Here is a 41,978-nt window from a genome sequence, read left to right on the forward strand (position 1 = left end):
GCTGGCAAGGTCGCCAACGTCTCCTTCAGCGCATCTTGAAGCAAGCCCATGAAATAAAAAGGGAACGTGAAACACGTTCCCTTTTTACAGCCTGTCAGATCACGCGAGGCTTAACTGACTGGCATTGCCCTGCGGGATGCCATGGTCGTGATAGATCTGCGTTGTCGTGGCTGTCCACTTGTTCAGGAGCCTGGTCAGCTCCGTGCAGAAGTCATGGTCAAGGCCAATTTCCTTAAGCATATGGCGCAGCACGTTGTGATCAATGCTGTCGTAGAACGCCGTGAGATCAAAGCTCGCGGTCCACACGTAGCCGTTAGCAAATACTGTCTCTGCAGCCTTGTTGAACGCCTTGTAGCCATCGGTCCATCGGCGGTAGAACCACAGGCTCGACGCACCCGCGTACTGGTGGCCGAATACCTGGCGGTTGTACTTGCTTCTGACGCGCGGGTGCAGACGCTCGGCGACGATATTGGCCATCGCCTGGTACACGATCTGATCCTCGATGCTCAGCAAAGTGTACGGCCGCAGGATGCCCGAAGGCTTCGGTAGGAAGAGCTTGCACGCGTCGGACGGCTCGAAGATGCTTCGATCCAGTCGATCTTTCAAATGCTTGAGCAGAGCCCCGTCTGCGGTCGCGTAGGCCGAGTACAACTCCCTGAAGTGCGACTTGTACGTCCGATCTGGATTCGAGCGAATCCATTGCCAGGCTCTCTGCAGATTGTCTAGACGTGCGGCGGACTTCGGGAATGGCATAACGAGAGTGTCGTGCAGGAAAGCGTCTTTACGCGGAGGAAGACTTCAATCGTCATCGGATCGCTCAACTTCCGACCAGATCGTCAAGACACTGCCAGCCTCACCTTTTCTCCGAAATTCGCATGGCATGGTACCTGCCGACTTCCGCTCAGCATAACGAGAATTTGCGCGCTGACATTCCCGGTCTGCTTCTTGTGCTTTAGCTGCCGCTTGGAAGGTGGATCGGCAAAGGCTGGAATCAGCCTTCAGCGTACATAGATAGAGCCACTGAAACTGCAGGCCTCTAGCCGAATCAAGTGCTCATGCCCTCGCGCCCAGCAGCCTATGCGGCACCCCCAGCGAGGCACCCAGGGCTGAGTCGGCCTGCGGCTGGGCGCCTCGTTGGTGCTGAGGAGCGCAGCCGGAACGTGGGCACGCGCAGCGTGCTTCGTCATCTGACTCGACGGAGCTGTTTGACCGGAGTGGCCGTCAGGCCACGCAGGGAGTTCTCCGTCGCCACGTTCTGGCGAGCACCGCAAGGGAGCCCTGCCAAGGGCAGGGCCGCCAACGTGAAGCCTGGCCGCAGGTCGACTCAGACCCCGCCTCGCGCTCCCCCGACAAAGCGCTTCCATTCCATTCAATTCAAACCATCACAAAAACCGCTCAAGCAACTTCCGCGAATGCTTGTCCAGCGCCAGCCGGTCTTGCACGATGAAGCTCACGCCATGCCCGCCCGTGATCAGCAAACGGCCTTCACCCAAACGGCGAATGTCGTCTTCAGTCTTCAGCACGAAGTCAGTACGACCCCGGTCTGTACTAACGGTCCAGGTGCTCGGCGTCGAGAAAGTAGAAACAGCCTCGATCGCCTTGATCACCGGCGCGAAATCACGGCTCGCCAGCTCTTCCTCCAGCAAGGCTCGCATCGCCGAAGGCAGGCCGCTGATGCGGTCCACCCAGGCCAGCTCATGCCCATCCGGGCTGACGATGGACAAGCCCTCATCAGGCGCCGCAATCGGGAAGGCACGCACCGGCACCACGCCCACATGCGCCTCACCATCGGCGCCAGTGAACACGAGTCGGCCAAAGGCATTGCGTTCGAGAGAAAAGTTCGGGGTGCTCATGGGGTCAACCTTCTTGTCACTCGGCATCGATCAACGCATCTTGCTCGGCCTTGCGGGCCTGGGCCTCATACAGGCGCCAATAAGCGCCTTGCTTGGCCATCAACTCATCATGCGGGCCCACCTCCACCACCTGGCCACGGTCCATCACCACCAGGCGATCGGCCTTGCGCAGCGTGGACAGCCGGTGGGCAATCGCGATCGTCGTGCGCCCTTGCACCAGGTTGTCCAACGCCTTCTGGATTTCCTTCTCCGTCTCGGTGTCCACCGATGAGGTGGCCTCGTCCAGGATCAGGATGCGCGGGTTGATCAGCAGTGCGCGTGCAATCGAGATGCGCTGGCGCTCACCACCCGACAAGCCCTGGCCACGCTCGCCCACCAGCGAGTCATAACCTTGCGGCAGGCGCAAGATGAACTCGTGCGCATGGGCAGCACGCGCGGCGGCCACGATCTCGTCGCGGGTCGCATCCGGCTTGCCGTAGGCGATGTTCTCGGCAATCGTGCCAAAGAACAAAAACGGCTCCTGCAATACCAGGCCAATGTGCTTGCGGAAGTCCGACACGCCAATGCGGCGCACGTCCACGCCATCAACCTTGATCGCGCCATCCGTCACGTCATAAAAACGGCACAGCAGATTGACCAGCGTGCTCTTGCCCGAGCCGCTGTGGCCCACCAGGCCAATCATCTCGCCGGGTTTGATCTCCAGATTCAGGCCACGGATCACCGAGCGGCTGCCATAGCGAAAGCCAATGCTCTCCATGGTGATGCCGCCTTGCAGTGCGGGCAGTTTGACCGGGTTGGCCGGCTCCGGCACGCTGGAGACGTGATCCAGGATGTCGAAGATGCGCTTGGCGCCCGCCGCCGCTTTTTGTGTGACCGACACGATGCGGCTCATTGAATCCAGCCGGCCGTAGAAGCGGCCGATGTAGGCGATGAAGGCCGTCAGCACACCGACGGTGATCTGTTCCTTCGACACCAGCCAGATGCCGAAGGACCACACCACCAGCAGCCCGATTTCCGTCATCAGGGCGACGGTGGGCGAGAACAGCGACCAGGTCTTGTTGAGCTTGTCGTTGATGTCCAGGTTGTGCTTGTTGGCGTCATGAAAGCGCTTGGATTCGCGGTGTTCCTGCGCAAAGGCCTTGACCACGCGGATGCCGGGAATGGTGTCGGCCAGCACATTGGTGACCTCGCCCCACACGCGGTCGATCTTCTCGAAACCGGTGCGCAGCTTCTCGCGCACGAGGTGGATCATCCAGGCGATGAAGGGCAGGGGGATCAGGGTGACCAGGGCCAGCCAGGGGTTGATGGAGAACAGGATGACGGCGGTCATGCCGATCATCAGCACATCAGTGGCGAAATCGAGCGCGTGCAGCGACAGGAAGACGCTGATGCGGTCGGTCTCCGACCCGATGCGCGACATCAGATCCCCCGTGCGCTTGCTGCCGAAGTAGTCCAGCGACAGGTTGAGCAGGTGGTCAAAGGTGGTGGTGCGCAGGTCGGCGCTGATGCGCTCGGACACCAGGGCCAGCAGATAGGTGCGTGCCCAGCCCAGGCCCCAGGCCAGCAAGGCCGAGCCCAGCAGGCCACCCATCAGCATGGCCACCAGCCAGGGGTCGATGGTGCGGCTGGTCTGGAAGGGGATCAGCACCTTGTCCATCAGTGGGATGGTCAGGTAGGGCGGCACCAGGGTGGCGGCGGTCGAGGCCAGGGTCAGCAGGAAGCCGGCCAGCAGTTGCCCTTGGTACGGCTTGGCGAAGCGCCACAGGCGCAGCAGCACCCAGGTGGAGGGGGGCGTCTGCAGTTCGCGGGTGCAAACCGGACATTCGTCGCTGTCCGGTGGCAGCTGGGCCTTGCAGGTCGGGCACTGGGTGCTGTCGTCCTCTTCGGGGGCTTGTCCGGTTTTCAGGGTGAGCTGGCGGCGTTCGAACTGTTCCAGCAGGCGCAGCACCTGCACCTGAACGTCCAGCGTGAAACGCCAGAATGCGACACGCTGATTCGCATTGTGCAATTCCAGGGTGCCGACGCCAGCGTGGTCCTGCTGGCGCAGTTGCAGATCCGGCGTCAGGGGCCAGCTTTGCCAGGTGGTTTCTCCTGGGGTGCGGGTCAGCAGACGCTGGTCGGTCAGCACAATCGGGGACGCTTTGAACCGAAGTTGAGCATCCAAGTCAACCTCCAGCCGACTCAATACGTTTTCATCTGAGGCCAGCTGCAATTCTGCGCTGGTCGGGTCTTGGTCGGCATGATGCCTGTGGGCGTCAACTGGATGGTTTTTGTGCATGGTTCGGTATTAACGCGTGAGGGCACCTGTTCGGATGACCTCCGAGCGAAGCCCGCCATTTTCCCCCATTGCCAGGCGATGGGGCGCGTTAAGCAAGGCACAATCACGGGTTTACCCGATTCCCCAGCCGGTCCGACTGACCAAACGGACGCTTTACCCCCGCTGGACATGAGCAAAAAGAACGACATCAAGCTGCTGCGCATCAACTACCTGCGCGGCCCCAACATCTGGACTTACCGTCCGGTGCTGGAAGTCTGGCTGGACCTGGGTGAGCTGGAGGATTACCCCTCCAACAAGCTGCCCGGCTTCAACGAACGCCTCACCAAGCTGATGCCCGCACTGGTGGAGCACCACTGTGGCGTGGGTGAACGCGGTGGTTTCATCGAGCGTTTGACCGAGGGCACCTGGGCCGGGCACATCCTGGAACACGTCGTCATCGAATTGCTGAACCTGTCGGGCATGCCCACTGGTTTTGGTCAGACCCGCAGCACCTCGCAGCATGGCGTTTACCGCATGGTGTTCCGTGCTCGTGACGAGCAAGTCGCCCGCACCGCCCTGAAAGAAGGCCACGCCTTGCTGATGGCCGCGATCAACGACGAGCCATTCGATGTGGCCAAGGCGGTGGAAGAAGTCCGCACGCACATCGATGATTACTACCTCGGCCCTTCTACCGCCGCCATCGTGGGTGCCGCGACTGATCGTCGGATTCCGCACATTCGTCTGAATGATGGCAACCTGGTGCAGCTGGGTTATGGCGCCGCGCAGCGCCGCATCTGGACGGCCGAGTCCGAACTGACCAGCGCGATCGCGGAAGGCATCTCCCGCGACAAGGATCTGACCAAGAGCCTGCTGAAGTCCTGCGGCGTGCCGGTGCCGGAAGGCCAGATCGTCAATTCTGTGGACGAAGCCTGGGAAGCCGCTGAAGACATCGGCCTGCCCGTGGTGGTCAAGCCTACCGACGGCAACCATGGCCGTGGCGTGTCGCTGGATTTGAACTCGCGTGAAGACGTGGAGGCCGCCTACAAGCTGGCCGAGCAGCATGGCTCCGACGTGCTGGTCGAGCGCTACATCCGTGGCGACGAGCACCGCATCCTGGTGGTCGGCGGCAAGGTGGTGGCGGCAGCCCGTGGCGAGAGCGCCTGGGTGACGGGCGACGGCAAGTCCACCGTGATCGAGCTGATCGACCTGCAACTCAACACTGACCCACGTCGTGGCCTGACGGAAGACTTCCCGCTCAACCGCATCAACATCGAAGAAGATGAAGTGGTGCTGCTGGATCTGCAGCGCCAGGGCCTGACGGCGCACGCCGTGCCCGCCGATGGTCGCCGCGTGCTGATTCAGCGCAACGGCAATGTGGCGCTGGACTGCACGGATCAGGTCCACCCCGATGTGGCCTATCTGGTGGGCCTGGCTGCCCGCGTGGTGGGCCTGGACATCGCCGGTGTGGACGTGGTGGCGCAAGACATCTCCAAGCCCTTGCTGGCGCAAGGCGGTGCGGTGGTGGAAGTCAATGCCGGCCCCGGTCTGCTGATGCACCTCAAGCCCGCCGAAGGCCTGCCGCGCCCCGTTGGCAAGGCCATCGTGGATCACCTCTTTGACGAAGACGCCTCGGGCCGCGTGCCCATCATCGGCGTGGCCGGTTCGCAAGGCACCAGCAACATCGCCCGCCTGACGGCCTGGCTGCTGCACTTGAGTGGCAAGCACGTGGGCCTGGCCTGCCGCGAGGGCCTGTATCTGGGCAGCCGCCGGGTCGAAGCCGGTGACCGTGCCAACTGGGCAGCCGGCCAACGCTTGCTGATGAACCGTGAGGTCAATGCCGTCGTGCTGGAAAACGGCGCGGCCAGCATCCTCAACGACGGCCTGGCCTATGACCGCTGCGCCGTGGGCGTGGTGACCGACCTGCTGGGCGCCGAAGCCCCGGTGGACGCCACCCTGGCCGAGCACGACATCCACGAAACCGGCCAGATGTTCAAGGTGCTGCGCACCCAGGTGGACGTGGTGCTGCCCGATGGTGTGGCCGTGCTCAACGCGGCCGACGATCGCCTGGTCGAGATGGCCGATCTGTGTGATGGCGAAGTCATCTTCTACGATCTGGATCACCACAATCCGGCCATGGTGGCGCACCGCGCCAAGGGTGGCCGCACCGTGTCGATCGACGGGCACCATGTGCTGCTCACGCACAACGGCTACATGCCGGTGCGTTGCGCCGATCTGAACAGCGCCGCAGCCCGCCGCATGACGGATGCCGGCACCGATCACGCCATTCCGGGCGCCAGCGTCAAATCGCTGTTGGCCGCTGTGGCCGTGGCCTGGGCCCTGGGCATCCCGTCCGAGCTGATCGCCGCTGGCCTGGAAACCTTTGATCCTTCTCCCAAAGCCGTTCGCTGAACGGTGCGCTCAAACAAGAGAACACGCTGATGGACGTTTCACGCATCAGGGCCCTGCGCGGCCCCAATCTCTGGAGTCGCCACACCGCCATTGAGGCTGTTGTGGCGTGCGACCCCCAAGAGCGCGCCATTGAACAGTTGCCAGGCTTTGAAGATGCCTTGCGCAAGGTCTTCCCCTCGCTGGGCCCCTTGCGTCCGGATGGCCGCCCCGGGCAGATCAGCCTGGCGCATGTGCTCGAAGCCGCCACGCTGGCCTTGCAGGCCCAGGCAGGTTGCCCGGTGACCTTCAGCCGCACGGCGCAGACGGTCGAAACCGGCGTCTACCAGGTCGTGGTTGAGTACAGCGAAGAGCAGGTTGGCCGGCTGGCTTTCGACAAGGCTCAGGCCCTGCTGCAAGCCGCGCTGGCCGGTGGCGAGTTTGACGTGGATGCCGCGCTGGCTGAGTTGCGCGAGCTCGATGAAGACGTGCGTCTGGGGCCCTCAACCGGCTCCATTGTGTCGGCTGCTGCCGCCCGAGGCATTCCCTGGCGTCGCCTGACCACGGGCAGCCTGGTGCAGTTCGGCTGGGGCTCCAAGCAACGCCGCATCTGGGCTGCCGAGGTGGATGACACCAGCGCGGTGTCGGAATCCATTGCGCAAGACAAGGACCTGACCAAGCGCCTGCTGGCTGCGGCGGGTGTGCCCGTGCCCATTGGCCGCCCCGTTGAAGACGTGGACGATGCCTGGGTGGTGGCGCAAGAGATCGGCCTGCCGGTCGTGTGCAAGCCGCAAGATGGCAACCAGGGCAAGGGCGTGACGGTCAACATCACCACCCGCGAACAGCTGGAAACGGCCTTCAAGGCTGCGGCCGATATCGGCGACGTGATGGTGGAAAAGTACCTGCCTGGCAACGACTTCCGCCTGCTGGTGGTGGGCGACAGGCTGGTGGCTGCCGCGCGCCGCGATCCGCCGCATGTGATTGGCGACGGCACCCACACCGTGCGAGAGCTGGTGGACAAGGTCAACGCCGACCCACGTCGAGGCGAAGGGCATGCCACCTCGCTGACCAAGATCCGCTTTGATGACATCGCCATCGCGCGCCTGTCCGATCAGGGTCTCAAGCCTGAAACGGTGCCTGAAAAGGGCCGCCGCGTCATCCTGCGCAACAACGCGAACTTGTCCACCGGCGGTACCGCCACCGATGTGACCGACGACGTGCACCCTGAAGTGGCGGCTCGCGCCATCGCGGCAGCCCAGACCATCGGCCTGGAAATCTGCGGTGTGGACGTGCTGGCTGAGAGCGTGCACAAGCCGCTGGAAGACCAGAATGGCGGCATCGTCGAAGTGAACGCCGCACCTGGCCTGCGCATGCACCTGTCGCCGTCTTACGGCAAGGGCCGTAATGTGGGCGAGGCCATGGTGGCCAAGATGTACAAGACCGGTGACGACGGGCGCATCCCCGTGGTGGCCGTGACCGGCACCAACGGCAAGACCACGACCGCGCGCCTGACCGCACACCTGCTGGCCACCAGTGGCCTGCGCGTGGGCATGACCAATACCGATGGCGTGTACGTGAACGGCCGTCAGATTGACAGTGGTGATTGCGCCGGCCCCAAGAGCGCCCGCAACGTGCTGATGCACCCTGATGTGGACGCCGCCGTGTTTGAAACCGCGCGTGGCGGCATCCTGCGCGAAGGCCTGGGTTACGACCGCTGCCAGACCGCCGTGGTGACCAACATTGGCGCGGGTGATCACCTGGGTCTGAACTACATCACCACGGTGGAAGACCTGGCCGTGCTCAAGCGCGTGATCGTGATGAACGTGGCGCCCAACGGTTATGCCGTGCTCAACGCCACCGACCCCATCGTCACGGCCATGGCGCCCAAGTGCCCGGGCGGCATCATCTATTTCGCTGGTGACCCGCACAACCCTGTGCTGACGGCCCACCGCGCCCAAGGCAAGCGCACCCTGTGCGTGGACGGCGATGCCATCGTGGCATCCGAAGGTAACTGGCGCGAAAGCCTGCTGCTGCGTGACATCCCCATCACGCGCAATGGCAGCATCGGCTTCCAGGTCGACAACGTCATGGCGGCCATCGGTGCGGCCTGGAGTTCAGGGCTGGATTGGGACACCATCCGCCGCGGGCTGGCCAGCTTCGTCAATGATGCCGACAACGCCCCCGGGCGGTTCAACGTCATGGACTTCCGCGGCGCCACCGTGATCGCCGACTATGGCCACAACCCGGACGCCATGCGTGCGCTGGTGTCGGCCGTGAATGGCTTGCCCGCCAAGCGCCGCTCGGTGGTGATCAGCGGGGCGGGTGACCGTCGCGACGAAGACATCCGCGAGCAAACCGCCATTCTGGGTGATGCCTTTGACGAGCTGATCTTGTTCCAGGATGCCTGTCAGCGTGGCCGTGAAGACGGCGAGGTGCTCAACCTCCTGCGCGAAGGACTGGCCAAGGCGCAGCGTGCCCAGAAGGTTGACGAGGTCCGTGGCGAGTTTGTGGCCATCGACCAGGCCCTGGATCGCCTGCAGCCCGGTGACTTGTGTCTGATCCTGGTGGACCAGGTCGAAGAGGCGCTGGCCCATCTGGCCAAGCGTTGTGCGGAGGCTCAGCAAGCGGCCTGATCGCGTCAAGTCCTGCTGATTCAACGCGCGGCCGGGGTGTGCAAAATGTGCGCCCCGGCCGCGTGCTTTTCTGGGAGATCAAACCGCTGGTCAGTCTGTGGTGCCATGATGGCGACACTGCGAAAGTGGAGTCCCGAACATGCTCAGAGCCTTGTCTGATGGCGCCCTGCAAGACCTGATTCAAGAGGATGCCCCCTACGGTGATCTGACCACCATGGGCTTGGGGCTGGGCGACATGCCTGGCCGTGTCGTGATGGCGGCCAGACAGCCCATGACGGTATGCGGCACGGAAGAGGCTGCTCGCTTGTTCGAGTTGTACGGCGCCACGGCCACGTTGCTCGCGCCGTCAGGCAAGCATGTGCTGGGCGGCGCCGAGTTGATCAGCGCGCATGGCCGTGCTGCGACCTTGCTGCTGGTATGGAAGGTGGCGCAGACCTTGATGGAGTACGCCAGTGGCATCGCCAGCGAGGTGGCGCGCATGGTGACCGAGCTGCGTGCAGCCGGGCATGTTCAGCCCGTGGCCTGTACGCGCAAGACCTTTCCGGGAACGCGCGCCTTGTCGGTCAAGGCCGTTTTGAGTGGCGGTGGGATCATGCACCGCATGGGCTTGTCAGAGACCATGTTGCTGTTCCCTGAGCACCGCCTCTTTCTGGATGTCAGCACCGACGACATGGTGGGCCGCCTGCGCAAGTACCAGCCTGAAAAACGCCTGGTGGTGGAGGTGGGCAGCATGCAGGAGGCCCTGGCTCTTGCCACCTCCGGCGCCGATGTGCTGCAACTGGAGCGCTTCACGCCGGAGGTCGTGAGGCAATGCAAGGTGGCGCTGCACACCAGTCATCTGCATCCGACGCTGGCTGTGGCGGGAGGTGTGAATGCCAGCAATGCGGTGGCCTACGCTGAGGCTGGTGCCGACATCCTGGTGTCATCGGCGCCGTATCACGCACCACCGCGTGATGTGGAGGTGCGCTTCTCTCGTGATGTGTAGACCTGGCGCTTCAGTGTTGTGCTTGGCCAGTCAGCCAGGCGGCGCGGATGAGTCGCCCACAATCTACCGACTGAACGGCAGGCTTCTGGTCTGGGTCGTCTGTGCGTATACCGCTGCGGTCTTCACGCGCGAGCACGCCGTAAAAGGTCTTGCTGGCATCTATCCAGGGATAGAAGCCGAATGCGCCTGGGCTGCTGAAGGCGCCGTCGCCCACCTTGGGGTCGTCTTCCACCCAGTGGCCGATCGAGTAGTGCCAGGTTTCGGTTTGTGGAATGGGTGTCTTGATGGCCTCATTCGGGCAGGTCTGCGGATTGGCGCACACCGCGTTTGAGCCCAGCAGCTTGCTCATCTGGAGGTCGCCTTGCAGGATGCCCCTCAGGAAGCGGGCGTAGTTGGCGGCCGTGCCATGTGCACCACCAGCCAGTTGAGGCTGGTTGTAGCCGATGTGCCAATCCGGGCCCAGTGATCGCATGCTGCGCTTGATGGCACCAGCCAGTTGCGCGTTGTCCATGTCGCCCAGGCCCATCATCACGGCATGCTTTTGCATGTGCCCGCCGTTGTAGTCGAACACATGGGCCGTGGCGCTGTCGGGGCGTCCCCGCCCGTTGAGCAGGCTGGATTGGCATTCGCCAACGGTCTGGCCGCGTGTGCAGATCCTGAATCGGGTGTAGCCGCTGCGGAAGCTCAGAAAGCGGATGTCTTCGTCGCTGAGGCGACCCTCGCGCTGCTGTGCCACGTAGGCGCCATAAAGCCACTTCGAGGCAGAAGCCAGCGCCATGGCGGTGTTGCCATCAGGCGCTTGTTGGCCGATCGAGCCGCCAGCGAGTTGGCGTTGGCCGTTGCCGATCTCCCAGTAAAAGGGCTGGGCGGCCACGCAGGCTTGCGCTTTGTGTGCGGTTTCTTGCGCCGCGCGCGTGCGTTGGGATGGTGTGGCCTTCTCTGCCTGTGTGCCCGCTTGGGCGAATGCAGCTGTGGTCAGGCAGATGGTCAACAAGGCAGCGTTGCGCATGCGCGTCTCCGAAGTCAGGGGGCGCACAGTCAGTGAGGCCCGGGCTTTCACAACGCAAGCCACCTGGCTTTCGATGACGATGTCACGAAGCTTTACACGCGGGCTCAGTAGTTGATCGCGTAACGGTAGCCCCGGTACTTGAACACCGCTGACTTCAACCTGATTTCTTCCAGCAACAAGCCTTGATAGGGTTGATCGCCTTCATGGAAGACCTGGCTGTTGATGATCAGCATGCGGCTGGATGGTGTCTCGGAGTACATGGCGCCACCAATCACCAGTTGAGGCAGGTCACGCCGAACGTCTTCCGGCAGTTCGTTGATGGAGGGTACGCGGGCATTGGCCTGTGGCGCGGTCGCCGTTGCCGATGCGTTCGAGGTGGTACGGGCCGGTGTGGGAGCCGGCGCGGCGGCGGGGGCGGGTACCTGGGGGGGGGGCGTGGCGGGTTCACGCACCGGTTGGGCTACTGGCACACGCGCCACGACCTCGGGTTCCGTGGACGGAGGGGCCGGCGGCGGCGGGTAAGGCACGGCGTTGCCCGTCAGGTTTGGCGGTACGGGCGACACAGGGGCAGTCGCCATCTCAGGTACTGGCATGGGCGCAGCAGCTTGTGGTGCTGGTTCACGCATGAGCAGTTGCCAGCTCAATACGGCGATCAGGCAGAGGCCCACGCCCGCACCAAGCCACACGGCTGGCGCGACGGCCTTGCGACCACCTGCGTCATCGTCTTCAATCTGGCCCAGTGGTTGCGAGTGCAAGCCCGGCACCGTGCCACGCTCGCGTTCGGCATCAGCCTTCTTGAGGGCGTCAAGGATGTAGGACATCGTTTCGTCTCGCGGTGGTCTGGCCGGTTTGCAATCGAGGCTCCTCGATGCCGACAGCCCGGTTGATCAGCATGAAGGTCGTGGCGCCCACCACACCATCTGGCTTGAGGCCTTGAGCCATTTGGAAAGCGTACACCCGCGACTGCATGGTGGCATCAAAAACCTGCTTGCCCGCTGGCGCGGCAGTCTTGTCGATCTTGCTGAGCTGGATGGCGAGCCAGTCCACCACGACACCCGTGTTGCCGGGCAGGATCTTCATCCTGAACTCAGGCGGTGTGCGCCAGAAGGTGGTGAAGTCTCCTCGCCACATGCTGGCCAGTGCGCTCAGCGGCAGGGCATAGGTGTGGCCATCGAACTGCAATAGTGCGGTCTGGTCCCTCAGGCCGGTCAGCAGTGCATAGATGGCCTGGTTGCGGTCATCGTGCAAGGCCAGCACAACCGGGCGCTCCAGCTGACGTATCAGTGCCAGGCCACCACTGTTGCGGAAGCAGGCGAGGTTCTGTTGCTGCGCCTGGGTGCAGGCATCGCCGCCTTCGCCCAGCGTGATCTGCCACATTGGGGCAAGGGCCCGCAGCGCATCCTTTTCCTTGCGGAAGGCCGATTGGTACACCATGCGGGCGTCGATCGGCGGCGCAGCCAAAGACGTGCTCATGGTTCCGCCGGAAGCCGAGGATGCCGTATGTTGGCTCGCGCTGGCCGCGCGTGTTGCAGAAGCCGCTCGGGCCACGTCCTTGCCAGGCAGCTTCGATGTCTGGTTCTTCTGGTGTTGATGCAACCAGGCAGCACCACCTATCCCCGCGATGGCGGCAAACAGCAGGCCGCCAGCCAGCCAGGGCATCCAGGGTTCCTGCTTGCCCTTCTTGCGGCGAGGTGGTGTGCCGGAGGCGCTGGTGGACGTGGGTTTGGGCGTGCCTTGATGCGTTTGAGCGGTCTTGGCCGTCTGGAAAACCTCCTGGGCCGCCTTGTCCACGATCTGCCGATCCACCTTGCTTTTATTTTCAACATAGGCGCCCAGCAGCGCCCGGTCACACAGCAGGTTGATGCGGCGCGGCACCCCACCCGTGAGCTGGTGAATGCGGCGCACAGCCTTGGTGTCAAACAAGCGGCCCCGTTTGAGCCCGCCAATGGACAGGCGGTGCTGGATGTACTGCCCGGTCTCTTCTTCGGTCAGCGCCTCCAGGTGGAAGTGCGCGATCACGCGCTGGGCGAGCTGCTCCAGTTCGGGCTGGGCCAGCATGGTGCGCAACTCGGGCTGGCCGATCAGCATGATCTGCAGGAGCTTGCGTTCGCTGGTCTCCAGATTGGTCAGCAGGCGCAACTGCTCCAGCACGTCGGTGGACAAGTTCTGGGCTTCGTCGATGATGAGGACGTTGTTCTGCCCGACGGCGTGCGTCTTGAGCAGGAACTCGTTGAGCGGGTCAACATAGTCCTTGATGGTGGCCTGGCCGGGGCCCTGGTGCTCGTAGGGGATGCGGAACTCGTCGCACACCGACTTGAGCAGTTCGGCCACTGTCACCTTCGGGTTGAAGATGTAGGCCACGTTCGTGCGGCGCGGGATCTGCTCCAGAAAGCAGCGGCAGACCGTGGTCTTGCCTGCGCCGATCTCGCCCGTGAGCACCACGAAGCCACCGCCACCGCCCACGCCATACAGCAGGTGAGCGAGCGCCTCGCGATGGCGTTCGCTCATGAACAGGTAACGCGGGTCGGGCGCGATCGAGAACGGCGCCTGTTTCAGGCCGAAATATTGCGCGTACATGGGGCAAGCATAGCCTTACTGTGGCCAAGTCCGTGACAGTGGACATCCCACCACAGGCGGGCAGCCGTCTCAGGGGCAAAATGAAGTGTTCCCTCACGCCATTTCCTTGTCTCGCGCTGCATGTCGCATTCCCGTCACCCCGTTCCCCCCGCCGCGCCAGACGGCCCCGGTGCGGCGACCTACGTCGTGGACACCAATGTGATCCTGGTTGCCAACGGCCAGCACCCCGGCGTCACGCAGGACTGCATCCGGCGCTGTGTGCATTGGCTGGAGGCCCTCATGGTCTCGGGGCGTGTGGCGGTGGACGAGGGCTACGAGATCGTGCGCGAATACCAGCACAAGACCCACGCCAGCAACGGTCAGGGCAAGGGGGATGCCTTCCTGCGCTGGCTGCTGCATGAGCTGGACAACCCGGCGCGTTGCGATCAGGTGGCCTTGCTGCCCCAGGCTGAGCGGGGTTTTGAAGCCTTTCCCGACGACCCGGCGCTGGCTGCTTTTGATTCAGCCGATCGCAAGTTCGTGGCTGTGGCCCGCACACATCCGGAGGCGCCTGTCATCCTGCAGGCGGCCGATTCCAAATGGCTGGACTGGTCACCCGCCTTGCTGCAGCACGGGGTGCGCGTCCAGTTTCTGTGCGACGCCGAGTTGCACCAGTTCCACATCCACAAGTTTGGCCAATGAGGTCCGACCATGAATGAGTTTTTTCGCTTTCCCCACACGCCGCACATCGCCTGGTTGTCCAAAGGCTCGCCGCGCGATGACAAGGTGCTGGCGCCCGATGAGATCAAGGCCTTGCTGGATCATCCCGTTGTCGTGGAAGAAAAGCTCGACGGCGCCAACATGGGCATCTCCTTCAACAGTGAAGGCGTGCTGCATGTGCAGAACCGCGGCCAATACCTCAACAAGCCTTATGGCGGCCAGTTCGCCCGCCTGGATGAATGGCTGGTGATCCGCGAAGACGCGCTGTTCGATGCCCTCGGTGATCAACTGATGCTGTTTGGCGAATGGTGCGCGGCCAAGCATTCGCTGGACTACGAAACCTTGCCCGACTGGTTCCTCGCTTTTGACGTGTATGACCGCGCCATGGGCCGCTTCTGGAGCACGCGGCGCCGCCATGAACTGGCCGAGAAGCTGCAGATCCGGCAGGTACCTCGCGTGAGCCAGGGCAAGACCACGCTCAAGGAGTTGACCGACTGGGTCGAGTCTCATCGCAGCCATTACCGCGATGGCAACCTGGAGGGCGTGGTCGTTCGCCATGAGGATGAGGATTGGCTCATCAACCGTGCCAAGCTGGTGCGGCCTGATTTCGTGCAGAGCATCGAAGAGCACTGGCGCAGCCGCGCCTTGCAGTGGAATCGCATCAGCTGGGATGCGGGCGAGCAGGCCTGAGCCCATCCACGATCAGGTTCAGTGAGGCGACCAAGGTGGCTTCGGCGTGGGTCACATCCACCTGCCATTGCGCCAGTTGCCCATCCACATGCATGCGGGCCAGACCATAGGCCAGTGCGCGCAAGGCCAGGGCGAATTCGGGCAGCGGGCCGGGAGGCAAATCCCCAGCTTCTTGCGACTGGGCGACCAGATCCAGCGTGATCTGGCGCACGGCATCGAAGTGCACGGGCAGGCTGGCCGAGCTGTCAAACTGAAACAGGTTGCGTGAGGACACCAGCTTGAACTGGGTCGGGTTGTGCAGGGCCCATTGGATGAAAGATCTGCCCAGGGTTTTCAGTCGGTCAATGGGAGCGGGTGGGGCATCCATCAGGTCGCGCTCGACGCGCAGCCTCAGCCGCACGGTGGCTTCTTCTGCTACCGCCGTCATCAAGGATTCGCGGCTTGGAAAGTGCCGAAACGGCGCGCCGGACGACACACCCAAGCGCCGTGCGACCTCCCGCACGCTGATGATGTCCTTGCCGGTTTCCTCGGCCACGGTCACGGCCATGTCGATCAGTGCCTGCCTGAGCTTGCCGTGGTGATAGGGGCGTTTGGTGGTGGGCATGAGCTTGTAGGCGACGCAATGTAAGCACTGCGTATTTTGCTTGGTGTTCTTCGAGTGCGCCACCTAGGATCGCGCCGACATGGACATATCAAGGAGCACGGTCATGAACATCTCAGGCAGGAAGGGCCCCCGCGAGGCAGGTGGTGCGCGGGGCCACAGCGGCAGGTTGGTTGGCGGGCGAGCCAGACCTTGGCTGGTCTGGCTGGTGGGCGCCATCGCCTTGAGTGTCATGGCAGTGAGCAGCCTGCTGTGGCTGCCGGGCATGGATGGTGTGCGCTGGTTGGTTCGTGCCACGGCGCGCACATCGCTCGTGTTTTTTCTGCTGGCCTATACCGCTCAGGCGGCGGTGCTGACCTGGCCAGGTGCCTGGTCAAGCTGGCAGCGCCGTTACCGCCGGCAATGGGGCTGGCTTCTGGTGACCTCGCACGGGCTGCACGCGGCGGCCATCGTCAGCCTGGCCGTGATGGCGCCGGTGTTGTTTGAGACGCTTTCGCCGCCGGCGCAGCGCATCGGGCCCGGCCTGGCCTATGTGTTCATCGCGCTGATGGGGTTGACGTCCTTTGATCGCACCGCCGCCGCGCTGGGCAAGGTCTGGTGGGCCAGGCTGCACACCTGGGGCATGCACTACATCTGGTTGAGCTTCCTGGTGGCCAATGGCAAGCGGGTGGCCGCACACCCGGAGTACGCCTTGCCAGTTTTCTTGCTGCTCGCCGCGCTCCTGTGGCGCCTGTGGTGTCAGCGCAGCAGGGCGTTCAAGGCTGAGCCAGCCAGCGCTGGGCCAGCTTGACCCACAGGGTCGCGCCCAGCGGGATCAGGTCGTCATTGAAATCGTAGCTGGGGTTGTGCAGCATGCAGGGCCCCAGGCCATGGCCTGCATCGCGGTGCGTGCCATCGCCATTGCCGATCACGAAGTAGGCGCCTGGCTGCGCCTGCAGGAAGAAGCTGAAATCTTCCGCGCCCATGGTGGGTTCGAACTCCAGCACCTTGTCGGCGCCGGCCACCTCGGTCATCACCTGGCGCGCGAAAGCCGTCTCGGCCGGGTGGTTGATGGTGGGCGGGTAATTGCGGCTGAACTCGAAATGCGCCGTGGCGCCGTAGGCCGCGCACACGTGTTGTGTCATGTCGCGCATGCGGGTTTCGATCAGGTCCAGCGTGTCGTTGGTGAAGGTGCGCACCGTGCCCTGCATCGTCACCGAGTCGGGGATCACATTGGTGGCTTCACCCGCTTCGATCATGGTCACCGAGATCACGCCCGTCTCGATGGGGCGCATGTTGCGCGTCAGGATGGTCTGGAAGGACTGCACCAGTTGGCAGGCCACCGGCACCGGGTCCACGCCCAGGTGGGGCATGGCGCCATGGCAGCCCTTGCCGCGGATGGTGATCAGGAATTCGTTGCTGGAGGCGAAGCAGGGTCCGCTCTTGATGGCGAACTCGCCCACGGCCATGCCCGGCCAGTTGTGCATGCCGAAGATGGCGTCCATCGGGAAGCGGGTGAACAGGCCGTCGCGGATCATCTCGCGCGCGCCCCCGCCGCCTTCTTCCGCCGGCTGGAACGCCACGTACACGGTGCCGTCGAAATCACGTGTGGCGGCCAGTTGCTGGGCGGCGGCCATCAGCATGGCTGTGTGACCGTCGTGCCCGCAGGCGTGCATGCGACCCTGGTGGCGGCTGGCATGCGCGAATGTGTTGTGCTCGGTCATGGGCAGGGCGTCCATGTCGGCGCGCAGGCCGACGGCCCGTTTGCCTGGCCGCCCCTTGATCACCCCCACGACGCCCGTCTTGCCCAGGCCCGTGTGCACCTCGATGCCCCAGTTGCGCAGGGTCTGCGCGATCAGGTCGGCGGTGCGCTCTTCCTGGAAGCACAGCTCCGGATGGGCATGGATGTCGCGACGCAGCGCCCTCATGGCATCAGCCTGGTCCAGCAACTCGGGCAGGACGGTCGGGGGCAGTTCAACGTGCGACACAGTCATACATTCAGGGGACTTTTCGAACAAGTTCCAGATATTACCCGGCCGAGCTTATTTATAGTGTGCAGGCGTTACGACCAATGAGGAGATTCGCCATGAGCGACGTCAAGTTTTCCCAAGCACACACCCTGGGTCTGGACAAGGCCCGCGAGCTGGCCAAGCAGTGGGCCGAAGATTCGGCCAAGAAAATGGGCCTGGATTGCAAGCACACTGAAGGTGCCGACAAGGACACCATCACCTTCGAGCGCATGGGCGTCACCGGCCTGATGACCGTCACCGGCACCAGTTTTGACCTGGACGTCAAGCTGGGCATGATGATGAAGGCCTTCAAGCCGATGATCGAATCCGAGATCGCCAAGAACCTCGGCCGCATCATCGACAAGGCTTCGGGCAAGGCCTGATAGGGGCTTGCCGCCAGCCGCCCGGTCAAGCCGGGCGGCTGGAAATGCAGACGGGCTGCATCGTGCAGCCCGCTTTGCTTTTGCCTGCGCGCCGCGATGGCGCCAGCAGCTTACTTCTTGAGCGACTCGACCAGGTCGATGTAGCCTTGCTTGGCTTCGTCCTGAGTCTTGCCCTTCAGGGCGGCCCAGGCGTCGTACTTGGCGCGGCCCACGAAATCGGTGAAGCCGGGGCGGTCGCCGGTGGCGTCGCCCACGCTGCCTTGCTTGAACAGCGAGTACATCTGCAGCAGGGTGTTGTTGTCAGGCTTGGCGGGCAGCAGCTTGGAGTCTGCCAGGGCCTTGTCGAAGCGGGCTTGAAGATCGGACATGTTTGTCTCCTGTGAAAACGCAGGCGCATGTTACTGCCCGTTTGACGAAGCTGCACCACAGTGGGCCCCCTCAAGCCAGTGCCAGAGAAACCATGGGGTCATCCAGGATTCTCTAGAATCCTTCCCCTCATGAGCGCAGTTTCATTCCAGAACGTCACCAAAACCTTCCAGTCGGGCGACCGCACCGTGCGCGCACTGCAAGGCGTCAGCTTCGACATCGAAGAAGGTGAATTTTTCGGCCTGCTGGGCCCCAATGGTGCCGGCAAGACCACGCTGATCAGCATCCTGGCGGGTCTGAGCAGGGTTTCGTCGGGCAAGGTGTCCGTTCAGGGGCACGATGTGGTGGGTGACTACGCCGCCGCCCGCAAGGCCCTGGGCGTCGTCCCGCAGGAGCTGGTGTTCGACCCCTTCTTTTCGGTGCGTGAAACCTTGCGCATCCAGAGCGCCTACTTCGGCCTGCGCCGCAACGACGACTGGATCGATGAGCTGCTGGCCAACCTGGGCCTGAGCGACAAGGCTGATGCCAACATGCGCCAGCTGTCCGGCGGCATGAAACGGCGCGTGCTGGTGGCGCAGGCCCTGGTGCACCGCCCACCCGTGATCGTGCTGGACGAGCCCACCGCTGGCGTGGACGTCGAGCTGCGCCAGACGCTGTGGCATTTCATCGCCCAGCTCAACAAGCAAGGCCACGCCGTCTTGCTGACCACGCACTACCTGGAAGAGGCCGAGGCCTTGTGCGGCCGCATCGGCATGCTCAAACAGGGGCAGCTGGTGGCGCTGGATCGCACCTCGGCATTGTTGGCAGGCACCGCCTCCACCATGTTGCGCTTCAAGACCGATCAGGCCTTGCCGCCTGAGCTGGACGCGCATGCCCGGATCACGGGCCGCATCGTGCAACTGCCCGCGCATGACGCCAACGAGATCGAGCAGATCCTGGCGCAGCTTCGCCAGGCGCGCTGCCACGTGGAAGACCTGGAGATGGGGCGGGCCGATCTGGAGGATGTCTTCCTGTCCATCATGCAAGGCCACCACGGCACGCAAGCCAAGGCGGAGGTGGCAGCATGAACTGGGTCGATGCCGTTCAGGGCGCGCGCCCGCTGTTCATCAAGGAAGTGCTGCGCTTCTGGAAGGTGAGCTTCCAGACCATTGGCGCGCCGGTACTGACCTCCGTGCTGTATCTGCTGATCTTCGGCCATGTGCTCGAAGACCACGTGCAGGTGTTCAAGGGCGTGGGCTACACCCGCTTCCTGATCCCGGGGCTGGTGATGATGAGCCTCCTGCAGAACGCTTTTGCCAACAGTTCATCGTCGCTGATCCAGAGCAAGATCACGGGCAACCTCGTGTTCGTGCTCTTGAGCCCGCTGTCGCACCGCGCCTGGTTCATCGCCTATGTGGGCGCCTCGCTGGTGCGCGGGCTGGCCGTGGGCACGGGCGTGTTCATCGTGACGGCCTGGTTTGCGCCGCCCGGCCTGGCCGAGCCATGGTGGGCGCTGATCTTTGCCGTGCTGGGCGGCGCGCTGCTGGGCTCGCTGGGCCTGATCGCCGGGCTGTGGGCCGACAAGTTCGACCAGATGGCGGCTTTCCAGAACTTCATCATCGTGCCCATGACCTTCCTGTCGGGCGTGTTCTACTCGGTGCACTCGCTGCCGGGTTTCTGGCAGGGCCTGTCGCACCTCAACCCCTTCTTCTACCTGATCGACGGCTTCCGCCGCGGCTTTTTTGGCGCGAGTGACGTCAGCCCCTGGCTCAGCCTGGGTGTGGTGGCGACTGCCACACTGGGTGTTTCCGCCTTGGCGCTGCATCTTTTGAAGACCGGGTACAAAATCCGTTCCTGATCTCCCTTCTTTGCCCTTTTCAGAGTCCACCATGGCCAATCCCACGTCCGAACAGATCCAGCAATACATCGCCGCCGGTCTGCCCTGCGATCACCTGGAAGTGGAAGGTGATGGTCAGCACTTTTTCGCCACCATCGTGTCCGCCGAGTTCGAAGGCAAGACCCGAATTGGTCGCCACCAGCGCGTTTACCAGGCCCTGGGCGATAGAATGCGGGCTGAGATCCATGCCCTGTCCATGAAGACTTTGACGCCCGCCGAGTGGGCGACCCAGGCTCCCAAGGCCTGATTTCACAGTCTGAAGTGGCCGCAAGGCACTCAGCCAGTTTTATCCCTCTCTAATCAGGCGCGACTACCGCTTTGGCGGCAGCTTCGCGCCCTTTGTGTTTCCTCATGGACAAACTCCTGATCCGCGGCGGTCGTCGTCTGCAAGGCGAAGTGATCATTTCCGGTGCCAAGAATGCCGCCTTGCCAGACCTGTGTGCCACGCTGCTGAGCGCTGAGCCAGTCACGCTGGGCAATGTGCCGCAACTGCAGGACGTGTCCACCACACTCAAGCTGTTGGCGAACATGGGTGTCGTGGCCGAGCGCCATGCCGATGACGCCAGCACGATGACGCTGGATGCCGGCCGCGTGGACAAGCCCGAGGCACCGTATGAGCTGGTCAAGACCATGCGCGCCTCCATCCTGGTGCTGGGCCCGCTGCTGGCGCGCTTCGGCCGCGCGCGCGTGTCCTTGCCCGGCGGTTGCGCGATTGGTTCGCGCCCCGTGGACCAGCACATCAAGGGCCTGCAGGCCATGGGTGCGCAGATCACGGTCGAGCATGGCTACATCGAAGCACGCACGCCGCTGGATGCCAACGGCCAGCCCACCCGCCTCAAGGGGGCCCGCATCACGACCGACATGGTCACTGTCACGGGTACTGAGAACCTGTTGATGGCCGCCACGCTGGCCGAGGGTGAAACCATCCTCGAAAACGCCGCGCAAGAGCCTGAAATCACCGACCTGGCCAATCTGCTGATTGCCATGGGCGCGAAGATTGAAGGGCAGGGCACGCACCGCATCCGCATCCAGGGCGTGGACAAGCTCCATGGCCTGAGCGGCGCGCAAGCCCACCAGATCATCCCTGACCGCATCGAAACCGGCACCTTCCTGTGCGCCGTGGGTGCCACGGGCGGCGACGTGACCTTGCGCAAGGCCGATGCCGAGCACCTGGAGTCGGTCATCGAGAAGCTGCGTGAAGCCGGCGTGAGCATCGAATCCGGCGAAGGCTGGATCCGGGTCAAGGCCGATGCGCGCCCCAAGTCGGTGGGCTTCCGTACCCGCGAGTACCCCGCTTTCCCGACAGACATGCAAGCCCAGTTCATGGCACTCAACTGCGTGGCCGAAGGCACCGCCGTGATCCACGAGACGATCTTTGAAAACCGCTTCATGCACGTCAACGAGCTGATCCGTCTGGGCGCCAGCATCGCCGTGGACGGCCACAGCGCCGTGGTCACGGGCGTGCCCAAGCTGTCGGGCGCCACCGTGATGGCCACCGACCTGCGTGCCTCTGCCAGCCTGGTGATCGCCGGCCTGGTGGCCGAGGGCGAGACCCTGGTGGACCGCATCTACCACCTCGACCGTGGCTACGACCGCATGGAAGCCAAGCTGCGAGGCATTGGTGCCGACATTGAACGCGTCAAGGCATAAGGCGCTGCAACAACATGATCACCCTTGCACTTTCCAAAGGCCGCATCTTCGAAGAAACCTTGCCCCTGCTGGCCGCAGCCGGCATCGAGGTGACCGAGGATCCGGAAAAGACCCGCAAGCTCATCCTGCCCACCACGCGCCCTGATGTGCGCGTGGTGCTGGTGCGCGCTTCCGACGTGCCCACCTATGTGGAATACGGCGGTGCCGACATCGGCGTGGCCGGCAAGGACATCCTGATCGAGCATGGCGGCGACAACCTGTACCAGCCGCTGGACCTGAACATCGCCAAGTGCCACATGAGCGTGGCCGTGCGTGCCGACTTCGACTACGAAGCCGCCGTGAAGCAGGGCTCGCGCATCCGTGTGGCCACCAAGTACACCACCATCGCGCGTGATCACTTCGCCAACAAGGGCGTGCACGTGGACCTGATCAAGCTGTACGGCTCGATGGAGCTCGCACCGCTGACCGGCCTGGCCGATGCCATCGTCGACCTGGTCTCGACGGGCAACACGCTCAAGGCCAACAAGCTGGTCGAAGTCGAGCACATCATGAACATCAGCTCGCGTCTGGTGGTCAACCAGGCCTCGCTCAAGCTCAACCGCGAGCCCATTCGCGCGCTGATCCAGGCTTTCGAGTCCGCCATCCCGAAGAACAAATAAGCCAGCCAGAAACAAGCGCTATGGCGTTCATCGTGAATGCCCATCGCGCCAGTGCCTCAACCAAGCCTGATTTCTGAGATCCTTTCGCTCATGACAGTCCAGATCCGCCACCTCGCTACCGCTCAGCCCGATTTCGATGCCGCCTTCCAGAAGGTGCTGCATTGGTCGGCCGAGACCGACACGGCCATCGAAGACCGCGTGGGTGCCATCCTGGCCGATGTTCGCCTGCGTGGCGATGCGGCCGTGCTGGAATACACCGGCCGTTTTGACTACTTGCAAGTGGACAGCGTGGCCGCGCTGGAGCTGGGTCAGGCCGAGCTGAAGGCCGCCTTCGAGAGCCTGCCTGCCGTGCAGCGCGAAGCCCTGGAAAGCGCAGCGAAACGCGTGCGCAGCTACCACGAGCGCCAGAAGGAGGCGTGTGGCCTGAGCTGGCAATACCGCGATGAAGACGGTACCTTGCTGGGCCAGAAGGTCACCCCGCTGGACCGCGTGGGCATCTACGTGCCCGGTGGCAAGGCCGCGTACCCTTCATCCGTGCTGATGAACGCCATCCCCGCCCATGTGGCCGGCGTGCAAGAGATCATCATGGTCGTGCCCACGCCACGCGGTGAGAAGAACCCGCTGGTGCTGGCCGCAGCCTATGTGGCCGGCGTGAGCCGCGCCTTCACCATCGGTGGCGCACAGGCCGTGGCCGCACTGGCCTATGGCACGGCCACCGTGCCCAAGGTTGACAAGATCACCGGCCCTGGCAATGCCTATGTGGCCAGCGCCAAGAAGCACGTGTTCGGCCAGGTCGGCATCGACATGATCGCCGGCCCCAGCGAAATCCTGGTGCTGGCCGATGGCTCCACGCCACCTGACTGGGTTGCGATGGACCTGTTCAGCCAGGCCGAGCATGATGAACTCGCGCAAAGCATCCTGCTGTGCCCGGACGCCGGCTACATCGCCAAGGTGCAGGCCGAGATCGACCGCCTGCTGCCCACCATGCCCCGCGCCGACATCATCCGCGCTTCGCTGGAAGGCCGTGGCGCGCTGATCCACACGCGCAGCATGGAAGAGGCCTGCGAGATCTCCAACCGCATCGCGCCCGAGCACCTTGAAGTCAGCAGCAACGACCCGCACAAGTGGGAGCCGCTGCTCAAGCACGCCGGCGCCATCTTCCTGGGCGCCTATACCTCCGAATCGCTGGGCGACTACTGCGCCGGCCCCAACCACGTGCTGCCGACCTCCGGCACGGCCCGTTTCTCGTCGCCGCTGGGCGTCTACGACTTCCAGAAGCGCTCCAGCCTGATCGAGGTGAGCGAAGCCGGCGCACAAGTGCTGGGCAAGACGGCCGCGGTGCTGGCTTATGGCGAAGGCCTGCAGGCCCACGCCCAGGCTGCCGAATTCCGGTTGAATAGCCGCCTGAAGAAATAAGCCATGAGCCTGCTCGACGTATTTCGCCCTGATGTCCGCGCCATGCACGCTTACGTGGTGCAGGACGCCGCCGGCTACATCAAGCTCGACGCGATGGAGAACCCCTTCACGCTGCCGCCCGACCTGCAGGTGAAGCTGGGGGAGCGCTTGGGGCCGGTGGCCATGAACCGCTACCCCGGTGTGCGCGTCAATGACCTGCATGCCGCCTTGCGTGCCTACGCCCACGTGCCCGCCGATCACGGACTGGTGCTGGGCAATGGTTCCGATGAGCTGATTTCGCTGCTGTCGGTGGCCTGTGCCCAGCCGGGTGCCGTGGCCCTGGCGCCTCTGCCGGGCTTCGTCATGTACGAGGCCTTTGCCAAGCAAAGCGGCATGCAGTTCGTCGGCGTGCCTTTGACGCCCGATTTCGAGCTGGATGGCCCCGCCATGCTGGCTGCCATCCGCGCCCACAAGCCCGCGCTGACCTACATCGCCTACCCCAACAACCCCACGGCCAACCTGTGGGACGACGCGGTGATCGAGCAGATCATCGACGCCGTGGGCGCCAACGGCCAGGGGCTGGTCATCATCGACGAGGCCTACCAGCCATTCGCCAGCAAGAGCTACCTCGATCGCCTGACGAAGCACCCGCACGTGCTGCTGATGCGCACCCTGTCCAAATTTGGCCTGGCCGGCATCCGCCTGGGTTACATGATGGGCCGAAAGGACCTGATCGAGCAGGTCGAAAAAGTGCGTCCGCCCTACAACATCAGCGTGCTGAATGTGGAGGCGGCGCTGTTCGCCCTGGAGCACGCCGACGAGTTCGCCCGTCAGGCCGAGCTCATCAAGGCCGAACGCGCGCGCCTGCTGTCGGCACTGGCTGACATGCCCGGCGCCAAGGCTTACCCCAGCCAGGCCAACATGATTCTGGTGCGCGTGAACGACGCGGCTGCCACCTTTAACGCCCTTAAAGCTAGGGGCATCCTGATCAAAAATGTGGCGGGCCTGCATGGTTTGCTGGCAAACTGTATCCGCTTGACCGTCGGGAAACCCTCGGAAAATGACGCGCTCATCGCGGCATTGACCGAACTCCTGCGCGAACCCCTGAATTCCAACCCCGCATGAACGCTCCTGACATGGTTGCCCAAGCTGGCGCCGACCGCGTGGCCGAGGTCACCCGCAACACCGCTGAAACCCAGATCACCGTCCGCGTCAATCTGGACGGCACCGGCGCGGCCAAGCTGCACACCGGCATCGGTTTCTTCGACCACATGCTCGACCAGATCGCACGCCACGGCCTGATCGATCTGGACATCCACGCTGTGGGCGATCTGCACATCGACGGCCACCACACGGTGGAAGACGTCGGCATCACCTTGGGCCAGGCTTTTGCCAAGGCCGTGGGCGACAAGAAGGGCATCCGCCGCTACGGCCATGCCTACGTCCCGCTGGACGAGGCTCTGTCACGCGTGGTGATCGATTTCTCCGGCCGTCCTGGCCTGCACATTGACATCCCCTTCACGGCCGGCAGCATTGGCGGCTTCGACACCCAGTTGACCTACGAGTTCTTCCAGGGCTTCGTCAACCACGCGGGCGTCACACTGCACATCGACAACCTGAAGGGCGTCAACGCGCACCATCAGGCCGAGACCGTGTTCAAGGCCTTTGCCCGTGCGCTGCGTGGCGCGCTGGAGCGCGACCCCCGCATGGCGGGTGTGATCCCGTCCACCAAGGGCTCGCTGTGAACCGCCTTGCTGATTTCGCCTCTTTGTTCCTTGTGATGCTGCCCCGTTGACTCCATGAGCCAGATGACATCGACAGTGGCCGTGATTGACTACGGCATGGGTAACCTGCGTTCTGTCTCGCAGGCGGTTGAACACGCAGCCAAGGATCTGAACCTCAAGGTCGTGGTGACCAATGACCCGGACGTGGTGCACGCTGCCGAGCGCGTGGTGCTGCCAGGGCAGGGCGCCATGCGCGATTGCATGCGCGAACTGCGCGGTGCCCATGGCGGTGGCCTGCTGGGCGCCGTGCTGGATGCCGCCGCCAACAAGCCCCTGATGGGTGTGTGCGTGGGCATGCAGATGCTGCTGGATCACTCCGAAGAACAGGACACACCTGGCCTGGGCCTGTTGCCTGGCAGGGTGATCAAGTTCCGCCTTGACGGCATGAAGCAACCCGACGGCAGCCGCTACAAGGTGCCCCAGATGGGCTGGAACCGCGTGCACCAACCCCGCCATGAAGGCGTCTGGGGTGGGCAGCCGCATCCGGTCTGGGCGGGAATTCCTGACGACAGCTACTTCTACTTCGTCCACAGCTACCATGCAGTTGTGGATAATCCCCAACACAGCGCAGGCGAGACCGAGTACGGTGTCCGCTTTACCTGCGCCGTTGCCCGGGATAACATTTTCGCCACCCAGTTCCACCCCGAGAAGAGCGCCGAACATGGGCTGGCCCTGTACCGCAATTTCCTGCTCTGGAAGCCTTGATCAAGTGCTTCCAGGGTTTTCTGACGATTTCTCCACCCAACCCGCACCACAGCCATGCTGCTGATCCCTGCGATTGACCTGAAAGACGGCAAATGCGTGCGCCTTAAGCAAGGCGACATGAATGACTCCACCACCTTCGGCGAGGACCCGGCCGCGATGGCCCGGCGCTGGCTGGATGCCGGCGCAAGGCGTCTGCACCTGGTGGACCTCAATGGAGCCTTTGCCGGCAAACCCGTCAACGAAGCGGCCATCAAGGCCATCATCAAAGAAGTCGGCAGCGAGATCCCGGTGCAACTGGGTGGCGGCATCCGTGACCTCGACACCATCGAGCGCTATCTGGACGACGGCCTGAGCTACGTCATCATCGGCACGGCTGCGGTCAAGAACCCCGGCTTCCTGCGTGATGCTTGCACCGCCTTTGGTGGTCACATCATCGTGGGCCTGGACGCCAAGGACGGCAAGGTGGCCACCGATGGCTGGAGCAAGCTCTCCGGTCACGAAGTGATCGACCTGGCCAAGAAGTTCGAAGATTACGGCGTTGAAGGCGTGATCTACACCGACATCGGCCGTGACGGCATGCTCTCGGGCATCAACATCGAAGCCACCGTCAAGCTGGCGCAGGCGCTGACCGTGCCCGTGATCGCTTCGGGCGGCCTGTCGAACATCAAGAACATTGAAGAGCTGTGCGCCGTCGAACCTGAAGGCGTGGAAGGCGTGATCTGTGGTCGTGCCATCTACACGGGTGACCTTGATTTCGCCGCGGCTCAAAAGCGTGCCGACGAACTCAATGGCAAAGGCTGATCGAGCAAAGGCCTCCCAGTGCTAGCCAAACGCATCATTCCCTGCCTGGACGTCACCGGCGGGCGCGTCGTCAAGGGCGTCAACTTCGTCGAGTTGCGTGACGCCGGCGATCCGGTTGAAATCGCGGCGCGTTACAACGAGCAAGGCGCCGACGAGCTCACCTTCCTGGACATCACCGCCACCAGCGATGGTCGCGACATGATCCTGCACATCATCGAAGCCGTGGCTTCGCAGGTCTTCATCCCGCTGACGGTGGGTGGTGGCGTGCGCACGGTGGATGACGTGCGCCGCCTGCTCAATGCCGGCGCGGACAAGGTCAGCTTCAACTCCGCCGCCTTGGCCAACCCGCCGGTGATCCGTGATGCCTCGGACAAATACGGTTCGCAGTGCATTGTGGTGGCCATTGATGCCAAGCGTCGCCAAGGTGATGACCTGGCCGCACGTGGGCCGGGCTGGGACGTCTACAGCCATGGCGGCCGCAAGAACGTGGGCCTGGATGCCGTGGCCTGGGCCAGGCAGATGGCCGAGCATGGCGCCGGCGAGATCCTGCTGACCAGCATGGACCGTGATGGCACCAAGTCGGGCTTCGATCTGGAACTGACCCGTGCCGTGAGCGATGCCGTGGGCGTGCCCGTGATCGCCTCAGGTGGCGTGGGCAACCTCGATCACCTGGCCGATGGCGTGCAGCAGGGCAGGGCGGATGCCGTGCTGGCTGCCAGCATCTTCCATTACGGTGAGTACACCGTGGCGCAAGCCAAGGCCCTGATGGCGCAGCGGGGCATTCCCGTTCGCATCTGAAGCCAGCGCATCCCCGTTCAAGCCCGGTGCACAAGGCATCTGGCGAGAGACCCTCAAAGGCCGCATCTTGCGGCCTTTTCTTTTGGCGTGAACGACATCACATCTCTGCCAACATGGGTTTGAGTCCTGGCACCATGACGCCGACATATCAGGCGTAATGTGTGTCTCGGGAATACATCTTCGTCAGGAGTGACTCATGCCCCAAACCCATCGCTTCAAGCCGCTGCCACTGTCGTCCATGACGCACGCGCCGGAGTTGCCCAAGGTGCAGCGCCTGGCCCAGCCGCATGATGCGGCGCTGAGTCTGCTGACCGATCTGCACCACAGTGCCTGCGTCGTGGCACATCAACAGGATGGTCTGGATCAGACCATGCACCTGATGATGCGTGCGGGTGTGCGCATGGTGTTCGTGTCCGGCGTCCATGGCGAGCTGGTCGGTATGGTCACGGCGGAGGACATCCAGGGCGAACGCCCCGTGCTGCGCGCATCCAGCCAACTGGTGCCGCACAGTGAATTGACCGTGGCCGATGTCATGGTGCCCGTGACCCAATGGGATACGGTGGACTTGGCCAGCGTGCGCACCGCCCGCCTGGGCGATGTGGCCGAGACCATGCACGAACACGGCCTGCGCTATCTGCTGGTGACACAGCACAAGCAAGGCAAGACCATGCTGCGCGGCATGTTCTCTGCCCGCCGCCTGGAGATGGCCATGAACACCACCATCGAGCCGGATCTGCACTCACGCAGTTTTGCCGAGCTGGAGATGGTGCTGGCGCACTGAGGGCCCGCGAGCCGGCCTCATGCCTGGCCCGATGTGGCTGGCAGCCAGAGTTCGAAGCAAGCCCCTTCGCCGGGTTTGTTGATGACCTTGACCTGCCCGCCATGGCGCCGCGCCACGGTGTCGATGAAGACCAGCCCCAGTCCGATGCCGGCGGCCAGCTTGGAAGGGCGCCCCTGTTCAACGCGTTCATAGCGTTTGAACAGCCGTCCCAGTTCCGACTCCGGGATGCCAGGGCCTTGGTCGCGCACGGCAATCACATGCCAGTCATGATCTTGCGTGACAGCCACCGAGATTTGCCCGCCCTTGGGGCTGAACTTGATGGCATTGCTCAGCAGGTTGATCAAGGCGCGGTGAACCAGGTACTCGTCAAACGACGAGGGTTGTTCACGGCCGGGTGGCCAGTTGCCCGACAAGGTGATGTCCTTGGTGCGTGCCTGCAACTGCATGTCGTTCAGGCAGTCCTGCGCCAGTTTGATCAGGTCACCCTGGGCAGGTGAGATGGCACGTGTCTCAGCCCGCATCACCTGCAGCAGCTCTTCACACAACTCCAGTGTGTGGCGGGCCATGGCTTCCACATGCTTGAGCGTTTCCTCCTGCGACATGTGGCCGCCAATCCGATGCAGGTCCACCAGCGAGATCAGCGATGCCTGTGGTGAGCGGATGTCGTGCGCGATGAAGCCCAGGAGCTCTGCACGCTGCAGTTCGGCCTCCTGCAAGGCGGTGACGTCGGTGGCGCACACGATGGCGCCGCTGTCAGGTGTTGCATCATCGGTTGCCACCATGGCCACCAGATACTGCTTGCCGCGCGGGTGTACGGCTTCCGTGCTCAAGGCCTGGTGCCCCTGACGCGCCTTGTCCAGCAGCATGTCCCAGGTCGGTGCTTCGGTGGGCGTCATGGGCGACAGCACTTCGCCCAGGCGTCGGCCGATCAGCGCGGACGGATGGCTGAAGCCGGCCATCGCGCAGGCTTGCTGATTGGCCTGGGTCACCACGTGCCGCGCATCCACGACAAAAACGGCGTCAGGCAGCGTGCCCAGTGTGTGTGCCAGCAGTTGCCGCGCTTGCCTCAGTTGTGCGCCAGCCCGGCTGATGGCATCCGTGCGCCGTTGCATGAAGTCCGCGCCAGGTCGATCATCAGCCCCAGGCAGGGCAGAGCGCACATCGGGTTCGCTGGCCATCGCCTGCAACTCAGCTTCCAGGTCGCGTGCGGTGGCCTCCAGCTTGCGCCAGCTCCATACCGGATAGCTCAACAGTGCCCCCAGGGCCAGCCCGAATGGCGGCCACCAGATGCCCCATGCCATCAGGCCCCACGAGACCAGCACGGCGCCTGCTGCTAGGCTGGCGCTGGCGATCAGGGCCTGGCGTGGTGCGGCATGCCGGAAGTACCACAACAGGCCGAGCACCAGCAGGGCAGACAGTGGGGCGACTGCTGCGGCTGGCAGGACCTTGATGCGTTGTCCTTGTCGCAGGGCGTCCAGCAACTGGGCAATGACTTCCACGCCCGCCATGCCTTCGCCCAGTTGGGACACAGGCGTCTGGAAGGTCTCGCCCAAGCCGAGCGCGGTCACACCGATCAGCACATGGCGTTGGCGGAAGGTCTCGGGCGAGACCTCGCCTCGCAACACCGCGGCATATGACACATGGGCAATGCGGCCGGGGGCGCCCAGAAACGGAATGGCCATGGCCTGATCTCGGTGCCAGTAGGGCGAGGTCGAAGGCGAGTCCTGTGCGGCTTGCCTGGGGATGTCGGTCGGCCATTCGCCAGCTACTTGCAGCATCGCCAGCGCAGGATGAGGGTAGCGGTTGGCCTGGCTGCCCGCCCACAGATAGGCCCAGCGCACGGTGCCGTCCACGTCCATGGCGGCGTCGGCGTGGGCCAGCGTGGTGCCTTCCTGAAACATCGGCAGAGGGCGCAATTCATGACCATGCCCCACGCCATCCAGCGCATGGCTGACAGGCAGCACCACCTTGCCGGATTCACGCATGGCCTGTGCCAGCACGCTGTCTTGCTGTGGGTCAGCATCGGACTCGCTCAGCAGCAGGTCGAGCATCACCGATTTCGGCCCAGCCTGTTGAATTTGCTTCAAGGCCTGCGCATGAACGGCTCGCTTCCAGGGCCACCGGCCAATTGCCTGCAGGCTGGCATCGTCAATGGCGACGATCACGATGTCCTTCGCGGGCGCCCGCAGCCAGGTGCTCTGTGCTGCGTCATAGACAGCCTGATCGAGATGCCAGGTCCAGTGCCACCAACAGGCAGCGCTTGTCAGCATCATCAGGCAAAGGCTGACCAGCCACCATTCACGTTGCTGACGAGTGGTGCGCGGTTCGGACGTCATGGTTGCGTGGTGATGAAGCGTTCACGGCCGCGCACGCATGTGCCATGGCCACTGCGCACGCAACTGGGCAGCAGCACCAGTTGGGGTGAGGTGTAGGGGCCCACGAAACCGTCGGGATCAATGGCCCGGTATCGCACGTACAGACGCCCGCCTTCGGCTGGCCTGGGCAAGCTCACCTCCGGCGAATCCGACGAGACAGCCTTGATCAGGTCAGCGAAACCGTCGTCTCGGGCCATCTGGAACTCGAATCGTTGGCCAGGTTCGGCCTGCAGGGTGAACTGCAGTGCATCCGGCGTGAGTTTCGGTGGGGGTGGTTGAGCGGGCGGCTCGCGCATCATCAGGGCCTGGGCGTCGCCCCATGGGCCCGGATCAAGGGCGCCTGTGCTGGTCGACGCCGTCGTGGCGATGCGCCAGAAGTAGTCGCCGGCAGGCAGTGGTGCGATCAACTGTGTGTCGCGGATATCGGCGTGCTCCACCACGAGTTGCTTGAAGTCTGCGTCGCGCGCGATTTGCAGGCGGTAGCGTGTGGCCTGCGGGTGGCTGGTCCAGTTCAGCGTGGCTTCGCGGGCTCGCAGCTTGGCCTGGTGGCCGGGCGCGGTCGGAATGGGGGGCTCCGGCCTGGCCTTGAGCTGGAAGGTGGCCTGGGCGTCCTGACCCTCCAGGCCCTGGGCATTGGCCACGCGCATGCGCAGGAAGTAAACGCCATCAGGCAGCTCGCTGACCCTGAATCGAGGTTGCGTGTCAGTCTGCTCGGCGCGCACGCGGCGGAAGTCGACATCCTCGGCAATCTGAAGGCGGTAGCTGGCCGCACCGGGTGCGGTGGGCAGCTCCATGCGCAGCAGCGGGCGCTCGAACAAGGCAGGCAAGGGCGTGAGGTCTGGCGCAGAGGGCAAGGGCACGGGTGGCGCAACCTGGCTGCCGCCAACTGCCACCGTGCCCTGCCCGGCACCGAGCAGGGCGGCCTGCTTGCCACTGGACACGGCCACCGTGCCGGTCAAGGTCTCGCCCAAGGTACGGCGGGCGTCGGTGGCCACGCGGAAGGTCGTGCCACGCACGCCGAGCACCGCCTGCGGCGTCTTGATCTGATAGCGGGGCTGGCCACCGGTCAGGTGGGTAACCAGTGACTCGACGCGCCCGCGCAGAACCGACCAGACCGAGGCGTAAAAGCCTGCCTCCTCGTAATGCTGTGAGCTGTCCAGCCGGGCCTGGGTGTCGGCCTGGATCTTGAGGATGGAGCCATCGGCGAGCTGCACCGTCACATAGCCGGTCGGGCTGGTGCGCAAGGTCATGCCAGGGGGCACCGCGTCGCCTTTCCTGACTTCTTGGGGGGAAGAAGCCAATCCGGCCTTGGCGTCTGGCTGGGCCGTGGCCTGGCCGACCACCTCCAGCACCACGCCAGGCCTGGGGGTGGCTTTCAACTGATCAACGGGGATGCACAGCGCCGTACCGATCGGGATGCGCCGCGGATTGGGGACATGGTTGGCGCGTGCCAGCACCTGCCAGTGTTGCGGCTGCGCCAGATAGCGCTGGCTCAAGGCGATGAGTGTGTCGCCAGCCACCGCCGTGTGCGTGTGGCAGGAGGCTGTGCCAGCTACGACGAGATCAGGACAGCATGTCAGTGATGCTGCGCACATCCAGACACCTGCCCAGGCTGTTCGATGCGCGAGCAGCATGGCGACAACTTCCCGGGTTTGTTTGATTCGCCGAGAGCTTACGCGATGCCTGTGACAGCGGCAATGAGGTCAAACAGGCTCAGGCGGGATTGTCGATATCCACAAACGCATGTTCCACACCCAGATTGATTTCCAGGTGGCGACCAAGCGCCTGCACGCCATAGCGCTCGCTGGCGTGGTGGCCGCAAGCCAGGAAGGCCACGCCGGTTTCCCGGGCGTAATGGGCCTGGGGTTCTGAAATCTCGCCGGTGAGGAACACGTCTACACCTGCGGCAATGGCGCCTTCAAAATAGCCTTGCGCGCCGCCGCTGCACCAGGCCGCGCGCTTCAAGGGGCGCCCGTCTCCTGGCACCACAACCGGCGCCCGACCCAGTTTGCGGGTCACCAGTTCGCTCAAACGGTGCAAATCCAGTCCATCGGGCACCGAACCGATGAAGCCCAGGTCCTGATCGCCAAAGCGCGCATCGGCCACCAGGCCCAACTGCAGCCCCCACTGGGCGTTGTTGCCCAGTGTGGCATGGGCATCCAGGGGCAGGTGATAGGCGAAGAGGTTGATGTCGTGCCTGATCAACTGGGCCAGGCGCTGCTTCATCCAGCCGGTGACCCGGCCGTCCTGCCCGCGCCAGAACAGACCGTGGTGCACGACGATGGCATCCGCGCCTTCTGCAATGGCCGCATTGATCAGAGCCAGGCTGGCCGTCACACCCGTCACCACCTTGTGAATCTCGCGCTTGCCCTCAACTTGCAGACCGTTCGGCCCATAATCCTTGAATCGGTCGGCCTCCAGCAGTTGTTGCAGATGGTCTTGCAAGGCGTCTCGTTCGATCATGGCGGGCCCTTTTGGCTAACGTTATTCATGGTTCCTGGCATTCATGCGTAAAACCTGGCTGATTTTCTCGCAGACCGTGACCGTATCGGTCGCCGTGCTGTTTGTGGTGTCGACATTCAAACCACAGTGGATCCAGGCGGTGTCCTGGCGGCAAGTCCTGCCCGGCGCGACGGTGGCCGTGGCGCCTGCTGTGCCGGCAGCGCCGTCCAAAGGGCAGGGCATGCCTGCGTTGGGCTTCCGGGAGGCCGCCCAACGTGCCGCGCCCACGGTCGTCAGCGTGGTGACCAGCAATTCCGCTGCGCGCAATCCGCGTCGCAACGACCCCTGGTTCCGCTACTTTTTCGGTGATCAGGAAGGACAGCCGCAATCCGGTGTGGGCTCCGGCGTGATCGTGTCGCCTGAAGGCTATGTTCTGACCAACAACCACGTGGTCGACCGCATGGACGACATCGAGGTCATGCTCACCGACGGGCGCAAGGCTTCTGCCAAGGTCATCGGCACGGATCCGGACACCGATCTGGCCGTGCTTAAGGTGGATCTGGATCGCCTGCCGGCCATCACCTTGGGGGATTCGGATGTCATTCAGGTGGGCGATGCCGTGCTGGCCATTGGCAACCCGTTTGGCGTCGGGCAGACCGTGACGGCCGGCATCGTCAGTGCCCTGGGGCGCAACCAGTTGGGCATCAACACGTTCGAGAACTTCATCCAGACTGATGCCGCGATCAACCCTGGTAATTCGGGGGGCGCCCTGGTGGACACCAATGGCAATCTGGTGGGCATCAACAGCGCGATCTACTCGCGTTCCGGCGGTAGCCTGGGCATTGGTTTTGCCATCCCGGTGTCCACGGCACGTCAGGTGATGGAGAGTCTGATCAAGGAGGGGCAGGTCACGCGAGGGTGGATCGGTGTCGAGCCACGTGACCTCACTCCCGAGATGGCAGAGACGTTCAGCCTGCCGGTCAAGGACGGCGTACTGATCACAGGGGTGCTGCACAACGGTCCTGCTGCCCAGGGCGGCGTGCGTCCGGGTGATGTGGTCGTGGCGGTGGCAGGTGCCAAGGTGGCCAACACGGCTCAGTTGCTGGCCACTGTGGCCGCGCTCAAGCCGGGTTCGCCCGCCGTGGTGAAGGTTCAGCGCGGCGGAGAAGTGCTCACGCTCAACGTCGTGGTGGCCAAGCGCCCCAGAACACCGGTTCAGCAGCGCAACCCGGACGATCAGTAAGTCCCGGTCATCAGGGAAATCAGGAGGACGCTGCGGCGTCCTCGCTTTCTTCGGGCGCCTTCGTGTGCTTGACGAAGAGCTGGGCAGCCCAGATGCCGACTTCATACAGCAGGCACATCGGAATGGCCAGCGACAGTTGCGACACCACATCCGGTGGCGTGATCACGGCGGCGATGACGAAGGCGATCACGATGAAGTAGCTGCGGAATTCCTTGAACTTGTCTACTGACACGATGCCCATGCGCGCCAGGATGACGAGTACCACAGGCACCTCAAAAGCAGCGCCGAATGCCAGGAACATGTTGAGCACGAAACTCAGATAGGCCTCGATGTCAGGCGCTGCGGTGATGCTCTTGGGTGCAAAGCTCTGGATGAAGGTGAAGACCTGGCCGAACACGAAGAAGTAGCAAAAGGCTACGCCGCCAAAGAAAAGCAAGGTGCTGGAAACGATCAAGGGCAACACCAGGCGTTTTTCATGTGCGTACAGACCTGGTGCGACAAAAGCCCAGACCTGGTAGAGCACCACGGGCAGTGCCAGCATGAAGGCGGCCAGCATGGTCACCTTGATCGGCACCATGAACGGAGAGATCGGATTGGTGGCGATCAGCGTGGCGCCCTTGGGAAGATGCTGTACCAAGGGCATGGCCAGCCAGTCATACAGCGTGGCAGGTGAGGGGTAAATGGCCAGCGCGACGAAGACCACCCCGATGGCGATGGCCACCTTGATCAGTCGGTCTCGCAGTTCGATCAGGTGGGACACGAATGGCTGTTCGCTGCCATCGAGCTCGTCTGGTTTGTTGGAATCGCTCACTCAAAAACCTGTTTAGCGGGAACCTGGGCGGAAGCGCGCCACACGCGCCGCGCCGGACTGCACATGCCGCCGCACACCCGTGCGTTGCTTGTACCAGAGCGGCGTGGCACCACGTTTGAGCCGCCAGTTCTTGCGCACGGGCGGGCCGAAGCTGTAGTACGGCGTCGGGACATGATCCTGCCCATATGACTGGTAGTCGTGGCTGTCACTGCCGCTCAGTGCGGAATGAGCCTCGTTGAGGCCGTCGTTGACGGACTGCCCGACATTCCGCGCAGCCTCTTCGAGTCCGGTCTTCACCTTCTTGAGCTCTTCGAGCTCCATCGAGCGGTTGACCTCGCTTTGAACCTGCGACACATACCGTTGAGCCTTGCCCAGCAATACCCCCACCGTGCGTGCCACTTTGGGCAAGCGCTCAGGGCCGATGACGATCAGGGCCACTGCGCCGATGATCGCCAGTTTGTCGATACCGAAATCAATCATGGATGACGCACTGCCTTACAGCAGCGCGGTAGGGCTGATTGACCGATCAGGACTTGCTCTTGGCATCGACGTCAACGGTGTTGGCGTCGTTGCGGGCAGTGTTGGTGACTTGCTGAGGCGCTGCCGCGGCATCAGCCGAGGTCGTGCCGTCCTTCATGCCGTCCTTGAAGCCCTTGACGGCTGAACCCAGGTCCGTGCCGACGTTCTTGAGCTTTTTGGTGCCAAACACCATCACCACGATGAGCAGCACGATCAGCCAATGCCAGATGCTGAATGAACCCATGATCTTCTCCAAAAAGTCTATCGACTTGACAACAAATCCGTCATTTTGATGTATGCCCGCGAGTCAGCCTCGCATAAGCACATGCGCATTTTGATCAGGATGCGCCGCCTTCACTTGTCTTTACCTTGCCGCGCATGGCGAACTCTTCCAGCCCGGACAGCCCTTCACGGCGCGCCAGTTCCCCCACCACCTCGTGCGGATGCAGGCCGAGGTGAGACATCGCCACCATGGCGTGAAACCACAGATCGGCGAATTCACCCACCAGTGCCTTGCGGTTGGCGTCCGAGGGATTGGCCGCCATGTCCTTGCCGGCCATCACTGTCTCAGTTGCTTCCTCTCCGACCTTTTTCAAGACCGTGTCGGTGCCCTTGTGAAACAGCCGGGCCACATAACTCTTGTCCGGATCGCCGCCCTTGCGGGATTCGATCACCTCGGCCAGGCGCATCAGCACGTCCAGGGACGTGGCTGTCGAGTTCGGGGTAGGGGGCGTGGCACTCATTTGTTGTAGATGCTGGCAGGGTCTTTGATCACCGGGTCCACGGAGACCCACTGACCATTCTCGTATTTCTGGAAGAAACAGCTGTGACGGCCGGTGTGGCAGGCAATGCCGGGCTCGTGCCCCAGTTGCGTGATGCGCAGCAGCACGACATCGTTGTCACAGTCCATTCGGATGGCGTGCACCTTCTGGATGTGGCCGGATTCCTCGCCCTTGTGCCATAGCTTCTGGCGGGAACGGCTCCAGTACACCGCCTCACCCTTTTCGGCGGTCAACGCCAGGGCCTCGCGGTTCATCCAGGCGAACATCAGCACGTCGCCCGACGTGTCTTCCTGGGCGATCACCGGTACCAGCCCATTTTCATCCCAGCGGATCTCTTCTAACCAAGTCATGGGTGACAGTGTAGCAATCGAGGGGCCAGGGGCCACCCGACCTTGCTGTCCGAGGTGACAATCTGGCCTGTCGGGCCCAATTCCCCTCATTTGAAAGGGTGCCACTGTGGCGCAAACGTCTTTTCCCGTGTCTCCATCCGGCGTGCTGGCGCTCACCATGGGTGATGCCTGCGGTATCGGGCCAGAGATCATCGCCAAATGGTGGGCTTCGGGCAGTGGCCCGGCCGTGGTGGTGGGGTGTCCGCAGGTGATGCAGCGCGCCATCGGCTGGCTGGGGCTGGCAGACCAACTGGAGGTCGTGCACCTGCGTGCCGTGGCGCAGTACGCCGCCCTGGGGTCCCGCCAGATGGGTGTGTGGATGCCACCTGGTCTGCCTGATGATCTGCTGGCTGCGCCGGTGGGTCAGGTGGACGTGCGCGCGGGGAAGGCTGCCGCTGCCTGCATCCGTGAGGCTGTGCGTCTGGCCCAGCAGGGGCAGGTGGCCGGCATCGTGACGGCGCCCCTGCACAAGGAGGCGCTGGCCCTGGCTGGCGAACCTTATCCAGGGCACACCGAATTGCTGCAGGCTGAAGGCAGCCCCGCAGGGCAGGCTCCTGCGCCCGTTCGGATGATGCTGGCCAACGATCAACTCAAGACCGTGCTGGTCACCATCCACGTGGCGCTGCGCCAGGCCATCGAACAGGTGACGCACGCGTCCGTGCTGGAGACCATCCGCATCACGCACGACAGCGCACAACTTTGGGGCATGCCCAGGCCGCGCATTGCCGTGGCGGGGCTCAATCCGCACGCGGGGGAGGGTGGTTTGTTTGGCGATGAAGAGCTGACCATCATCGGTCCGGCGATCGAGGCAGCCAGGGCAGACGGGATTGACGCCAGTGGCCCCTATGCGCCTGACACCGTCTTCATGCGCGCCCGCCATGCCCCCGAGCATCCGGGCGAATTCGACGTGGTGATCGCGATGTACCACGACCAAGGGCTGATTCCCGTGAAGTACCTGGGGCTGGATCAGGGCGTGAACGTCACCTTGGGTTTGCCATTTGTGCGAACCAGCCCGGACCACGGAACCGCGTTCGACCTGGCAGGAACGGGCCAAGCAGATGAAGCCAGTTTTGCGCAGGCCGCCCACATGGCCCGCGTGCTGGTGGCGGGTCGCACTGTTCGGTCAGGCGGCTGAACGCGCGCGGGTTTGCGGGCTGTGACCGCCGCCGCCCGTGAGCGCCGCGAGTTGTCGCCGTGCACGCACGGTGGCGCGTTCGATCAATTCGGCTTGTTCGAAAGCCTTGAAACGCCCTGAATCGCACATCTTCGCCAATGTTCTGGCTGTCAGCGAGATGGTCTGCTTGTGCGTGTGGCCATGGTTGAAGATGAAGAAGGTGCGGCCATCGCTGACCCAGGTCAGGCGAACCTTTTTCCACTGGCCTTGCATCATCATCTGATAGGCCGCACCCTTTTGGATGTGGTGTACCAGTTGCAGTCCGGCCGAGGGCGGCGGCGGGGCGTCCAGGTTGATGTCGATGTCCGTGAGCGTCGGATCGTTCCCGCCGGGTAGATCCAGGTCGATGTCCAGCGGGCCGTCTGCGGCGATGGCCGCTTCGGGCAGGAAGCCCGCTTCCTTGATCTCGGTGGGCGACAGGGTTGGCACGACCGTCAGGACGGGCGGGGCCTTGATGTCGCTGAGCGCTTGCGGCAGGGGGTCGTTGGCCGCTTCTTCTCGGCTGGGGATGGCAATTTGTTCGACCTTGGTCAGCTGGTGCTCCAGCAGGCGCTGGGTCAGATCATGCTGGGGGGCGGTCTTCAGGCATTCGGCATGTGCGGGCAGCAGCTGGGCGAAAAACGCCTGTTTGGCTTCCTCCGCCCATTGAATCAGCCCCAGACCTTCGTTGAGGTCTTTCATCAACTGCGGCAGCTTGAGCAGGAACTCCTTGCGCAGCTGTGGGTGCCCCTTGGGCTGCACGCTCAGCGCCAGATGGTGGCCCGCAGCCTTCATGCGTGCGGCCAGCGGCGACTGGGCGCCATCGCGCGCCGCAGCCATCACCTGCACCTGGCTCCAGATCTGCGACAGGAAATCGCGCAGGAAGTCCGGCATCTCGACGTCGGCCAACTCCCGCTTGAGGATCTGCATGTAGCGCTGGTGCACCCTCAGATCGGCTTCCTTGCCATTGAGCATGGCTGCCACGGCCGCGTTTTCGGCCGCTTCGCGGGCGTTCTCGCTGTCGATGAAGGACTCCAGCTCGACCAGTTTGGCCTCGTAGGTGTCCATGCGGTCGAAGTCGCCCTCGACAATGTCGTTGACCAGGGCGGTGATGCGCTCCAGGCAGGCCAATCCCGGGCCGCTGTCGTAGTCATCGAATGACGCTGACAGGGTGGCGATGCGGTTCACGAAGCGCCGCACAGGGTGCTTGCGGGAATTGAAGAAGCTCATGTCCGCCAGCGCGACCCGCAGCACAGGCATCTGCAGGCGGGCTATCTGGCGCGCCATCTGCGGCGACACCTTGGGGTCGGACAGGACCTGGTCGAACAGGGCTGCCACGATGTCGATCACCATCTGATCGAGCGCGGCGCCACCGCTGGCCTTGACCAGTTCTTCCCGGTGGGCGCGAATGAGGTTGACGGCCATCAATGGGCCGGCAAAGCCCGCGCCTGCATCGCCAGGCATGCCGCCGGATGCGGTGACCGAGCCGCCTGCGGGCACGTGGCCCGGGAACTCTGCCGCCCAGCCGGCAGGCGGTGATTGGGCGGCGATCTGGCGCAGCAGGTTCTGGAAGTCGGGGCTGACGGCGGGCAGTACGCCCGGCATGCGCGGTGCGTTGCCCCTCAAGCCCATGGGGGTGGCGCCATCTGCCATGGGCATCGGCATCGAGACGCCGAACATTTCGCTGAGGGCCTGCGCGGCGCGCAAGTGCGTCTCGGTGGTGTGCTGCGCAGGTGGCTGGTAGCCCGATTGGTAGCCCGATGTGATTCTGGCGCCCATGCTGTCGGGGAAATTGGCTGGCTGGGTTGGCTGGGGTGCCTCGCCAGTGAGGCTGCCGGGGTTGGTCGCCGATATGCCCCCGTGCACGCTACTGGAGCCGCGTGTGCGATTGACCGTGAGGCCGCGAGGGGCAATGCCCTGGCCGCGCAGGTCCGCCACGATCTGGCTGTAGCAGCTCGCGAGTTCGGGGCCCAGCACACGGCCCAGATGCTGAGCCAGAACCTGGGTGACGTCGTCGGCGCTGTTGAGCTCGGCGATGGCGGCCAGGAGCGCGCGGGCGATTTCCTGCGGGCGCAGGGGATTGCGTTCGGGGTTGGGGTCGTCGAGCAGCGAGGTGATGTACGCGTACAAGGCCTCCAACTCGGCATCGCACTCGTGGGTGAGTGCCTGCGCCAGCCTGTCGGCGGTCACCCCCCGCTCGACCTCGGCGTTGTCGACCAGGGACAGCGAGGCCCAATCTGTGTCGCTGTTGAACACCTGATGGCCGCTTTGTGTCGTGCGGGTGTTTCGAGCGAGCTTGTCCACCTGCTGGCGGAATTGTTTGCCGAACGCGGCCTGCAACTGCGAGGATTTGAGCTGCAGTTCACGTTCGGCGCTCATCAGCACCTGGCGTTGCAGGTTGCTGGTGGCTGACAAGGCCAGGGCACCCATCTGGGCTGAGACCTTGTCGATGGCATTCGACACCGCCGTGTTGACGCGGCTGATGGCGCGGTCAATAACGAGGTCGAAACGGGGGTCGGTCACAGGACGGGTCCAATCAGATCAAGCGGGCACATGTACTGTCCCAAAATGGGATTGCCTTTGATCGTTGGATATCGGCCGGTCCTGCCCGGCCTTTCGTTATTTTTTCAAACTGTCACGAATCTCACGAAGCAACACGATGTCTTCGGGCGTGGGGGCAGGGGCAGCCGGGGCTGCTGCGGGAGCCTCTTTCTTGATGCGATTGATCTGCTTGATCATCAGGAAAATGATGAAAGCCAGGATCATGAAGTTCAAGGCGACGGTGAGGAAGCTGCCGTAAGCGAAGACGGCGCCAGCCTTTTTGGCGTCAGCCAGCGTCAGCCCGGCCTGCTGGCCAGCCAGTGCGACGTAGTAGTTGCTGAAGTCCAGCCCGCCGACGACCTTGCCAATCAGCGGCATGATCAGGTCATTGACCAGCGAATCGACGATTTTGCCGAATGCGCCGCCGATGATCACACCGACGGCCAGGTCGATCACATTGCCCTTGACGGCAAATTCCTTGAATTCGCTGATAAAGCTCATTGCTGCTCTCCAATTCTTGAGGGAAGTTAATTTGTAATCCTCTGCAACTGTAGGCCTGTTGAAGTCATTTATCCCAGGGCTGGCGACGCGATTGAGAGGGGTGTGTGAGGCAGTTGTTGCCAAAAAGTTACATGCTGAATCCGCCCTGAGTCTGATCAACAAGTTGGGTCGAGCGGGGGAGGGGTCGCTGACGTCCGTTAGAATGCGAGGTTGACCCCAATCTCATCGTCCCATCAGTCCTCTATAAGTCCAAAAGGATACCCATGAGCAATCAGCCAGTGGATCAAAGCCGTCGGACCTGGGTGACCATGGCCTGCGCCGCCGGTGGCGTGGGCGGCGTGGCCACC

Annotated in this window: 40 protein-coding genes; 21 read left to right on the forward strand and 19 right to left on the reverse strand. The window is 63.5% G+C overall.

Translation table 11 applies throughout. The features are described from left to right. Positions 1–99 precede the first annotated feature (99 nt). The 3 genes from HY836_RS16625 to HY836_RS16635 form a co-directional block, all read right to left on the reverse strand. Entirely contained in the window at positions 100–753 is a 654-nt protein-coding gene (locus HY836_RS16625; protein ID WP_290678304.1) for a reverse transcriptase domain-containing protein, read from the reverse strand. Positions 754–1,382: 629 nt separating this feature from the next. Next, positions 1,383–1,853, reverse strand: a complete 471-nt coding sequence (locus HY836_RS16630; RefSeq protein ID WP_290678307.1) for a DUF1854 domain-containing protein — start codon at positions 1,851–1,853, stop codon at positions 1,383–1,385. Positions 1,854–1,869: 16 nt separating this feature from the next. Beyond that, positions 1,870–4,131: an ABC transporter ATP-binding protein gene (locus tag HY836_RS16635; RefSeq protein WP_290678310.1), complete on the reverse strand. Its 2,262-nt coding sequence runs from the start codon at positions 4,129–4,131 to the stop codon at positions 1,870–1,872. A 168-nt stretch (positions 4,132–4,299) separates the two neighbouring features. Here HY836_RS16635 and cphA (HY836_RS16640) point away from each other — a divergent pair, with 168 nt between their 5' ends. From cphA (HY836_RS16640) to modD, 3 genes are all read left to right on the forward strand, one after another. After that, positions 4,300–6,519, forward strand: coding sequence for a cyanophycin synthetase (gene cphA / locus HY836_RS16640; RefSeq protein WP_290678313.1), 2,220 nt, complete (start codon positions 4,300–4,302; stop codon positions 6,517–6,519). Between the two features lie 29 nt (positions 6,520–6,548). Next, a complete protein-coding gene (gene cphA, locus HY836_RS16645; protein ID WP_290678316.1) occupies positions 6,549–9,128 on the forward strand; it encodes a cyanophycin synthetase in 2,580 nt (859 codons plus the stop codon). A 139-nt stretch (positions 9,129–9,267) separates the two neighbouring features. Then, the gene (modD, locus tag HY836_RS16650) at positions 9,268–10,113 is read left to right on the forward strand and encodes a ModD protein (RefSeq protein WP_290678319.1); all 846 of its coding nucleotides are present in this window, start codon (positions 9,268–9,270) and stop codon (positions 10,111–10,113) included. 10 nt (positions 10,114–10,123) lie between these two features. Here modD and HY836_RS16655 read toward each other — a convergent pair whose 3' ends face one another. The 3 genes from HY836_RS16655 to HY836_RS16665 all read right to left on the reverse strand — a co-directional run bounded on the left by HY836_RS16655 (position 10,124) and on the right by HY836_RS16665 (position 13,699). After that, complete coding sequence (locus tag HY836_RS16655) at positions 10,124–11,122, reverse strand: hypothetical protein (RefSeq protein ID WP_290678321.1); 999 nt, start codon at positions 11,120–11,122, stop codon at positions 10,124–10,126. A 104-nt stretch (positions 11,123–11,226) separates the two neighbouring features. Beyond that, positions 11,227–11,943 carry a general secretion pathway protein GspB gene (locus tag HY836_RS16660; RefSeq protein ID WP_290678324.1) on the reverse strand — a complete coding sequence of 239 codons (717 nt, stop codon included), beginning with the start codon at positions 11,941–11,943 and terminating at the stop codon, positions 11,227–11,229. Further along, positions 11,927–13,699: an AAA family ATPase gene (locus HY836_RS16665; RefSeq protein WP_290678326.1), complete on the reverse strand. Its 1,773-nt coding sequence runs from the start codon at positions 13,697–13,699 to the stop codon at positions 11,927–11,929. The genes HY836_RS16660 and HY836_RS16665 overlap by 17 nt, the downstream gene beginning before the upstream one ends. Positions 13,700–13,819: 120 nt before the next feature. Here HY836_RS16665 and HY836_RS16670 point away from each other — a divergent pair, with 120 nt between their 5' ends. Both HY836_RS16670 and HY836_RS16675 read left to right on the forward strand, forming a co-directional pair. Beyond that, complete coding sequence (locus tag HY836_RS16670; protein WP_290678328.1) at positions 13,820–14,380, forward strand: hypothetical protein; 561 nt, start codon at positions 13,820–13,822, stop codon at positions 14,378–14,380. 9 nt (positions 14,381–14,389) lie between these two features. Beyond that, positions 14,390–15,088, forward strand: coding sequence for an RNA ligase family protein (locus HY836_RS16675; protein ID WP_290678330.1), 699 nt, complete (start codon positions 14,390–14,392; stop codon positions 15,086–15,088). Here HY836_RS16675 and HY836_RS16680 read toward each other — a convergent pair. After that, positions 15,060–15,692 carry a TetR/AcrR family transcriptional regulator gene (locus HY836_RS16680; protein ID WP_290678332.1) on the reverse strand — a complete coding sequence of 211 codons (633 nt, stop codon included), beginning with the start codon at positions 15,690–15,692 and terminating at the stop codon, positions 15,060–15,062. The genes HY836_RS16675 and HY836_RS16680 overlap by 29 nt on opposite strands. A gap of 103 nt (positions 15,693–15,795) precedes the next feature. Here HY836_RS16680 and HY836_RS16685 point away from each other — a divergent pair, with 103 nt between their 5' ends. Beyond that, a complete protein-coding gene (locus HY836_RS16685; RefSeq protein WP_290678335.1) occupies positions 15,796–16,479 on the forward strand; it encodes a hypothetical protein in 684 nt (227 codons plus the stop codon). On the opposite strand, the gene HY836_RS16690 is transcribed toward HY836_RS16685, so the two are convergent. Then, positions 16,445–17,662, reverse strand: a complete 1,218-nt coding sequence (locus HY836_RS16690) for a M20 aminoacylase family protein (RefSeq protein WP_290678338.1) — start codon at positions 17,660–17,662, stop codon at positions 16,445–16,447. The genes HY836_RS16685 and HY836_RS16690 overlap by 35 nt on opposite strands. A gap of 92 nt (positions 17,663–17,754) precedes the next feature. Between HY836_RS16690 and HY836_RS16695 the strand changes: the two genes are divergently transcribed. Beyond that, complete coding sequence (locus HY836_RS16695; protein WP_290678341.1) at positions 17,755–18,060, forward strand: polyhydroxyalkanoic acid system family protein; 306 nt, start codon at positions 17,755–17,757, stop codon at positions 18,058–18,060. A 110-nt stretch (positions 18,061–18,170) separates the two neighbouring features. On the opposite strand, the gene HY836_RS16700 is transcribed toward HY836_RS16695, so the two are convergent. Beyond that, complete coding sequence (locus HY836_RS16700; RefSeq protein ID WP_290678344.1) at positions 18,171–18,428, reverse strand: acyl-CoA-binding protein; 258 nt, start codon at positions 18,426–18,428, stop codon at positions 18,171–18,173. A gap of 129 nt (positions 18,429–18,557) precedes the next feature. Here HY836_RS16700 and HY836_RS16705 point away from each other — a divergent pair, with 129 nt between their 5' ends. From HY836_RS16705 to HY836_RS16760, 12 genes are all read left to right on the forward strand, one after another. Further along, positions 18,558–19,493 carry an ABC transporter ATP-binding protein gene (locus HY836_RS16705; protein WP_290678347.1) on the forward strand — a complete coding sequence of 312 codons (936 nt, stop codon included), beginning with the start codon at positions 18,558–18,560 and terminating at the stop codon, positions 19,491–19,493. After that, complete coding sequence (locus HY836_RS16710) at positions 19,490–20,263, forward strand: ABC transporter permease (protein ID WP_290678350.1); 774 nt, start codon at positions 19,490–19,492, stop codon at positions 20,261–20,263. The genes HY836_RS16705 and HY836_RS16710 overlap by 4 nt, the downstream gene beginning before the upstream one ends. 31 nt (positions 20,264–20,294) lie before the next feature. Further along, entirely contained in the window at positions 20,295–20,549 is a 255-nt protein-coding gene (locus HY836_RS16715; protein ID WP_290678353.1) for a BolA family protein, read from the forward strand. 104 nt (positions 20,550–20,653) lie between these two features. After that, positions 20,654–21,952: a UDP-N-acetylglucosamine 1-carboxyvinyltransferase gene (gene murA / locus HY836_RS16720; RefSeq protein WP_290678356.1), complete on the forward strand. Its 1,299-nt coding sequence runs from the start codon at positions 20,654–20,656 to the stop codon at positions 21,950–21,952. Between the two features lie 14 nt (positions 21,953–21,966). Next, positions 21,967–22,611 carry an ATP phosphoribosyltransferase gene (gene hisG, locus HY836_RS16725; protein WP_290640985.1) on the forward strand — a complete coding sequence of 215 codons (645 nt, stop codon included), beginning with the start codon at positions 21,967–21,969 and terminating at the stop codon, positions 22,609–22,611. Between the two features lie 90 nt (positions 22,612–22,701). Beyond that, positions 22,702–24,027 (forward strand): histidinol dehydrogenase, encoded by a 1,326-nt coding sequence (hisD, locus tag HY836_RS16730; protein ID WP_290678359.1) that lies wholly within the window; start codon positions 22,702–22,704, stop codon positions 24,025–24,027. Between the two features lie 3 nt (positions 24,028–24,030). Next, complete coding sequence (gene hisC / locus HY836_RS16735; protein ID WP_290678362.1) at positions 24,031–25,131, forward strand: histidinol-phosphate transaminase; 1,101 nt, start codon at positions 24,031–24,033, stop codon at positions 25,129–25,131. Beyond that, positions 25,128–25,751 carry an imidazoleglycerol-phosphate dehydratase HisB gene (gene hisB, locus HY836_RS16740; RefSeq protein WP_290678365.1) on the forward strand — a complete coding sequence of 208 codons (624 nt, stop codon included), beginning with the start codon at positions 25,128–25,130 and terminating at the stop codon, positions 25,749–25,751. Before hisC ends, hisB begins: the two co-directional genes overlap by 4 nt. A 54-nt stretch (positions 25,752–25,805) precedes the next feature. Next, positions 25,806–26,495: an imidazole glycerol phosphate synthase subunit HisH gene (gene hisH, locus HY836_RS16745; protein WP_290678368.1), complete on the forward strand. Its 690-nt coding sequence runs from the start codon at positions 25,806–25,808 to the stop codon at positions 26,493–26,495. Between the two features lie 54 nt (positions 26,496–26,549). After that, positions 26,550–27,296: a 1-(5-phosphoribosyl)-5-[(5-phosphoribosylamino)methylideneamino]imidazole-4-carboxamide isomerase gene (gene hisA / locus HY836_RS16750; RefSeq protein WP_290678371.1), complete on the forward strand. Its 747-nt coding sequence runs from the start codon at positions 26,550–26,552 to the stop codon at positions 27,294–27,296. 18 nt (positions 27,297–27,314) lie between these two features. Beyond that, positions 27,315–28,094 carry an imidazole glycerol phosphate synthase subunit HisF gene (gene hisF / locus HY836_RS16755; protein ID WP_290678375.1) on the forward strand — a complete coding sequence of 260 codons (780 nt, stop codon included), beginning with the start codon at positions 27,315–27,317 and terminating at the stop codon, positions 28,092–28,094. Between the two features lie 196 nt (positions 28,095–28,290). Further along, on the forward strand, positions 28,291–28,875 hold the full coding sequence (locus HY836_RS16760) for a CBS domain-containing protein (RefSeq protein WP_290678378.1): 585 nt from the start codon (positions 28,291–28,293) through the stop codon (positions 28,873–28,875). A 17-nt stretch (positions 28,876–28,892) separates the two neighbouring features. Here HY836_RS16760 and HY836_RS16765 read toward each other — a convergent pair whose 3' ends face one another. The 3 genes from HY836_RS16765 to HY836_RS16775 form a co-directional block, all read right to left on the reverse strand. Beyond that, a complete protein-coding gene (locus tag HY836_RS16765; RefSeq protein ID WP_290678381.1) occupies positions 28,893–31,211 on the reverse strand; it encodes a CHASE2 domain-containing protein in 2,319 nt (772 codons plus the stop codon). Then, on the reverse strand, positions 31,208–32,884 hold the full coding sequence (locus tag HY836_RS16770) for a FecR domain-containing protein (protein ID WP_290678384.1): 1,677 nt from the start codon (positions 32,882–32,884) through the stop codon (positions 31,208–31,210). The genes HY836_RS16765 and HY836_RS16770 overlap by 4 nt, the downstream gene beginning before the upstream one ends. A 79-nt stretch (positions 32,885–32,963) precedes the next feature. Beyond that, complete coding sequence (locus HY836_RS16775; RefSeq protein WP_290678386.1) at positions 32,964–33,713, reverse strand: Nif3-like dinuclear metal center hexameric protein; 750 nt, start codon at positions 33,711–33,713, stop codon at positions 32,964–32,966. Positions 33,714–33,756: 43 nt separating this feature from the next. On the opposite strand from HY836_RS16775, the gene HY836_RS16780 reads away from it, so the two are divergent. Beyond that, entirely contained in the window at positions 33,757–34,935 is a 1,179-nt protein-coding gene (locus HY836_RS16780; RefSeq protein ID WP_290678389.1) for a trypsin-like peptidase domain-containing protein, read from the forward strand. A 19-nt stretch (positions 34,936–34,954) separates the two neighbouring features. On the opposite strand, the gene tatC is transcribed toward HY836_RS16780, so the two are convergent. From tatC to hisI, 5 genes are all read right to left on the reverse strand, one after another. Next, positions 34,955–35,746 (reverse strand): twin-arginine translocase subunit TatC, encoded by a 792-nt coding sequence (gene tatC, locus HY836_RS16785; RefSeq protein ID WP_290678392.1) that lies wholly within the window; start codon positions 35,744–35,746, stop codon positions 34,955–34,957. Positions 35,747–35,758: 12 nt separating this feature from the next. Beyond that, positions 35,759–36,226 carry a twin-arginine translocase TatA/TatE family subunit gene (locus HY836_RS16790; protein ID WP_290678395.1) on the reverse strand — a complete coding sequence of 156 codons (468 nt, stop codon included), beginning with the start codon at positions 36,224–36,226 and terminating at the stop codon, positions 35,759–35,761. A gap of 46 nt (positions 36,227–36,272) precedes the next feature. Continuing rightward, complete coding sequence (tatA, locus tag HY836_RS16795) at positions 36,273–36,509, reverse strand: Sec-independent protein translocase subunit TatA (protein ID WP_290678398.1); 237 nt, start codon at positions 36,507–36,509, stop codon at positions 36,273–36,275. 94 nt (positions 36,510–36,603) lie between these two features. Continuing rightward, positions 36,604–37,008 (reverse strand): phosphoribosyl-ATP diphosphatase, encoded by a 405-nt coding sequence (locus HY836_RS16800; protein WP_290678401.1) that lies wholly within the window; start codon positions 37,006–37,008, stop codon positions 36,604–36,606. Continuing rightward, the gene (gene hisI / locus HY836_RS16805; protein WP_290678404.1) at positions 37,005–37,397 is read right to left on the reverse strand and encodes a phosphoribosyl-AMP cyclohydrolase; all 393 of its coding nucleotides are present in this window, start codon (positions 37,395–37,397) and stop codon (positions 37,005–37,007) included. The genes HY836_RS16800 and hisI overlap by 4 nt, the downstream gene beginning before the upstream one ends. A gap of 157 nt (positions 37,398–37,554) precedes the next feature. Between hisI and pdxA the strand changes: the two genes are divergently transcribed. Next, complete coding sequence (pdxA, locus tag HY836_RS16810) at positions 37,555–38,571, forward strand: 4-hydroxythreonine-4-phosphate dehydrogenase PdxA (RefSeq protein ID WP_290678409.1); 1,017 nt, start codon at positions 37,555–37,557, stop codon at positions 38,569–38,571. On the opposite strand, the gene HY836_RS16815 is transcribed toward pdxA, so the two are convergent. Together HY836_RS16815 and mscL are read right to left on the reverse strand one after the other, a co-directional pair. Then, positions 38,560–41,112 (reverse strand): DUF1631 family protein, encoded by a 2,553-nt coding sequence (locus HY836_RS16815; protein ID WP_290678407.1) that lies wholly within the window; start codon positions 41,110–41,112, stop codon positions 38,560–38,562. The genes pdxA and HY836_RS16815 overlap by 12 nt on opposite strands. Positions 41,113–41,208: 96 nt before the next feature. Then, positions 41,209–41,631 (reverse strand): large conductance mechanosensitive channel protein MscL, encoded by a 423-nt coding sequence (gene mscL, locus HY836_RS16820; RefSeq protein WP_290678411.1) that lies wholly within the window; start codon positions 41,629–41,631, stop codon positions 41,209–41,211. Positions 41,632–41,978: the final 347 nt, after the last annotated feature.

The organism is Aquabacterium sp. (genome assembly GCF_016234775.1).
GTDB lineage: Bacteria > Pseudomonadota > Gammaproteobacteria > Burkholderiales > Burkholderiaceae_C > Aquabacterium.

Excerpts from the sequence above, each read along its gene's own strand:
- HY836_RS16625 (WP_290678304.1), bottom strand. The coding sequence starts at position 753 with ATGCCATTCCCGAAGTCCGCCGCACGTCTAGACAATCTGCAGAGAGCC.
- HY836_RS16630 (WP_290678307.1), bottom strand. The coding sequence starts at position 1,853 with ATGAGCACCCCGAACTTTTCTCTCGAACGCAATGCCTTTGGCCGACTC.
- HY836_RS16635 (WP_290678310.1), bottom strand. The coding sequence starts at position 4,131 with ATGCACAAAAACCATCCAGTTGACGCCCACAGGCATCATGCCGACCAA.
- cphA (WP_290678313.1), top strand. The coding sequence starts at position 4,300 with ATGAGCAAAAAGAACGACATCAAGCTGCTGCGCATCAACTACCTGCGC.
- cphA (WP_290678316.1), top strand. The coding sequence starts at position 6,549 with ATGGACGTTTCACGCATCAGGGCCCTGCGCGGCCCCAATCTCTGGAGT.
- modD (WP_290678319.1), top strand. The coding sequence starts at position 9,268 with ATGCTCAGAGCCTTGTCTGATGGCGCCCTGCAAGACCTGATTCAAGAG.
- HY836_RS16655 (WP_290678321.1), bottom strand. The coding sequence starts at position 11,122 with ATGCGCAACGCTGCCTTGTTGACCATCTGCCTGACCACAGCTGCATTC.
- HY836_RS16660 (WP_290678324.1), bottom strand. The coding sequence starts at position 11,943 with ATGTCCTACATCCTTGACGCCCTCAAGAAGGCTGATGCCGAACGCGAG.
- HY836_RS16665 (WP_290678326.1), bottom strand. The coding sequence starts at position 13,699 with ATGTACGCGCAATATTTCGGCCTGAAACAGGCGCCGTTCTCGATCGCG.
- HY836_RS16670 (WP_290678328.1), top strand. The coding sequence starts at position 13,820 with ATGTCGCATTCCCGTCACCCCGTTCCCCCCGCCGCGCCAGACGGCCCC.
- HY836_RS16675 (WP_290678330.1), top strand. The coding sequence starts at position 14,390 with ATGAATGAGTTTTTTCGCTTTCCCCACACGCCGCACATCGCCTGGTTG.
- HY836_RS16680 (WP_290678332.1), bottom strand. The coding sequence starts at position 15,692 with ATGCCCACCACCAAACGCCCCTATCACCACGGCAAGCTCAGGCAGGCA.
- HY836_RS16685 (WP_290678335.1), top strand. The coding sequence starts at position 15,796 with ATGAACATCTCAGGCAGGAAGGGCCCCCGCGAGGCAGGTGGTGCGCGG.
- HY836_RS16690 (WP_290678338.1), bottom strand. The coding sequence starts at position 17,662 with ATGACTGTGTCGCACGTTGAACTGCCCCCGACCGTCCTGCCCGAGTTG.
- HY836_RS16695 (WP_290678341.1), top strand. The coding sequence starts at position 17,755 with ATGAGCGACGTCAAGTTTTCCCAAGCACACACCCTGGGTCTGGACAAG.
- HY836_RS16700 (WP_290678344.1), bottom strand. The coding sequence starts at position 18,428 with ATGTCCGATCTTCAAGCCCGCTTCGACAAGGCCCTGGCAGACTCCAAG.
- HY836_RS16705 (WP_290678347.1), top strand. The coding sequence starts at position 18,558 with ATGAGCGCAGTTTCATTCCAGAACGTCACCAAAACCTTCCAGTCGGGC.
- HY836_RS16710 (WP_290678350.1), top strand. The coding sequence starts at position 19,490 with ATGAACTGGGTCGATGCCGTTCAGGGCGCGCGCCCGCTGTTCATCAAG.
- HY836_RS16715 (WP_290678353.1), top strand. The coding sequence starts at position 20,295 with ATGGCCAATCCCACGTCCGAACAGATCCAGCAATACATCGCCGCCGGT.
- murA (WP_290678356.1), top strand. The coding sequence starts at position 20,654 with ATGGACAAACTCCTGATCCGCGGCGGTCGTCGTCTGCAAGGCGAAGTG.
- hisG (WP_290640985.1), top strand. The coding sequence starts at position 21,967 with ATGATCACCCTTGCACTTTCCAAAGGCCGCATCTTCGAAGAAACCTTG.
- hisD (WP_290678359.1), top strand. The coding sequence starts at position 22,702 with ATGACAGTCCAGATCCGCCACCTCGCTACCGCTCAGCCCGATTTCGAT.
- hisC (WP_290678362.1), top strand. The coding sequence starts at position 24,031 with ATGAGCCTGCTCGACGTATTTCGCCCTGATGTCCGCGCCATGCACGCT.
- hisB (WP_290678365.1), top strand. The coding sequence starts at position 25,128 with ATGAACGCTCCTGACATGGTTGCCCAAGCTGGCGCCGACCGCGTGGCC.
- hisH (WP_290678368.1), top strand. The coding sequence starts at position 25,806 with ATGAGCCAGATGACATCGACAGTGGCCGTGATTGACTACGGCATGGGT.
- hisA (WP_290678371.1), top strand. The coding sequence starts at position 26,550 with ATGCTGCTGATCCCTGCGATTGACCTGAAAGACGGCAAATGCGTGCGC.
- HY836_RS16760 (WP_290678378.1), top strand. The coding sequence starts at position 28,291 with ATGCCCCAAACCCATCGCTTCAAGCCGCTGCCACTGTCGTCCATGACG.
- HY836_RS16765 (WP_290678381.1), bottom strand. The coding sequence starts at position 31,211 with ATGACGTCCGAACCGCGCACCACTCGTCAGCAACGTGAATGGTGGCTG.
- HY836_RS16770 (WP_290678384.1), bottom strand. The coding sequence starts at position 32,884 with ATGCTGCTCGCGCATCGAACAGCCTGGGCAGGTGTCTGGATGTGCGCA.
- HY836_RS16775 (WP_290678386.1), bottom strand. The coding sequence starts at position 33,713 with ATGATCGAACGAGACGCCTTGCAAGACCATCTGCAACAACTGCTGGAG.
- HY836_RS16780 (WP_290678389.1), top strand. The coding sequence starts at position 33,757 with ATGCGTAAAACCTGGCTGATTTTCTCGCAGACCGTGACCGTATCGGTC.
- HY836_RS16790 (WP_290678395.1), bottom strand. The coding sequence starts at position 36,226 with ATGATTGATTTCGGTATCGACAAACTGGCGATCATCGGCGCAGTGGCC.
- tatA (WP_290678398.1), bottom strand. The coding sequence starts at position 36,509 with ATGGGTTCATTCAGCATCTGGCATTGGCTGATCGTGCTGCTCATCGTG.
- HY836_RS16800 (WP_290678401.1), bottom strand. The coding sequence starts at position 37,008 with ATGAGTGCCACGCCCCCTACCCCGAACTCGACAGCCACGTCCCTGGAC.
- hisI (WP_290678404.1), bottom strand. The coding sequence starts at position 37,397 with ATGACTTGGTTAGAAGAGATCCGCTGGGATGAAAATGGGCTGGTACCG.
- pdxA (WP_290678409.1), top strand. The coding sequence starts at position 37,555 with ATGGGTGATGCCTGCGGTATCGGGCCAGAGATCATCGCCAAATGGTGG.
- mscL (WP_290678411.1), bottom strand. The coding sequence starts at position 41,631 with ATGAGCTTTATCAGCGAATTCAAGGAATTTGCCGTCAAGGGCAATGTG.